The sequence below is a fragment of the Thermostichus sp. OS-CIW-29 genome, assembly GCF_054058195.1.
Genome location: NZ_JBSSAB010000031.1, coordinates 1 through 41,940, shown reverse-complemented (window position 1 = coordinate 41,940; position 41,940 = coordinate 1). Strand labels below are relative to the sequence as shown.

General features: G+C 57.6%; 39 protein-coding genes, 1 tRNA gene and 2 pseudogenes. 19 read left to right on the top strand and 23 right to left on the bottom strand.

Annotated elements, in window-relative coordinates:
- Positions 1-112: 112 nt before the first annotated feature.
- Complete coding sequence (locus tag ACVWZJ_RS11005; RefSeq protein ID WP_414399977.1) at positions 113-1,516, top strand: cobyrinate a,c-diamide synthase; 1,404 nt, start codon at positions 113-115, stop codon at positions 1,514-1,516.
- Here the strand turns inward: ACVWZJ_RS11005 and ACVWZJ_RS11000 are convergent.
- The gene (locus tag ACVWZJ_RS11000; RefSeq protein ID WP_457396058.1) at positions 1,513-2,760 is read right to left on the bottom strand and encodes a URC4/urg3 family protein; all 1,248 of its coding nucleotides are present in this window, start codon (positions 2,758-2,760) and stop codon (positions 1,513-1,515) included. The genes ACVWZJ_RS11005 and ACVWZJ_RS11000 overlap by 4 nt on opposite strands.
- Before the next feature lie 485 nt (positions 2,761-3,245).
- Here ACVWZJ_RS11000 and ACVWZJ_RS10995 point away from each other — a divergent pair, with 485 nt between their 5' ends.
- On the top strand, positions 3,246-3,593 hold the full coding sequence (locus ACVWZJ_RS10995; RefSeq protein WP_011434143.1) for a DUF1815 family protein: 348 nt from the start codon (positions 3,246-3,248) through the stop codon (positions 3,591-3,593).
- A 310-nt stretch (positions 3,594-3,903) separates the two neighbouring features.
- On the opposite strand, the gene ACVWZJ_RS10990 is transcribed toward ACVWZJ_RS10995, so the two are convergent.
- A tRNA-Glu gene (locus tag ACVWZJ_RS10990) sits at positions 3,904-3,976 on the bottom strand.
- Between the two features lie 389 nt (positions 3,977-4,365).
- On the opposite strand from ACVWZJ_RS10990, the gene clpP reads away from it, so the two are divergent.
- The 4 genes from clpP (at position 4,366) to ACVWZJ_RS10970 (ending at position 7,716) form a co-directional block, all read left to right on the top strand.
- Positions 4,366-4,968, top strand: coding sequence for an ATP-dependent Clp endopeptidase proteolytic subunit ClpP (gene clpP / locus ACVWZJ_RS10985; RefSeq protein ID WP_011434140.1), 603 nt, complete (start codon positions 4,366-4,368; stop codon positions 4,966-4,968).
- 508 nt (positions 4,969-5,476) lie between these two features.
- Positions 5,477-6,901, top strand: a complete 1,425-nt coding sequence (locus ACVWZJ_RS10980; RefSeq protein WP_414355962.1) for a form I ribulose bisphosphate carboxylase large subunit — start codon at positions 5,477-5,479, stop codon at positions 6,899-6,901.
- A 66-nt stretch (positions 6,902-6,967) separates the two neighbouring features.
- Positions 6,968-7,375, top strand: a complete 408-nt coding sequence (rcbX, locus tag ACVWZJ_RS10975; RefSeq protein ID WP_414349604.1) for a RuBisCO chaperone RbcX — start codon at positions 6,968-6,970, stop codon at positions 7,373-7,375.
- 8 nt (positions 7,376-7,383) lie between these two features.
- Complete coding sequence (locus ACVWZJ_RS10970; protein WP_011434136.1) at positions 7,384-7,716, top strand: ribulose bisphosphate carboxylase small subunit; 333 nt, start codon at positions 7,384-7,386, stop codon at positions 7,714-7,716.
- A gap of 185 nt (positions 7,717-7,901) precedes the next feature.
- Here the strand turns inward: ACVWZJ_RS10970 and ACVWZJ_RS10965 are convergent, their stop codons facing one another.
- The 3 genes and pseudogenes from ACVWZJ_RS10965 to ACVWZJ_RS10955 form a co-directional block, all read right to left on the bottom strand.
- Positions 7,902-8,660 carry a TIGR00297 family protein gene (locus ACVWZJ_RS10965; protein ID WP_011434135.1) on the bottom strand — a complete coding sequence of 253 codons (759 nt, stop codon included), beginning with the start codon at positions 8,658-8,660 and terminating at the stop codon, positions 7,902-7,904.
- A gap of 94 nt (positions 8,661-8,754) precedes the next feature.
- A pseudogene (locus tag ACVWZJ_RS10960) lies at positions 8,755-9,308 on the bottom strand (IS5 family transposase); the annotation flags it as partial.
- Between the two features lie 98 nt (positions 9,309-9,406).
- Positions 9,407-10,771 carry a serine/threonine protein kinase gene (locus ACVWZJ_RS10955; RefSeq protein WP_457396056.1) on the bottom strand — a complete coding sequence of 455 codons (1,365 nt, stop codon included), beginning with the start codon at positions 10,769-10,771 and terminating at the stop codon, positions 9,407-9,409.
- 134 nt (positions 10,772-10,905) lie between these two features.
- Between ACVWZJ_RS10955 and ACVWZJ_RS10950 the strand changes: the two genes are divergently transcribed.
- Complete coding sequence (locus ACVWZJ_RS10950; protein WP_414343837.1) at positions 10,906-12,477, top strand: photosystem II high light acclimation radical SAM protein; 1,572 nt, start codon at positions 10,906-10,908, stop codon at positions 12,475-12,477.
- Positions 12,478-12,602: 125 nt separating this feature from the next.
- Here the strand turns inward: ACVWZJ_RS10950 and ACVWZJ_RS10945 are convergent, their stop codons facing one another.
- The 4 genes from ACVWZJ_RS10945 to ACVWZJ_RS10930 all read right to left on the bottom strand — a co-directional run bounded on the left by ACVWZJ_RS10945 (position 12,603) and on the right by ACVWZJ_RS10930 (position 14,733).
- On the bottom strand, positions 12,603-13,298 hold the full coding sequence (locus ACVWZJ_RS10945) for a chorismate pyruvate-lyase family protein (protein WP_457396054.1): 696 nt from the start codon (positions 13,296-13,298) through the stop codon (positions 12,603-12,605).
- A gap of 132 nt (positions 13,299-13,430) precedes the next feature.
- Entirely contained in the window at positions 13,431-13,934 is a 504-nt protein-coding gene (locus ACVWZJ_RS10940) for an AbrB family transcriptional regulator (RefSeq protein ID WP_414330730.1), read from the bottom strand.
- Positions 13,931-14,380, bottom strand: coding sequence for a Fur family transcriptional regulator (locus tag ACVWZJ_RS10935; RefSeq protein ID WP_457396053.1), 450 nt, complete (start codon positions 14,378-14,380; stop codon positions 13,931-13,933). Before ACVWZJ_RS10935 ends, ACVWZJ_RS10940 begins: the two co-directional genes overlap by 4 nt.
- Positions 14,381-14,409: 29 nt before the next feature.
- A complete protein-coding gene (locus ACVWZJ_RS10930) occupies positions 14,410-14,733 on the bottom strand; it encodes a DUF1825 family protein (protein WP_011434128.1) in 324 nt (107 codons plus the stop codon).
- Between the two features lie 150 nt (positions 14,734-14,883).
- Between ACVWZJ_RS10930 and cobT the strand changes: the two genes are divergently transcribed.
- Entirely contained in the window at positions 14,884-16,011 is a 1,128-nt protein-coding gene (gene cobT / locus ACVWZJ_RS10925) for a nicotinate mononucleotide-dependent phosphoribosyltransferase CobT (RefSeq protein WP_041436788.1), read from the top strand.
- Here the strand turns inward: cobT and clpS are convergent.
- From clpS to ACVWZJ_RS10910, 3 genes are all read right to left on the bottom strand, one after another.
- The gene (gene clpS, locus ACVWZJ_RS10920; protein ID WP_011434126.1) at positions 15,960-16,265 is read right to left on the bottom strand and encodes an ATP-dependent Clp protease adapter ClpS; all 306 of its coding nucleotides are present in this window, start codon (positions 16,263-16,265) and stop codon (positions 15,960-15,962) included. The genes cobT and clpS overlap by 52 nt on opposite strands.
- A gap of 177 nt (positions 16,266-16,442) precedes the next feature.
- Positions 16,443-18,284, bottom strand: a complete 1,842-nt coding sequence (locus tag ACVWZJ_RS10915) for a hypothetical protein (RefSeq protein ID WP_457396052.1) — start codon at positions 18,282-18,284, stop codon at positions 16,443-16,445.
- A 140-nt stretch (positions 18,285-18,424) separates the two neighbouring features.
- On the bottom strand, positions 18,425-18,820 hold the full coding sequence (locus ACVWZJ_RS10910) for a hypothetical protein (protein WP_414349609.1): 396 nt from the start codon (positions 18,818-18,820) through the stop codon (positions 18,425-18,427).
- Positions 18,821-18,944: 124 nt separating this feature from the next.
- Between ACVWZJ_RS10910 and ACVWZJ_RS10905 the strand changes: the two genes are divergently transcribed.
- The 3 genes from ACVWZJ_RS10905 (at position 18,945) to ACVWZJ_RS10895 (ending at position 22,706) form a co-directional block, all read left to right on the top strand.
- Positions 18,945-19,613 (top strand): RibD family protein, encoded by a 669-nt coding sequence (locus ACVWZJ_RS10905; protein ID WP_457396050.1) that lies wholly within the window; start codon positions 18,945-18,947, stop codon positions 19,611-19,613.
- 619 nt (positions 19,614-20,232) lie between these two features.
- Positions 20,233-20,433, top strand: a complete 201-nt coding sequence (locus ACVWZJ_RS10900) for a DUF2811 domain-containing protein (protein ID WP_041436785.1) — start codon at positions 20,233-20,235, stop codon at positions 20,431-20,433.
- Between the two features lie 452 nt (positions 20,434-20,885).
- Positions 20,886-22,706 carry a tetratricopeptide repeat protein gene (locus ACVWZJ_RS10895; RefSeq protein WP_457396049.1) on the top strand — a complete coding sequence of 607 codons (1,821 nt, stop codon included), beginning with the start codon at positions 20,886-20,888 and terminating at the stop codon, positions 22,704-22,706.
- Here the strand turns inward: ACVWZJ_RS10895 and rpaB are convergent.
- From rpaB to ACVWZJ_RS10875, 4 genes are all read right to left on the bottom strand, one after another.
- The gene (rpaB, locus tag ACVWZJ_RS10890; protein ID WP_011434119.1) at positions 22,679-23,419 is read right to left on the bottom strand and encodes a response regulator transcription factor RpaB; all 741 of its coding nucleotides are present in this window, start codon (positions 23,417-23,419) and stop codon (positions 22,679-22,681) included. The two genes, ACVWZJ_RS10895 and rpaB, sit on opposite strands and share 28 nt — an antisense overlap.
- 463 nt (positions 23,420-23,882) lie before the next feature.
- On the bottom strand, positions 23,883-24,740 hold the full coding sequence (gene recO, locus ACVWZJ_RS10885; RefSeq protein ID WP_457396047.1) for a DNA repair protein RecO: 858 nt from the start codon (positions 24,738-24,740) through the stop codon (positions 23,883-23,885).
- A complete protein-coding gene (deoC, locus tag ACVWZJ_RS10880) occupies positions 24,737-25,432 on the bottom strand; it encodes a deoxyribose-phosphate aldolase (protein WP_414380898.1) in 696 nt (231 codons plus the stop codon). The genes recO and deoC overlap by 4 nt, the downstream gene beginning before the upstream one ends.
- Before the next feature lie 205 nt (positions 25,433-25,637).
- Positions 25,638-26,102, bottom strand: coding sequence for a redox protein (locus ACVWZJ_RS10875; RefSeq protein WP_414343843.1), 465 nt, complete (start codon positions 26,100-26,102; stop codon positions 25,638-25,640).
- A 174-nt stretch (positions 26,103-26,276) separates the two neighbouring features.
- On the opposite strand from ACVWZJ_RS10875, the gene ACVWZJ_RS10870 reads away from it, so the two are divergent.
- Positions 26,277-27,158, top strand: coding sequence for a LysR family transcriptional regulator (locus ACVWZJ_RS10870; protein WP_457396045.1), 882 nt, complete (start codon positions 26,277-26,279; stop codon positions 27,156-27,158).
- A gap of 411 nt (positions 27,159-27,569) precedes the next feature.
- Here the strand turns inward: ACVWZJ_RS10870 and ACVWZJ_RS10865 are convergent, their stop codons facing one another.
- Positions 27,570-28,208, bottom strand: a complete 639-nt coding sequence (locus ACVWZJ_RS10865; RefSeq protein WP_011434112.1) for a response regulator transcription factor — start codon at positions 28,206-28,208, stop codon at positions 27,570-27,572.
- Between the two features lie 517 nt (positions 28,209-28,725).
- Here ACVWZJ_RS10865 and ACVWZJ_RS10860 point away from each other — a divergent pair.
- Both ACVWZJ_RS10860 and ACVWZJ_RS10855 read left to right on the top strand, forming a co-directional pair.
- Entirely contained in the window at positions 28,726-30,786 is a 2,061-nt protein-coding gene (locus ACVWZJ_RS10860; protein ID WP_457396044.1) for a ribonuclease catalytic domain-containing protein, read from the top strand.
- 103 nt (positions 30,787-30,889) lie between these two features.
- Positions 30,890-31,903 carry a phosphate ABC transporter substrate-binding protein gene (locus tag ACVWZJ_RS10855; protein WP_457396043.1) on the top strand — a complete coding sequence of 338 codons (1,014 nt, stop codon included), beginning with the start codon at positions 30,890-30,892 and terminating at the stop codon, positions 31,901-31,903.
- A 257-nt stretch (positions 31,904-32,160) separates the two neighbouring features.
- Here ACVWZJ_RS10855 and ACVWZJ_RS10850 read toward each other — a convergent pair whose 3' ends face one another.
- Together ACVWZJ_RS10850 and ACVWZJ_RS10845 are read right to left on the bottom strand one after the other, a co-directional pair.
- Positions 32,161-32,958 (bottom strand): ABC transporter permease, encoded by a 798-nt coding sequence (locus tag ACVWZJ_RS10850; protein ID WP_457396061.1) that lies wholly within the window; start codon positions 32,956-32,958, stop codon positions 32,161-32,163.
- Positions 32,959-33,224: 266 nt separating this feature from the next.
- On the bottom strand, positions 33,225-34,046 hold the full coding sequence (locus tag ACVWZJ_RS10845; RefSeq protein WP_457396041.1) for an ABC transporter ATP-binding protein: 822 nt from the start codon (positions 34,044-34,046) through the stop codon (positions 33,225-33,227).
- Between the two features lie 196 nt (positions 34,047-34,242).
- Between ACVWZJ_RS10845 and argJ the strand changes: the two genes are divergently transcribed.
- The 3 genes and pseudogenes from argJ to hypA all read left to right on the top strand — a co-directional run bounded on the left by argJ (position 34,243) and on the right by hypA (position 36,517).
- Entirely contained in the window at positions 34,243-35,460 is a 1,218-nt protein-coding gene (gene argJ / locus ACVWZJ_RS10840; protein WP_414374640.1) for a bifunctional glutamate N-acetyltransferase/amino-acid acetyltransferase ArgJ, read from the top strand.
- Between the two features lie 130 nt (positions 35,461-35,590).
- Positions 35,591-36,115 (top strand): annotated as a pseudogene (locus tag ACVWZJ_RS10835) (arginase family protein); the annotation flags it as partial.
- 3 nt (positions 36,116-36,118) lie between these two features.
- The gene (gene hypA / locus ACVWZJ_RS10830; RefSeq protein WP_011434106.1) at positions 36,119-36,517 is read left to right on the top strand and encodes a hydrogenase maturation nickel metallochaperone HypA; all 399 of its coding nucleotides are present in this window, start codon (positions 36,119-36,121) and stop codon (positions 36,515-36,517) included.
- On the opposite strand, the gene ACVWZJ_RS10825 is transcribed toward hypA, so the two are convergent.
- The 4 genes from ACVWZJ_RS10825 to ACVWZJ_RS10810 all read right to left on the bottom strand — a co-directional run bounded on the left by ACVWZJ_RS10825 (position 36,514) and on the right by ACVWZJ_RS10810 (position 39,525).
- On the bottom strand, positions 36,514-36,831 hold the full coding sequence (locus ACVWZJ_RS10825; protein WP_011434105.1) for a TMEM14 family protein: 318 nt from the start codon (positions 36,829-36,831) through the stop codon (positions 36,514-36,516). The two genes, hypA and ACVWZJ_RS10825, sit on opposite strands and share 4 nt — an antisense overlap.
- A gap of 27 nt (positions 36,832-36,858) precedes the next feature.
- Complete coding sequence (locus ACVWZJ_RS10820; RefSeq protein WP_238376795.1) at positions 36,859-37,065, bottom strand: hypothetical protein; 207 nt, start codon at positions 37,063-37,065, stop codon at positions 36,859-36,861.
- A 329-nt stretch (positions 37,066-37,394) separates the two neighbouring features.
- Positions 37,395-38,201, bottom strand: a complete 807-nt coding sequence (locus ACVWZJ_RS10815; RefSeq protein ID WP_011434103.1) for a PPC domain-containing protein — start codon at positions 38,199-38,201, stop codon at positions 37,395-37,397.
- A gap of 97 nt (positions 38,202-38,298) precedes the next feature.
- Positions 38,299-39,525 carry a methionine gamma-lyase family protein gene (locus ACVWZJ_RS10810; protein WP_041436779.1) on the bottom strand — a complete coding sequence of 409 codons (1,227 nt, stop codon included), beginning with the start codon at positions 39,523-39,525 and terminating at the stop codon, positions 38,299-38,301.
- A gap of 945 nt (positions 39,526-40,470) precedes the next feature.
- On the opposite strand from ACVWZJ_RS10810, the gene hpf reads away from it, so the two are divergent.
- Both hpf and ACVWZJ_RS10800 read left to right on the top strand, forming a co-directional pair.
- Complete coding sequence (gene hpf / locus ACVWZJ_RS10805) at positions 40,471-41,043, top strand: ribosome hibernation-promoting factor, HPF/YfiA family (RefSeq protein WP_011434101.1); 573 nt, start codon at positions 40,471-40,473, stop codon at positions 41,041-41,043.
- 12 nt (positions 41,044-41,055) lie between these two features.
- Positions 41,056-41,796, top strand: a complete 741-nt coding sequence (locus ACVWZJ_RS10800; RefSeq protein ID WP_148202769.1) for an urease accessory protein UreF — start codon at positions 41,056-41,058, stop codon at positions 41,794-41,796.
- Positions 41,797-41,940: the final 144 nt, after the last annotated feature.

The following is a 41,940-nucleotide window of genomic DNA, read 5'->3' as shown; positions in this document are numbered from 1 at the left end:
TCTTCTGCCATTTGTTTTCATCTAAAAAAACCAACTTCATCCTCTTTCCTCTATAAATTATTCTCTCTATCCTAACATAAGATCAACACGACCTAACCCTTGGGCAGGAAAGATGGCCATTCTGCTGGCGGCGGCAGCAAGCGGCAGCGGCAAAACCACCATCACTCTGGCTCTGTTGGCCGCTCTGAGGCGACGGGGCCTGCGCATCCAACCTTTCAAGGTGGGGCCGGATTACATTGATCCTCTGTTTCACACGGCGGTGAGCGGGATCCCCTGTCGCACTTTGGATCCCTTCTTGACCGACGAGGACTTTGTGCAGCGCTGCTTTCGCCACCATTGCCAGGGCAAGGATGGAGCCATTGTGGAGGGGGTAATGGGCCTCTTCGATGGACGAGCGCCGGGATCCCTGCCCCTCCCCGAGGGCGGAACGGAGCCTTTTTTTGCCAGCAGCGCCCATGTGGCCCGCCTGCTCGGGATCCCTGTGGTGCTGGTGATCGATGGCAGCGGCATGGGAACGACGGTGGCCGCTTTGCTCTACGGCTTGAGCCGCTGGGATCCCCGCCTCTCCATTGCTGGGGTGATCTTCAACCGGGTGGCCTCGGAGCGGCATGGACAAATCTTGCAGCAGGCAGCGGCTGCAGCGGGGATCCCAGTCTTGGGCCAGTTTCCCCGGCGGGAGGATTTGCGGTTGCCCAGCCGACACCTGGGGTTGGTGCCTGTCTCAGAACTGGATCACTTCCCCCACTGGCAAGCTGCCTGGGCCGAGCTGGCCGAGCAACACGTCAATTGGGATAGCCTATTGCCCCTCATTCGGAGGCTTCCTCCAGCGGTAGGAGAGCTGTGGCCAGGGATCCCCCCTCTCACCGAAAGGACTCCGCCCCGCCGCTGCGAACAGGTACGGGTGGCGGTGGCCCAAGACCACGCCTTTAACTTCTACTACGCCGACAACTTGGATCTGTTGCGGGCCTGTGGAGCCGAGCTGCTGGAGTATTCCCCCCTCCAGGTGGGGCTATGGCCACCGGAGCCCTGTGACGGCGTGCTGCTGGGGGGAGGGTTCCCGGAATTGTTTGCAGCACCTCTATCTGAGAGAATTAACCAACAACCTCCCCCGCCCACCCACCCACCCCTCTACGCCGAGTGCGGCGGACTGATGGTGCTGGGCCAATCCCTCACCGATTTTCAGGGAAAGACCTACCCGATGGCCGGGCTGTTGCCCATCACAGTAGACATGGCCAACCGGCTATGTTTGGGCTACCGCGCAGCTGCCGTTTTGCGCCCAACCCTGCTGGCGCCAGCCGGGGATCGCCTGCGCGGGCATGAATTTCACCGCTCCCGCAGCACCCCCATCTCCCCCAGCCCAATCTACAGCTGGGGATCCCCCGCCCAGCTTCAACAGGAAGGATGGGCCACCGAGCGTCTTCACGCTTCGTACCTGCATCTGCACTGGGGATCCCGTCCTGATTTGGCCCTGAGATTATTACAGAACTTCTTAAGAATCTCGAAAGGGGATCCCTAAAAAACCGTGCCATCGCTGAGCAGTTGGATGGGGGGAGAAGCATCTGGCCTGAGCTGGGCAGCGATTTGCCGCCCTGCCGTCCAGGTTCCCCCTTGCAGTATTTTCACCAGGGGCAACTCCTGGGCAGAGCAGCCAAGCCTTTCCCGGATTAAGGAGGCAACTTGATCCAGCAAAATCACCGTCAGGGCTCGCCACTCCACAATCACCGTCGAATCTGGGGGATGCGGTTGCTGCCCAATCTCCGGCTGCTTAAGTTGGATCACCCCCAAATCCACAAACAGCCCCCCGTTGCGATACTCCGCCAAACCCGTCAGCTCATCCAAACCCCCGATTGGGATCCCCTCCTGCTGCAACGGCTCCAGCAGAGAATAGGTCATCCACTGCAACAACTTGTGAAAAGGCACCCAATGGCTCCCCGGCTCCGTTTGGGGCAGGTGGGGATAGGGCCAGACATCCCCCAGAGGGATCCCGGCCAGCGAGACTCGCCCAGGCCAAATGGAGCTAAACCCCCTCTGAACTGCCTGGAAGACCTGTGCTGCTTTGATCCCACCGCTGGGATCCTCGGGTTGGATTGCTTCCCACAACCGGCCAGGACGGGGAAGATTGTGACCGGATCCAAAGTAATGAGGTTGAGCCCGCAAAGTTTGTGCCAACCTTTGCAGCAGTTGCCAGCGCCCCTCCAGTCCCAGTAAAGGATTTTCCGGCCCCACCTGGAAAGCTGCTGCCAAATCCGCCAAGGTGATCCGCTCCAGGCCCGCCGCATCCACCTGCAGAGGCTGCTGGGGATCGCTGGAAAACCCACCTCGCCAGAACCAGTCGAAACTGGCCAAGGCCAAACCTTCGGAACGACCCACCACCGTCTGACTTTCTGGATCCCGGTACTTCCAGGCAGAGCCTGCCCCTGCGTCCAGCAACACGCTGACGATGGCCAGATCCCACTTGCATCGCAGCCGCTCCAGCGGATCCATGTCTTTAAGTCGATTTTCCAAACGGGCTAGGCGCTCCCCGGATCCCACTTGAAAATGTTGCCAGCGGCTGTGGAAGGGAATTTCCCCGTTGGGATAATGGGCCCGCATTGTGGTGATCACATAGTCGGCTACGGATCCCAGCCGGTTCAGGTCGAGGCGAAAATGCTCTGATTCACCGGCCAAAACCCTTTCCAATAGCAACTGACAGCGATCCCGAATGGCTTGGGGACTCTGCAAATAAGCCACTCGTTTTTCCAGATCAACAGGTGTCAGCATCAAGCCGTTCCTTCTCAATTGTCCATGCCGAGAATTTTCTCAGCATAATCGGGCGGGAACCCACCTTGATCTGCATTCGTCTGCAAGCCTTGGCCCACTTGACACTCCCGCCGGTCTCTTGTCAAAAGACCGCGTCTTACTTCGCGATCGGTGAGACCCTTGCAAGAGAAAGCTTTGAGGCAACTGTCCTGCTGACACGAGCAGCCCTGAGCCATTTTGAGAAAAGACTGGGCCAAGCACTGGGTGAGGATCCCGATAGATAAGAGCATTGACTCGAGGTAAATTTTGATGTCCCTGTTAAGAGAAGTGTTGAATACTACATTTCACTGAAGTAGACTTCGCCTACTCTGTGGCCTTAACCACTTCCTTGAGGGGTTGTCGATTGTTATGATAGATGTAATCCTAGCCCTAAGCATAAATTACTAGTTAGGTCATTTGCAGCTAGGCTAAGCCCCAAAAGTGCCAATCCGTTAGGGAGGAGTGTGATGTTCACACGGTTGGCGGAACAATACCGCAGCTATGTTCAAGATCTGGTGATGAGTTTGCAGGCTCTGGCCATCGTTTTGGAGAAGCGGGGCTACCCAGCCTCTTGCTACACCTGTGGTACGTCTTTCGAGAGTGCCTCGTTTATGGTCAGTTTACGAGAGGGGCACCTAATCCGCTTTTTGGTTTCCGAATGCTCCATTAGCTGGACAGAAATGCGGGATGACCGGGAGCTTATGAAATTGGAAGGGGCAGAGGCGATTCGCCAACTGCAGGAGCTGGCAGAGCTTATCAAAGATGAGCTGTTGGTCGCCGCCACGCCGGCTGAAGCTCTGGTGGCCAGCACCTGATCCTGGCAGGCCCTAGGTCTGCTCAAACCCAAGCCGTAGCCGATTGGACAACTAAGCCTAACCTTCTAGGCCGCTGCTTTGGAGATTTTTCCCCTGTTGAGGAGTAAGGGTGGAATAGGGATCCCCCTCGACGGAGTGGCAGTTGGCCGGCTGCCCATGCCGCTTGTATGGGGATCCCAGATGACCCGCTCTCCCAGCTTGTATCTGGAGTGGTTTGTGGCGGCAAAGCCTCTCTGAGTAAAGTCTGAGTAAGGTGTCACCGCTGCCAGGGATCCCCTGTTGACGGCTTCATCTTATAACTCTGACCCAATACCCCCAAGGGGATTCGAACCCCTGTCGCATCCGTGAAAGGGATGTGTCCTAGGCCTCTAGACGATGGGGGCACTCGGAAACGAGGCGATCCTAATCCTAAAGAAGGATAAGTAAGCTTGTCAACCTTTTAATCTGCATCCCCAGACCCACGCCCTGCCAAGTTCAGAATCAAGATCCCCAGCAAAGCCAGGCTCAGCAGGCTGGCAATCACAATCGGTTCATCTGGGATCACGTCCATCTTGGCTTCACTTCACCACATCACAAAGAGCCACACCTCAGACCCGTTCCACATCCCAGAAGAAGAGGGATCCCGCCATAACCACCCGTCTCTTTGCTGTTCTAGCCGGCTCACACCCCATTGAGCCCCGTACGGAGGCAGGCCGGTGAGTCGTCCTGAGCAAAGCATCCGTCCGGTGGCTTAGACTACACTAGTAAGGACTGACCCATCGTTTGGACTGGCATGATTCCCACCGTTATTGAGCAATCTGCGCGAGGCGAGCGCGCCTTTGACATTTACTCGCGTCTCTTGCGGGATCGGATCATTTTCTTGGGCACCCAGGTGGACGACGACATTGCTAACCTGATTGTGGCCCAGATGCTCTACTTGGAGTCCGAAGACCCTGAAAAAGACATCTACCTCTACATCAACTCCCCCGGCGGCTCTGTCTATGCTGGCATGGCCATTTACGACACCATGCAGCACATTCAGCCGGATGTCTCCACCATCTGCATTGGTTTGGCTGCCAGCATGGGAGCCTTTCTGCTGGCAGGGGGCACCAAAGGCAAGCGCATTGCCCTTCCCCACGCCCGCATCATGATCCACCAACCCCTTGGTGGAGCTCAGGGGCCAGCTACCGATATTGAAATTCAGGCCAAAGAGATCCTCTTCATCAAAAACAGCCTCAATAGCTTGCTGGCCTACCACACCGGTCAACCTCTAGAGCGCATCGAACGAGATACCGACCGCGACAACTTCATGACCCCAGAACAAGCCAAAGAGTACGGCCTCATCGACCAAGTGATCAGCAAGAGACCCCAGCCAACCCTGGCAGCCGTTTCTTAACCCTCCAGATCCTGTGGGTGGACTTGCTCCGCTCCCTCAAAGAAGGGAGCTTTTGGTTTTGGCCAGGGATTCCACCCAAAGGATATTAAGAAAGCCAAAGAAATCTGTATTCTCAGCGGGAAGCAGGGGGCCTCACTTTAATTAAACTAATCAAACTCATAAAGAAAGTAATGATCAGCCCATTATTGCGGATGGTAGCTTAGGATTAAACCTATATAGAGTTGTGTTTGCCGAGATTCTAGCTTAGGCGCTGTATAAATTCCTTTCCGCTGGGTTCGCAAATCCAGGGAGTCGAAGCTAGTAATTGAAGGCGCTCGAAAAGAAGGGTTTAGGGCTTCCATCCGCCGGGATGAAGAGTGTCTTAAAGCCCAACTTTGGCCTCATGGTTGTGGGGCGGTCTTATTCACGGAAACTCGGCGGTCTCGAGTTTTGGCCCTGAGTTTTTCCTCTTGGTTGCATCCGTGAAGGGCATTTTCTGGTTCTGTAATTCGTTCAGAGGGAGATCAACGTGGCCTACTCAGCAACCCAATCCAAAAGCGGCTATCAAGCCGGGGTGAAGGATTACCGACTCACCTATTACACTCCCGACTACACACCCAAGGATACCGACGTCTTGGCCTGTTTCCGGGTTACTCCTCAGCCGGGTGTTCCTCCCGAAGAGGCGGGGGCGGCTGTGGCGGCTGAGTCTTCGACAGGCACTTGGACAACGGTATGGACCGATTTGCTGACCGACTTGGATCGGTACAAGGGCCGCTGCTATGACATCGAGCCGGTTCCCGGCGAAGACAACCAGTACTTCTGCTTCGTCGCCTATCCGCTGGATCTGTTCGAGGAAGGCTCGGTGACCAACATGCTCACCTCGATTGTGGGCAACGTTTTTGGCTTTAAGGCCCTAAAGGCGCTGCGGCTGGAAGATGTGCGGATCCCGGTGGCCTACCTGAAAACCTTCCAGGGCCCTCCCCACGGCATTCAGGTGGAGCGGGACAAATTGAATAAGTATGGCCGTCCGCTGCTGGGCTGCACCATCAAGCCCAAGTTGGGCCTTTCTGCCAAAAACTACGGGCGGGCCGTGTATGAAGCTCTGCGGGGCGGCTTGGACTTCACCAAAGATGACGAAAACATCAACTCCCAGCCCTTCCAGCGCTGGCGAGATCGCTATCTGTTCGTGATGGAGGCTGTCCACAAGGCCCAAGCGGAAACCGGCGAGATCAAGGGCCACTACTTGAACGTAACGGCGCCCACCTGTGAAGAGATGTTCAAGCGGGCCGAGTTTGCCAAGGAGTTGGGCGCTCCCATCATCATGCACGACTACTTGACAGCCGGCTTTACTGCCAACACCAGCCTGGCCAAGTGGTGCCGGGATAACGGCATTCTGTTGCACATTCACCGTGCCATGCACGCGGTGATCGACCGGCAGAAGAACCATGGCATCCACTTCCGGGTGTTGGCCAAGTGTTTGCGCATGTCCGGTGGCGACCACCTGCACGCCGGTACGGTGGTAGGCAAGCTGGAAGGCGACCGCGCCATCACGATGGGCTTTGTGGATCTCATGCGGGAAAACTACGTAGAGGCCGATCGCTCCCGCGGCATTTTCTTCACCCAAGATTGGGCTTCCATGCCAGGGGTGATGCCAGTGGCTTCCGGTGGGATCCACGTTTGGCACATGCCGGCGCTGGTGGAAATCTTCGGCGACGACTCGGTGCTGCAGTTTGGCGGCGGAACCTTGGGACACCCCTGGGGCAACGCGCCGGGCGCAACCGCCAACCGGGTGGCCTTGGAGGCTTGTATCCAAGCTCGTAACGAAGGTCGAGATCTGGCCCGCGAAGGCAACGACATTATCCGGGAAGCAGCCAAGTGGTCGCCAGAGCTGGCGGCTGCCTGCGAGCTGTGGAAGGAAATCAAGTTCGAGTTCAAGGCCGTCGACACCCTCTAGAGATCTGCTGGGGGCAGGGGATCCCCACGGTTCTCTTGCCCTACTGGCTCCCTCCCTGGATCGGCAATGGATCTGAAACAGATCGCCAAAGACACCGCCAAGACCTTGATCAGCTACCTGACTTATCAGGCGATGCGCACGGTGCTGGCTCAACTGAGCGAAACAGATCCCCCCAGGGCTCTTTGGCTACAGCAGTTCTCCGCTCGGCAAAACCTTCAGGATGGGGAAGCCTACCTGCGGGCTTTGCTGGCTGAGCGTCCTGAGTTGGCCTATCGCATCATGACCGTTCGTGAACACATTGCTGCGGAGGTGGTCGATTACCTGCCGGAGATGGCCAAAGCCGGCATCCAGCAAGCCAACATGGAGCACCGCCGCAATCATCTAGAACGGATCACCTCAGCAACAGGATCCCTACCCGTTACCCACCCGGAAGCGGGATCCCCCCCACAAAACCCTAGACCCGAAACGGAGTGATACCCATCATGCAAACCTTACCAAAAGAGCGCCGCTACGAAACCCTCTCCTATCTGCCGCCGCTGACGGATCTGCAGATCATCAAGCAGGTGCAGTACATCTTGGATCAGGGCTACATCCCGGCCATAGAGTTCAACGAATCGTCTGAACCAACGGTTCGCTATTGGACGCTGTGGAAGCTGCCCCTGTTCAGCGCCACTTCTCCCCAGGAGGTGCTCAGCGAAGTGCAGGCTTGCCGCAGCGCCTACCCCAACTGTTTCATTCGCGTGGTGGGGTTCGACAACATTAAGCAGTGCCAGGTGCTCAGCTTCCTGGTCTACAAGCCCAGCGGCCTGCGCTGAGAGAGGTTCAGAGTTTTGACCAGCTTGGGGGAGAGAGCTTCTGGAGCGTCTCTCTCCTTTTTCTTATGCGAGGGGATCCAACGGGAGCCTTCCCGATTGCAGGGCAACAGTTTGTCCCGTGTTGGCGTTAGCGGCGCAGTTGCTCTGGGCCAGAGTTGGGCAACTGTCCCGAAGCAACCCTGTTCTCAGGATCCGATCCCCAAAAGCGCTCCCAACCCCACGGCCAGGAGAGCGGCCAAGGTTGTTTGAATGCCGTTCACCACTTCATTGCTCATCCAGGCCAAACGGGGTTGTAACACCACTCCCATCCAGCTTTCCGCCAGGGTGGCCAGGATCCCGGCCAGCCAGCAGATGACCAACCAGAATGGGCTGCCCCCTACCCATTCCCCGCCAATCCCCCAGGCCAACCCGGCCATCCCTGCCGCTGCCGCCACTCCCGCCAGGGATCCCTCTAGGCTCACGGCTCCTTCTGTGCCCGCCGGCACGGACTGGAAGGTGGTGATCAAAAAGGTCTTGCGGCCATAGGCTTTCCCCACCTCGCTGCTGACGGTATCGGCCAATTTCGCTGCAAAGCTGGCGCTGTATCCCAACCACCACAGGGGATGCGGGAAGAAAGCGTATCCTAGCGCACATACTGCCCCGGTTAAAGCGGATCCCCAGACGTTCTCCGGCCCTCGCGCCCCCTCTCGCTTTTCGGCGATCCCCTGCGCCTGCTTGCGCCGGATCCCCAGTTTGGTTACGGCTGTTCCCACTAAAAAATAGGCAGCTACCACCGCGTAGCCCCGCCCCCCCAGCCCCCCCCACACCAGCAGGCCCAGCAGGCCCGCGTGGATGACCCCTGCTCGCGTCAAAGCCTTCTGAGGGCTCAGCAGACCCAGCACCACCAGAGCCAGGTTGAGCCAGAGTGCCACCCCCCACTGACTCAGAAGCCACGCCTGCCACATATACCCTTAAACTTTAGCCACAGCAATTTGGCCAGATAATTCTCAGCACAAGCACCAATATAGCAATCCGTGTTAAATCGCAAAAAAATCTTTTATCGACTAAATGCCTCTCCCTGTAAACGTGCCGGTCAAATCTCCCACCACCCTCCTATTCCTCTTAGAAGGAATCAGCACCCGGCCTTCCCTTGTCTATCCTCTCCCTGAATTCCTGAGAATCTTATCCCCTATCACCTTCGTATGCTCTTCTTGCCAACTCTCTGGTAATGCCTCTGCTTGGGTAATATCCTGCTTTGCCCTGCTGTGATTCTAAACACTAACGGCTTCCCCAAACCATCCACACTCACATGGATCTGAGTGCTGTATCCACCTCGACTCCTCCCCAAAGCTTGCTCCCCTTTTTTTGCGGCTGCCCAGGGGTGAGCACGAACGACAGTTGAGTCAAGGATAAGATGCTCTAAGTCAGGGTCTTTCCCAAACTCCCAAGCAACTCCAGCGATGGAATCTCTGGTGTATCATTTTCCATATCTTTTTGGGAGGTAGCGCCACGGGGATCCAGAGCGAGCTATTACAGCAGGCCTTGGATAAACTGTTTGCATCCTGCCTCTTTGCCGATGTGGATCTGGATTCTGTTTTCAGGAAAGCTATAATTTTTTGCTATTTTATTTGCTGTGATCTGCAGCAAGATAACTCATCAGACCTTACCCAAAAACTGTCCTTATCATAACTAAATGCAAAAAACCTAACGACTACACCTTTCGCCGTTCAACTGGGATCTTCAGCCAACGGCTTAGTTCCGAGGCCAACCACTCCAGCTCTGGCTCCTGCAAAGGGATCCCCGCTCCCAACTCGTATTTGCGGTTGCCCGCCCAGATGTTCAACTGTGGGCTTTGGCATGGGATCAGCTCTAGCCGGTCAATATCCCATCGCCGACTGGGGGGAACTCTGCGAAAGCGCAGGCCAAACACCTCGTGAACCAGGCGAATGTATTTTGTGTCGATCCGTAGGTGGACTTTGCCGAATAGACCGTAGAGGATCACGCCCACCATCACCAACCCCACCGTCCAGAAGGGCAGGATGAATAGGCCAAACAACAGATTGCCCGGAAAAGGCGCATGCCCAACCGATATGATCGTGAAAAAGGTGGTGAAGGAGTTCCAAGCGATGGCGAAAGGCAGCAACACCAAAACACCGATTTGCCGGACCGGGATCACCACCTGAAAGGTCTGTTCAGACTTGTGCAGTTGAATCCGGCTGCCTGCTGGCTGTCGAGTAGGGACTGCTGCTGCGTCTGAGGGAATCAAGGCGGGACGACGATCCAAATGCTCCAGCGCCTCCAGGGCCTGCCGGGCGGAAGCGGGACGATCTGCCGCCAAAGGTTCCGTCATCCACCGCAGCCAGTCGCGAAAGGGCGGGCTCAGGTGCACCGCTTGCTCGAACACAATCCGGGCTCCCTCCTGGGGCAGATCCGCCGGGTGTTGGCCGGTGAGCAGGTGGATTAGGGTGGCACCTAAGCTGTAGAGATCGGAAGCGGGCACGGTTCTGCCGCCAAATTGCTCTAGGGGCATGTAGCCGTAGCTCCCCACCACGGTGTAGGATCCCTGCTCCCGTGGAGCAGCCGCCTGAACCGAGCCAAAATCCACTAGGTACACCTGCTGGTCGGATCCCAAGAGAATGTTGCTGGGCTTGAGATCTCGGTGAATGACGGGGGGATGGAGTTCGTGCAGGTAGACGAGAATGCGCAGCAGCTTTTGCGCCAGCTCCCGCACCTCCGGCTCGGCAAAGCGCCGCCCTTGCTCCATCCACTCCTGTAGCGAGGGGGCGTCGATGTAGGTTTGCACCAGGGCTAGGCCCCGTCCTCCCTCTAGGCTGATCTCGAAGTGGTCGCGGTATTCAGGAATGGCCGGATGGGAGAGGGTCTGCAGGATCTGGGCTTCCCGCTCGAACAGCTTCAGGTCGGCCCAATCAAAGTCTGGCCCGAAGAGCAGCAGCTTGATCACCACCTGTTCCGAGGTGAGCAAATCCTGAGCCAGATAGGTATGTCTGCCGCTGCGCTTGCTCAATCGCCGCTCTGGCCGATAGCGACTGTGCCAAATTGGGCCCTCTGGAGTCATACCCTCTCCTCAGGTCCGACCCTGCTGGTTGCTTCAACTTTAGCTTATCTTTGTCCCTTCTGGATCCCTGCCGCCGCGCCCCTCAAAAAGCGATTAGAGTGAGTGAAGAGATGTAAAGTAAGCTCTCAGGTTATATGGCCTCGAACCTGAAGATTCAAAAAATCCTCTATGTGCGGCTGCCCTGCAATCCCATTTTTCCCATTGGGGTGGTTTATTTGGCCGATCATGTCCACAAGCTGTTCCCCCAAGTTGAGCAGCGCATCTTCGATATGGGCACCTTCCCGCCCTTGGATTTTCGCCGCCGCATGCTGGAGCAAATCGATCAGTTTCAGCCGGATTTGCTGGTTTTCTCTTGGCGAGATATTCAAGTCTATGCGCCGGTGAACGGGCGGGCCGGCAACCTGTTGCAACACTCTTTTGAGTTTTTCTACGCCCGCAACCCCCTGAAAAAATTGCGGGGATCCCTGAATAGCCTCAGGCTGGTGCTGGCCTACTATGGCGAGATTTGGCGCAACACCCGGCTGGTCTGGCAGGGGATCCGCAGAGCCAGGCGCTACAAACCTCACGCTGAAGCGGTGTTGGGGGGTGGGGCAGTCAGCGTCTTCTACGAACAATTGGGCCGCTACCTGCCCCAAGGCACCATCATCTCGGTGGGGGAAGGAGAAACGCTGCTGGAAAAAGTCATCCAAGGGCAAAGCCTAGCCACAGAGCGCTGCTATCGGGCCAAGCTGGAGCAACCTCGCCCAGGTTTGATCCACGAGCCGCCTCAACCTCTGCAAAAAACCGCCTGTGATTACACCTACATCACCGCCATTTGGCCGGAAATTGACTACTACTTAGAAGGGGGCGACTTTTACATTGGGGTACAAACCAAGCGCGGCTGCCCCCACAACTGCTGCTACTGCATCTACACCGTCATCGAAGGCAAGCAGGTGCGCCTCAACCCTGTGGATGAGGTGATCCGAGAAATGATGCAGTTGTACGAGCGAGGAGTGCGAAACTTTTGGTTTACTGACGCCCAGTTTATCCCTGCCCGCCGCTACATTGAGGATGCGGAGGAATTGCTGCAGAAAATCCTTGATGCCGGCATGACCGATATTCGCTGGGCTGCCTATATTCGGGCCGACAACCTCACCCCAAAGCTGGCCGAGCTCATGGTGAAAACTGGCATGAGCTACTTCGAGATCGGCATCACCAGCGGATCCCAGGAACTGGTGCGCAAAATGCGCATGGGCTATAACCTGCGCACGGTACTGGAGAGCTGCCGCTACCTCAAACAGGCAGGGTTCAACGATCTGGTTTCGGTCAATTACTCCTTTAATGTCATCGACGAGCGACCGGAAACCATTCGGCAAACAGTACGGTACCATCGCGAGCTGGAAGCCATCTTTGGTCGCGACAAAGTTGAGCCGGCCATCTTCTTCATCGGCCTGCAACCCCACACTCATCTAGAAGATTTTGCCCGCAAAATCGGTGTTATCGACGACCGCTTTAACCCCATGCACATGACTCCTTGGACGGCGCGCAAACTGCTCTGGAACCCAGAACCCCTGGGATCCTTTTTTGGGGAAGTGTGTCTGGAAGCCTGGGATCGCAACCCCCATGATTTTGGCCGCGAGGTGATGGATATCCTGGAGCGTCGTCTTGGCCTGGCAGAGTTGGAAGAAGCCCTGAGCGCGCCTCTAACAGGGGTTTACGTGTCTTAGCTCTTGGGCCAGCAGCCTCTCTAACCTTAGGAGGACTATCAGCGCATCTCCGCCAGCGCCCAATTGGATCCGCAGGTGGCAGCCGCCATCACCGCAGCCGTGCGCCGTTGGAGGTCTCCGTCGCGCTAGCGGGACAGGGCCCTTGCGGCCAGCCGTGGAGAAAACACCTCGTAGATGACGGTCAAAGGCTGGCCCCTGTGCAACAAAAGATAATGCCTAGCCCAGAAGGGACCGGGACACTGCAGCAGCCGGGCAACCGGGTCTGCCTCGCCGTGGTAAAGGCCGCGCAGCTCGCGAAAGGTCTCCAGTTTTTCTTGGATCAGATTTTGGCCAATGGGCCGATCGGGATGGGGCAAGTATTGGGCCAAATGTTCAGAGTTCCACCAAGAGGTGGCATAGAGCAAGGGCTGTTGAGAGGTTGCCCCGCACAGCCAAACCCGCCGCCGCATCAAAGGGGATCCCAGCCGCCCCAAATCTCTGGCCAGCTGTTGCATGGACTTGGGGGCAGTGCCCTGCTCTGCCTGTAAATCAACCCGGCCCGTGTCCAGCAGATGAGCCTGAATCGGCTCTTGGATCAAGGCAGCAAGATTACGGGTGGTAAAGCCATCCCCCAAAAGCAGCAAGCGCAGCACGGGATCCACCTGCACCAGCTCAGGCTGTACCGGGTCTGGCTCCCCCTGCCAATGCAGCTGTAGAGGCCACCAATCGCCTTGGCCAGAGGAGACATTCCCCAAAGAGCCATCTGCAGAACAGAGAGTAGCGCTCCAAGGGGATCCGGCAGCGTCGGCATGGCAGGTGAGTGGAGAAGGGGAAAGTTCCAAGGCAGCGGTTCAGTTGTTAAGTTCTGTATCGCCCTTAGTCTAACCCACCCACCATCTCTGCTCCGAGGACTTTCGTGACATACTCCGGCACTCATGCTGATGCACAGAGGGCGGGGCTTCCCGGCGGTCTAGCTAACTCGTGCCCGGCTGAACGAGCAGTCGCACCACCCAGGGGACGACCACGACGACACTGATCAGGCGTGCCAAGTGCATGACCACCACTGTGCTGGTTTGGGCTCCCATGTCCAGGGCTATCAGGCTCATGTCGGAAATGCCTCCTGGAGCTGTGCCCAAGATGGCAGTCAAGCGCTCGATCCCCAGCCAACGGGAGATCAGGTACCCCGACAAGACCCCCGTGCCCACCGCAATCACTGTACAGAGCAGGGCTGGTCGCCACAGATCTTTCAGGGCCAGAAGCGTATCGGCAGTGAGCTTAGTACCCAAAAGAATGCCCAACACCACCTGCATGGCAAAACGGATCCCGGCTGGGGGAGCGGGAATTGGGATCGCCCCCCAGACATTCACCAGACCCACCGCCACCATGGAGCCCACCAGCGCTCCTGCCGGAAGCCTCAGCTTGACCCCGATCAGGGCGCCAGCCAGCCCGATCAACACCGTCCAGAGATAGCTCATCATTTGGGCTTAGCTTTGAGAAAAGAGGAACGCCGTGAGTCCGGGCTTGGCCCAACTCCTCCACGGCACTGGGCACAGACGCCGTAGAAGTCAAGCACATGGTACTCGATCGCAAATTGGTATCGGCTGGAAAGCTGTGCCTCCAAATCTTCCACCGGACAATCGGGCAAAGGCACCACCCGCCGACATTCGGTGCAGATCAGGTGATGGCGGTTGTGGCCATTGCTGGGCAGAACCTGGTAGTAGGTCTGCTGGTCTCCCAAGTTGACCGCCTGCAGCTTGCCCTCATTGCGCAGAGCATCCAAAACTCGGTAAACCGTGGCCAGACCGACGGTGTGGTTGGCATTGCGCAACTCCAAAAAGATCTCTTGCGCCGAAAGGGGTTGTGAACGATGCTCTAGCACCTCCAGAATCAATTTCTGGTTGCGGGTCTGGCGGGAAGAAGACATGATCCCTTCGTGTAGGTCGTTCTTGGGGGTCAACGCTCAGCGTCTGCCTCAGCTTTCATGCGCTCTAGGGTCTGGTGCATTTGGTCAAACATTTGGGTCAGGGAGAGCCCAAACCCCCCAAGCTGAGTTTGCAGTTGTTTGATGGTCATTTGAGCCATAAAGTCGTCGGAGAGTTCCAGCCGCTTCATGAAAATGCGCTGGCGCTCCAGCAACTCCTCCATCTGTTCGATGAAGATTTTTTTGCCTTCCCGGTCGAATTGGCCGTACCGTTGACCAAGCTGCATCAGGTTTTGGAAATCCTGAAACAGTTGCTTGGCTTCCTCTTGGACGATCTCAGAGTCGAAGAAGCTCATGGCCTTCCGTTTGCCCTGAATAAACTGCATTGGGTATACCCATCCTATCCGAATCCGATTGCCTCAGCAGGAGGCAACCCCTCCTGCGAGTACGGGATCCCGCCCTTCTGGCTCAGGATAGACTCTGGCTTGTTTGCCTCGGTGTCCGGTATGCTTCCGTTTCCTTGCGTTAAGGCTTACACTCAGCCGGCTGTGGCCCGGCGGTGGTGCGAACGGGTGCAGGGATCCCGACCTCTGTTTCTGGCCTGCTTGGGGTTTACCGAAACGGCTCTTGTTCCGGGCATTTCGGCTGCCGGCGCTACCCCCTCCTTGCGTCGCTACACAGCTCTTGCCGATGGGGAAGTGTTGCTAGCGGGCCATTCTCACCGCTTGCCCACCTCTCCGGATGGCTATCCTTCCCCAGTGGTGATCAGCTGCGCCATCCTGAGGGAGTTGGGGATCCCGTGCCGAGTGTTCGATTGTGGCTTGCCGGAACCTTTGCCGGGGGCAGAAATGGTGAGCTCTGGGGGAGTGGCCCGCTGCTTGAGCACAGGACAGGCTCTGTCTTTGGAGCAGGTGGGATCCCTTTGGCAAGAAGGGTACGACCGCGGATCCCGGCTGGAGCAAGGCTACTGTGTGATTGGGGAGTGTGTGGCAGGGGGCACCACCACGGCGCTGGCGGTGTTGTTGGGACTGGGGTGGGCAGCAGAGGGCATGGTAAACAGCAGCCACCCGGTCTGCAACCACGCCCAAAAGCTGGCCTTGGCCCGGCAGGGATTGGCCCGTCTGCCAAGGGGAGCTTCTGCTGCTGAGGTGGTGGCGGCAGTGGGGGATCCCATGCAGCCCTTTGTGGCCGGGTTGGCGATGGGCGCAGCGCAACGGGGAGCGGTGCTGCTGGCAGGGGGAACCCAAATGTTGGCGGTGCTGGCCTTGATGCAGCGCTGGGGGGAAGAGCAGGGGATCCCTTGGCCCCCGGAGAACGTGGTTGTGGGAACTACCCGCTGGGTGGCAGAGGATCCCTCGGGCAATACGGTGGCCTTGGCAGAGTTGTTGGGGGTTGCTCCCCTTTTGGCCACCCAACTGAGCTTTGCCAATAGCCGCTATTTGCCTCTACAGGCTTACGAGCGGGGCTATGTCAAGGAAGGGGTGGGGGCGGGTGGGCTGGCCATTGCCAGCAGCCTTTACGCCGGTTGGGGCCAAGCGGAGCTGTTGGCAGCAGTTGAGCGCAGCTACGAACGCCTGGTGCTTCAGGCCGGCTCCAAGGGGGCCATGGTCAACCCCTCCCGCAGCAATTGCTGATGGTAGAGCTCCGCCTGTTCTTGAGGGCCGACCCAAACAACTGCTTGCCCTTCGGCATCCACCTGCACGGTCAGTTGCCGCGCTAGGGGCAAAGTCATGCCGGGGATGTATTTCAGCAGACATTCCGTAACGTGCTGAAAGGTATTGAAATCGTCATCCAAGACGATCACCTTGAAGTGGGGGTAGGGCTGGCGAACCTGGGTTCTCGAGGGCGAGAACTGCTGAGCAGGTCGAGTTGGAGCTTCCGTAGTCATAGCAGAAGAGATCGACACAACTACCGAGTAACTTGGGTCTCTCAGGGGTGAGAAACCGGTCGCTTCTGATGATCTATCTCTATCTAGTTTCTAGTCTAATTGGCATCTTGTTGGCAGCTTGTGTCTGTATTCGGATCCCTTGTCGGTCGTTGGCGTCAGCGATAGAGCATGGTTCCTCTAAAGCTCTTCCCGCAGCGAGCGGCGGGGCTTTTGCCCGCCGAAGTGGCGCTCGAAATACAGGGCAGTGGCCCGGCGTAGAATCCCGGCTTGGGCAAGGGCCTGACACAGGGATCCCCCTGGCGGCAGGTGCTTCTGGATCTGTTCGATTTGGGTGGCACTGACCAATCCAGAAGCCTTGAGGTAGTCGGCCACGTGGCGTCCCCCTGCCAGTTGAACAGAGTAGCCCCCTTCGCTGAAAAATTTGACGGTCTCCGGCTTGAGGCCGCTGTGGTGGGCCAGCACATCCGTGAAGGTGCCCCCTTCCTTTTCCCAAGCGTGAATGACGGTTTCGATGCCGGCATTGTCGATTAGGCCAGCCGCCCGCAATTGGGTCAATACCCGCTGTACCCAGGGGGTAGCCCGCTGTAGAGCTTCCAAGTCCTCTTCCCCCAAATATTGCTGCGGGGGCAATTCGCTTTCTGGGGCACTCAGCTCGGCTGCCCAGTCGGCTACGGTCAGGGTCTTGAGATCCTCTGCCTCTGGCCGGGCTTTCTCCGAAGCTGGGGTCGGTGCAGCTGCAGGTGGGGAAGTTCGTCGGGCTTCGGCTAGCGCTGCAGCTAGGGCACGGTTTTCCACTTGAGCCGCTTGCAGTTGGGCCTGGAGCTGGCTCACTTGGGCTTGGGCTTGCTGCAAGCGATCTTGAGTTTCTCGCAGTTGGGCTTGGGTTTCTTGGAGCTGCACTTGCAGGCGGTGGGTGGCCTCGGCAGCTTCTTGGCGAACGTGGGCCAGGTCGGCAGTTAAGCGCTGCTTCGTAGACTGGGCCAGTTGGAGTTGGTGTTGGTGCTCCTGCAGCGACTGGTTCAGGGCGGCCACTTGGGCTTCCATTTGCTGCAGAGTATGACGCAGGTGGGTTTGCTCTTGGAGCTGCTGTGCCTGATCCTGCTGTATCTTCTGCTGCTCCTGCAGTTGGGATCCCAGCTCTTGCAGCTGGTGTTTGGCTTGAGATTGCCATTCTGTCAGCTCGTGGCAGCGGCGACGTAGGATTTCCAGCTCTGCTTGGGCGGCTTGCAGTTGCGCGGATCCCTGAGTTTGCTGGGCTTGGAGTTGCTCCTCCAGTTCCCGAATGCGCTGTTGGGCAGCCTTTTGTTGTTCTGTCTCCTGTTGAATTTGGGCTTCCAATTGGGCAATGCGCTGCTGCTGCTCCTGCTGGCGGGCTTGATGGTCGGCAACCTGCTGCAGCGATTGTTCGACCAGGAGCTGTTGCTGCTGCCGCTGCTGCTCCAGTTGCGCTTCTAAGATGGCAATTTGCTCTTGGTAGCGCTCCAGCTGGGCTTTGTATTGCTGGGTAACTCTGTAGGTCTCTTGGGCTACCTGTAGAGGGGAGACATAAAGAGGGGGCTGATCGGGAATGGTGGACCACTGCTCCACCATCACCTCCCAACTGTTGGCAGCTCCTTTCTGGCGCCGCAGCCGCTGTTGCTTGTCCAAGGCCCATTCCAACCAGTGGGGTTGTACCCAGCCCTGCTGCACCAAGATCTCCCCCAGCTTGCGCTCCGGGTGCTGCCGCTGCTGAATCAGGGCCTGATGGATGTGCTCCAGCTCCAGATACCCATGCAGCACCAAGATCTCGCCGATGCGCACCAATTCGACCGGAATCAATGGGTAGAGATCTCGGGGGGCAATCCAGCCGTGCTGCATACACAGCTCCCCCAACATCAAGGGGGTATCGGCCTTTTCCCACATGGCCTGAGCCAGTTGGGCGGGGGTGAGCAGTCCTGCTCGGTTGAGGGCTTCTCCCAAGCGGATCTCAAACTTTTCCTGCTCGATGGCGGTTGGGGTGGGGCTGGTCGGCGGATTCATTGGGCCTCTCGGACGGGAAGAGTAAGCTCTGCTACAACTATCGTAGTGGAAAATCTTTAGAGAAGTAGCATGCTGCAACCGAAACGCATTTTGTCAAGCCGAGGATCCACGGATTTTGCCGGAAGGTCGCTTTTTAAGTCCTAAGAGGGGCGCTGTTCTTGGCTTTGGGCAAACTGTTGCAGCCGCCGCAGCATCAGCAATTGTCCCAAGCCCAAGGGCAGGAGAGAGACGGCCTCTACCCGCAACTGCACCCAGCCGTTCCCCCACAGCCAGTCACAGTAGCCATCGGCTCCTCCCCACATCAGCAGGCGCAGCCGTTCCGGCAGCAGGGTTTCGACCTGGTGCATGATCGAGAGGGGGCCCCATTGGGCCGCAAAGGTGCTGCCCAGCTCCAGCCTTTCGGGAAGGGATCCCTGCAGTTGCTGGGGCCAGATCCACTGCTGCAACAATCCCACCTCTGTCAGACAGCGCTGCACGGTCGATGCACTGGCCTCGACTTCAACCCGGATGGTGGATGATTGAAATGTTCCTAACATATCCGTTCCGCATGGGCGAGCTGGTGACCGGCACAACAGTCTGTGCCACGGTTCTCCCGGCGATGCCTGACTCTATTCTGGTCAATTTGTGGGGTTTGCCCACCCTTTCCCAGCGATCTTGCCTTTGAATCGTCCCCACTTGGTTGCCATCTTCGCCCAGAGCTTGGATGGAAAGATCGCAGCCCACCGAGCGCAGAGGCCCTCCTTCAGCAGCCCTGAGGACTATCGGCACTTGGAAACCCAAGCTGCCCAGCAACAGGCTTTGATCATGGGGGCCGCCACTCTGCGAGCCTACGGCACCAGTCTGCGTATTCGGGATCCCGAGTTGATCCAACGCAGAACTGCTCAGGGCCTATCCCCCCAGCCCCTGACGATCATCTGTTCCGACAGCGGGGATATTCCTGAGGATTTGCCGTTTTTTCGCCAGCCCCTCACCCGTTGGCTGTGGACAACTCCCAAGGGATCCCAAATTTGGCAGAACCGAACCGGCTTTGAGGACATCTGGGTGGCTGCCGATTGGGATCTGCCGGCACGGCTGGCGCGCCTGCGCAGCTTGGGCATTGAACGGGTGGGGTTGTTGGGTGGGGGGCGGCTTTTGGGGGCATTTCTCCAGGCAGGGGCCTTGGATGAGCTGTGGGTTACCCTCGCTCCGGTGCTGCTGAGTGGATATGCCGATGCGCCTGCCAGCATTGAGGGTTGGCAAGTGCAGGGATCCCCGCCCCAGTTGGAGCTGCTGGAATGCCGCCGCGGTTCCAAGGAGCTGTTTTTGCGCTACGGAGTTGAGTGGCCCTGAGAAATGCTCGACACAAACACAAAAATTTTTGGACAAATTCAGATTTCCCGGAAATCCACAGGTTTTCCCCAGACTTTCCACAGGCGGGTGGGCTGTTTTCCACAGGGCCTTTCCCTCAGGGGGCGGCATCGGGGGTTTCTGTGGAAAAGTGGAGGTGGGTAAGGTTCAGGCAATTACACCCTGAGAAACGTAACGGGATCGCGCCGTTTTTTCCCATCCCATCAAGACCAATGGCAGGCTTTTGTCCGGTTGGATCCCTGGCTTGGGATTGACATCCCCCATAGGGCAGAGGGCAGAATAGCCCCACCTGAGGGCGAGTGGTGTGGAGATTTTCCCGAGCGCTCTCCTTAGAAAGAAAAGACTTCATCTGTTCTACGGCCCACGACAGGCTTAGGAACAGTTGTGAATGCCCTCCCTCCCATCCGCCGGGATAGGGGCAAGCTATGAACCTATATTGCTTGCTTTTCTGCTTGCGAGCCTGCTGAGGCTCTTGGCCTATCTAGGTTGGGTTTTGATGTTGCGGGCTCGCTCTGTTCGGGCTGCCCAAGTTCTGGCTGTGGCCGCAGGTTTTGCGGGATGCCGTTTTCTCCCCTCTTGACCCCGAGTGAGTGGTTGGACTATGAGTTCTCACAGCGTTAGCATTTTGAGTGAAATTCCCGAGGAGCTGCATGACACCCTCCAAAACTACCTCTCCCGCCATCCCGACTGGGATCAGGATCGGGTGGTGACGGCAGCGCTCTCGTTATTCCTGCTCCAAAGCGGGGAGAGCGACCGGCGGGCGGCACGCATCTACTTGGACAGCCTGTTTCGCCGCAACTGAGCCCCAAGGATGGCCCGTGAAAACCGGGGCAGTGGGAACCTTTTGTTAGCCTGGGTAGGGATCCTGTCCCACCGCTGTCATTTGGACACTGGGGGGAGGGCGCTAAGAAGTGAAAAGGATCTCAAAAGAGGCAAAAAAGAGCATGACTCTAGTCAATAATAAGCTCAACTATACTGAAAATAATGTATAATATGTTCAGTACGGATTACTACCAGTTGATCTTTCTGTTTACTTTCGAGTCTGCCAACATGGTAGCCAAAGCAAAGCAGAAAATTGGTAGTAAGACGACACGGAAACTGCGCTTTGGGTATTCTACTCAAAGCTTTGCGGGATACCGCCATTCTGTTTGGACTCCGTCCCGCTAACGCGAATGGAAACAAACAGAATGCTATCGCTGCATAGTTGAACAGTGATGTTCAGCAGTGTTCAGCGTAAATGTATCAGGCAAAGACGTGCCACGGGGCTTTGGGCGAGGGAAAGACAATCGGCAAGCGGCTAAGTCACAGAATCCAGAGCGGGGATCCGAGATCCCATCCCCAGAGGCGGCTCTGACGTGGGTTCAACGCTACCGACAGGCGGGGGATCTGAAAGCTGCTCTGCACCTCTGCCGGCAGCTTACCCGCGCCCATCCCCATCTGTTCGCCGCTCAGGCGTTGCTGGGATCCCTTTATCTCCAGATGAGGGATCCCCGCCAAGCTTTGACCCCCTTGCAACTGGCTCTGCACCTGCGGGGGGATTGGGTGCCGGCCTGGCAGGATCTGGGCGATGCCTGGATGCAGCTTGGCAACCCAGAGGAAGCGGCGCGAGCCTACGAACAGGGCCTGGCCTTTGCCCCCGGTGATGGGCAATTGCTTTTCCGATTGGGCAGTTGTTGGCTCACCCTGGGGAAATTGGCCCAGGCAATTGAGGTGTTGCAACAGGCAGCAGCAGCCCAGCCTCCCCAGGTCTATGCCTTGGCAGCTTTGGGGAATGCCCTGATGCTCGATGGCCAAGCTGAGGAAGCGGAAGGCTGGTTTCGCCAAGCTCTCGCCCTTGCACCCCAGGAGGGGCGAATTCTCGTTAACCTCGGCCACTGCCTGCACCTGCAAGATCGCTTGGAGGAGGCCGCCGATTGTCTGCAACGGGCCATCTCGCTGTTGCCGAGGGACGCCCAGCCTCACAACAACCTGGGCACCATCTTGCAGGAACAAAACCGGTTGGAAGCGGCCATTGAAGCCTATCGGCGCAGCTTGCAGTTGGCCCCCCACTGGCCGGAGATCCACTACAACCTGGGCACGGCTTTGCTGACCCTGGGCCGTTACGAGGAGGGGTGGCGGGAATACGAATGGCGGCTGCAGCGACAAGAGGCGGCCTACCCGCGCTTTCTTTCGCCTCTGTGGACGGGATCCCCCCTGAGCCATCAGACCCTGCTGATCTGCGCCGAACAAGGGTTGGGGGACACGATTCAGTTTGTGCGCTACTTGCCGCTGCTGGCCGAGGCCCATCCCCAAGCGCAAATCTGCCTTCGCTGCCAGGGATCCCTCGTGGAGCTGTTCAGAGGGTGCTTCCCCCTTCCCCAGGTGCAGGTGATCTCGGAAACGGATCCCTTGCCCTCTTTCGATTGCCATCTGCCCTTGCTCAGCTTGCCACAGCGGTTGGGTACCACCCTGGAGACGATCCCGGCCCGCATCCCCTATCTTGTCTATCCCGTTCATGCCGGCGGGCCGCAGATCCCTTTGAGCCTCTCCTGGCGGGAAGACTGGCCGGAGCTTTCCCAGGAGCGGATGAAGGTGGGGCTGGTGTGGGCCAGCGGTCGGCGTGCCCATCCTGAGCTCAACCGCGTACAAAGGCTGAAAAGTTGTCCTCTGGATCTGCTGCTCCAGCACTTGCATGGGCCTTCCATCCAGTGGGTTAGCCTGCAGGTGGGGGAAGATCTAAGGCCGCTGGGATCCCTATTGGAGCAGCACCAAGTGTTGGAGCTGGGATCCCGTTTCCGCAGTTTTGTCGATACAGCCGCAGCCGTTGCCCAGTTGGATCTGGTGATCAGCGTTGATACAGCCGTTGCTCATTTGGCCGGGGCGATGGGCAAGCCGGTATGGGTGCTGCTCCCCTTTGCCGCCGATTGGCGCTGGCTGCTCCATCGAGAAGATAGCCCCTGGTACCCCGGGGTAATGCGACTGTTTCGACAAGACACACCGGGAGACTGGGTTGGCGTGTTGAGGCGGGTGCAGGCCGCTCTTGAAGAGAGGTTGCGAGGGATCCCTTCTCAAGACCGTGCCTGTTCCTCTCCCTGAACGATGCGCTGAAATAGATAGCCGGTGCCTCGGGCCGTCAGGATCAGCTCTGGGTTGCTGGGGTCATCTTCCAGCTTGGCCCGCAGCCGCGAGATGTGGACATCCACCACCCGCGTATCCACATGGCGCTCCGGGGTATAGCCCCACACCTCTTGCAAAATCTCGGAACGAGAAAAAGGCTCCCCCGACCGACTGACCAACAACTCCAGCAGACTAAACTCCATCCCCGTCAGGCGAATGCGCTCGTCCCGTTTGTAGACCTGCCGCTTGTTGGTATCGATGCGAATATCCCCCACTTGAATCACCCCAGAACTGGGGATCCCATCGTGGGCCGACCGCGCCACCCGGCGCAACACCGACCGAATGCGAGCTTCCAGCTCCTTGGGCGAAAAGGGCTTGACCACATAGTCGTCTGCCCCCAGCTCCAGCCCTGTGATACGGTCGGCTACATCTCCCAGCGCCGTCAGCATGATGATGGGGATGTCCGATTCTTTGCGCAGCTCCTGGCAGACCCCATAGCCATCCAGCTTCGGCATCATCACATCCAGCACCACCAGGTCGGGATCCTGCTTGTGGAAAACCTCCAGCGCCTCCTCGCCGTCCGAAGCTGTGACCACGTCGTATCCAATCATGGACAGACGGGTTTCCAAGATGCGTCGAATGCTGGCCTCATCATCGACCACCAGAATCCGTTCCTTACGCTGTGCTTCCACGGTGCTGCAACTCCTGAACTTCTAACGGTACTCGGTAAAAGAGAAATCTGAAAAAGAACTGAGGTGGGCGCTAACTTGAGTTGGGCGGATACAGGAACCTCAGGGGCTGCTCCTCAGTTAGGCAGACTCACCGAGTGAAATTGAACACTCACAAGCAATCATCTGCAATTAACCAAAGCCGCACCCCAGGGATGCAGCTCCGGGAAACAAGCACCAAGCAGAAGGCCCTCTCAGCAGTCGATTCAATCTTGTTAAAAGCTCCAACTTCAATCCCACCTGATGATGCTGTCCAGTACCTGGTGCAAGGCACTCCTCCCCCCAAACCATTGCTCAAACCTGAGAGGCCTTCGTAAGAAGTTACTTTCCATAACCTAATTTATCATCCAAAATCGGCTGCCAACCCGCCTCGATGCTCTATTTTGCGGCTATTGGGCCGGACTTGATACATACCTTCACAACTTTTTCAGGCCGATGCCCATTTTTCGGGATGTCCCTCAGGAAAAGCTGGGGATCCTTGACCGTTTGCGGTGGGAACAGCGTAGCAACTGGCCAATAGCTCGGCGGAACGGATTTCTCGATCCGTATGATGCTCCAAAACACGCCGCAACAGACGTTCTGCCTCCAGCCAAGCAGCCAAAGGCAGGGAATCCTCCGGCAGAGGCAATGTCGAGTTGGGCAGGGATCCCAAGGCACGTAAGGCAGAAGCGGAGACCCAGGCAATTGGGCTGGGCCGCTGGGCCACCCGGCAGGGATCACAGATCAAGCCACCCCATTGGGGGCTGAAAAAAACGCTGCCGACCAACCCCCCTTGACAGAAGTAGCAGGCTTGTACCTGAGGGGCAAACCCTGCCAACGCCAGGAGGTGATACAACCCATGGGTGAGCAAGGGCAGAACGGCCTGTTCCGAAGCAGCCCGCTCGATGCGTTCCAAGTGTTCGACCAACACCACAAACAGCTCTTCCTGGGCTTGATCGGGCAAGGCCAACAGCAAGGCCACCTCCGCCAAGTACTGCGCTGCTGTGAGATGGGCCAAGCTGCGGCTGAGACGAGGAAAAGTCTGCAGGGTTTCCGCTTGGACAATGCGCTGTAAACGCTGGGAGGTATCTGCTTGGGCAGACCAGCGCCCCCGCACCATCAGCAAATCGTTGATGACAAAAGGCTCCATCCGCCCGCCCAGCTTGGAAGGCTGCTTACGGGATCCCTTGGCCACCGCCCGGATCAACCCTTGCTCGCGGGTCAAGATGGTTACAATCCGATCCGCCTCTCCCAGTGGGATCCCTTTGAGATTGATGCCCGTAACCCGATAGGTGCGCCCACTCATGGGGTTCCTCTGGCTTTCAGCTCTTGCATCAGCTCCAGCCCCCAAGAGGTGCCGATACGGCTGGCCCCCGCCTGGATCATGGCCTCTGCTTGAGCCACCGTGCGAATGCCGCCCGACGCTTTCACCCCCACTTTGCCGCGGCTGAGTTGCCACAACAGTTGCACATCTGCCAGCGTCGCCCCCCCCATCCAGCCAGTGGAGGTCATCAAAAAAGCCGCCCCCGCATCGATACAAATCTCCCCGGCCAGCTTTTTCTCCTCCTCGGTCAGCAGAGCCGTTTCCAAAATGGCCTTGACGCAAACCCCCGTTTCTTCCACCAGTTGGGCAATCTCGGCATGGAGGCGATCCAGCTCTCCCGCCTTGAGCCAAGCCAAGTTGATGCGGACATCCAGCTCCCGGCACCCCTGCTCCACCGCCAGTTGGGCCTCGTAGAGCTTAGCCTCTGCAGTGGTTGTGCCCAGGGGAAACCCCACCACCGTGCTCACCTTGACCGGGGATCCGTGCAGCCGCTCCACCACCCGCGGCACGTAGCAAGGAGGAACACAAAAAGTGGGGAAGCCATAGCGCAAGGCAATCTCACACCCCTGGTCAATCTGTTCTGGAGTAACCATCGGCAACAGCAGAGTATGGTCGATGTACTCCGCCAAATTGAGCGAGCTATCCGCTATGCCCTTGCGCTCCAGAGAGAGCATTGGTCGATCCCCCAGCACCCATCTTTACTCTAGCTTCAGTTTTCACCTACAGGGATCCCCAAAGAGGGCTGAGCCTCTGGCCACAGCCAACCCACCAGGGCATCCCTTCGACCCCACAGTGTCCATTCCCTCGGCACAGCTCACACAGGCTGCTGCCCGATTGCGAGCCCTGATTGACTCGCGGGGGGGCATGGGTTAACTGTACTCAGGCACAAATGCGGGGCAAAGGGGCGGGTGCCGAGGTCACCTGCAGCAATCGGGGGATGCGGCTGCTGTCGTAGATGCGAAATTCTTTTTCCAAGATGGCTTTTTCGTCGCGCACCGCCTGGTTCAACACAATGGATCCCTCTGGATCGGAGACGGAACGGTGAAAAGTGCCGGGAGGAATGCGCAAAATGCCTCGGTTCGCTTCCAGGCGCACAATATGGAAGGGATCCCTCCAGCTAAAATTCACCAGGTAAAACGTCCGTCCGCCCCATAGAGCCAGTAGGTTGTCCTCTTGGTGTGGATGCATATAAAACTGCCAATAGCCCTGAGGATTATTGGGGGGACTGATGGCCGGCCCATCGTGGTAAACCAAATCGCGGGCGTTGGATCGCGCAACCGTGATGTCGAAAAAGCGCACGCCGGGAGTATCTCGAAATTGATGGAAAGGCAATAGGGCAAACATGGATCTCGACATAGGGACACTTGACCAACGACAGGAAGATAAAGAGGTTTTCACACTGTTTCCCGCTGTTTCGCAGTGTGAAGGGGAAGCTATGTCGTAGTTTAGTCAGGTGCGGCGGAGGGTTCAAACCTGAGATAGCATCACATCTATGCGCAGATCGAATAGATGGGATCCATGAACATCTCGCAACTGCAAACCCTGGTGGCTGTGGTGGAGCGGGGAAATTTCAGCGATGCTGCCCTGCAATTGCACATTTCCCAGTCGGCGGTGAGCCGGGCCATTGCCAGCCTGGAGGAAGAACTGGGGGTGACCCTGTTGGTGCGCGGTCGCTTTGGGGCGCGCCTAACCCCGGTGGGGGAGCGACTGCTGCGCCATGTTCGCAAAATGCTGCAACTGCGGGAACAAATGGATTATGAGGCCAACCTGGAAAAAGGGTTGCGGGGGGGAAGTGTGCGGGTTGCCGCTTTTCGCAGTGCTGCAACCCATTTGCTGCCACCGGTGATCGCCCGCTTCCACCAACAATTTCCGCAGATTACCCTCACCCTCACAGAGGAAGATCCGGCCACTGTCGAACATCTGTTGCGATCAGGCCAGGTGGATATTGGCCTGTTGCCCCTGCCGCGGGCTGCTGAGGATCTCCAGACGTGGGAGATCGCCCGTGATGAATTCATTGTGTTGGTTCCGCTGAGTTTTGGGCCCCTGCCGGAAACCCTGACCTGGGAGGATCTTTCCCGTTTTTCCTACATTCTCTACAACTACGCCGAATGCACCACCGCGGTGCGGAACCACTGGGAAGCTGCCCACCAAACCCTCAAGGTGGCCTACTTGGTGAAGGAAGACTCCACCATTGTGAACATGGTGGCGCAGGGTCTGGGGGCTGCCATCTTGCCCCGCTTGGCCGCCATTCCCATTCCCGAAGGGATCCAGATCCGCCGGCTGCCGATCCCACTGGAGCGGGTGATCGGGGCTGCCGTTCTGGCCTCTGCGCTGCACCCGCCTGCAGTATTTGCCTTCCTGGAAGCCTTGCGGGGAAACCCATCCCAGTTGCCAAGTTAACATTGCATCGGGAGTACAAGGCAGCTTTGTTGACACCACGCTCATCCATCCAGTGACGCAAGCATTGGTTGCGGACAAACTGGGCAGGGCCTCATCCAAGGCTTGGTATGGCGCTGGAGCGGCGTTGAGGAGTTTGGCTTCCCTGACCAGCATGGGTTTATTTCATTGCAGGTCTATATCATTAGGGCAAAAACTGTCCTGGAAGGACGGGGCTTTAGACCCAGTTTTTGGGTAACGCAGTGAAAATCGGCGGCCAATGTACGTTGGGGCAAGGCCAGCAGATCCTCCCCCGCCAATTTTTGAAAAGACTTGCCCACCCCAGTTACCTTGCCCTTCAAGTGCGATCACTACCCTATCTCCAATCGCGCCGAGGAGATAGAGTTCTCCAGCCGTTGAAAGGGGTGGCGGGAATTACAACGGTTTTTTGCCCAAACCACTTTCTATTGCCCAGCGGGCCAGTTCTGTGCGGTTGTGCAGGCCGGTTTTGCCCAGCATGTTGCTGACGTGGCTTTCAACGGTGCGCTGGCTCACCCCAAGAACTTCGGCAATCTCGCGGTTGGACAGGCCCCTGGCCACGTACTGGATCACCTTGGTTTCTGTTGGCGTCAGCTCAATTTCCCGATCCAGTTTTATGACCGGCTGAATGCCCACATTCTGCACTTGTAACAGGCGCTCGGTATGTTTGAGAGAAGATTCCACCTGCGCCACCAATTCTTCCGGCTCAAAGGGCTTGACCATGTAAACATCTGCCCCTGTGGTCAGGCCGCGCACCCGATCCGCCGTCTGCCCACGCGCCGACAGAAAAATCACAGGTATCCAGTCTGTAGCACTGTTGGAGCGAATGGTTTCCACAAAGGTATAGCCATCCATCTCCGGCATCATCACATCGCAGATGATCAGGTCTGGAGTGAAATGGCGCATCGCTTCCAACCCCTCCAGACCGTTGCTTGCCGCCACCACTTCGTAGCCGCGAAACTCTAGGTAGTCCTTGGCCAGCAGGATTAAGTTCGGATCGTCATCGATGAGCAACAGTCGCTTCGGGTTGTCCACAGCTCACCTTTTGAGTGCTAAAAAGTTGAGTGCTAAGAAGCTCTAGGGAAAAAACACAACCCCTCCTGCTTTGAGGATCTTCACCGCAGGAAAACAATCCGTAAGTGCCCGATTCTTGTTCGCTAGATCAGGCAGCAGTCCGTGATAACTGTGCCTTACCCCTAGTCTCTAGGATATCACACATGGAAGTGGAAGCACATACTTGGGAAACGTTGGCAATAGTATCTCTACGCAATTTAGGGACTTCAGTTGGTAACCTCATCCCAGGAACTTGGCAGAGCTGGCCTCTGCTTGAGACTCGCAGTACCCAATACATAGCCGTAATCTACCTGAGAACCCGTATCTCATCTATATGTCATATATCTATATGCTTAAGTACCCATGTATCTGACATCTGCTACCTGTTCATAGTGTCCGTATGTCTTCTGGCCGGGGTTTCCACGTAGGCAGGCGGGCAGAGCTGATGGAGAATGGAAGAAAGCCTGCGCTTTAACGACAGCCGACATGGGGAGAACGGGTGGAAAAGGGCACACTGGTGGAGTTTCGTTACAATAACGACCGTGTGTTGGCAGTGGTTCAGGGCACCGAGGGCAAGAAGAACCTACTGCTGGGGGTGCCTTCTGGGCAGGTTCACAGTGTTCACCCTCGCCAGATTACCTTTGCTTTGAACGGGGGATCCAGCTTCACGGCTTCCGACATTCCCGGCTTTTGGCAGGCGGTGCAAGCAAAGTTGGATCCCGAAAGCTTGGCGCTGGCCTGGGAACTGGTGCAGGAGGAGCGGCGGTCTCTGAGCTTGGCCGAAATGGCTCAGCTGTTGTTTTCTGATGATTCCCCGGTCTCCACCTATGCCGCCTACCGCCTCTTGAGCGAGGATCGCACCTACTTCAAGCAAAAGGGGGAAAGCTACGAACCCCGCACTCCGGCTCAGGTGAAGGAGATCCTCCATCAAATGGCCGTCGCCCAACAACGGCAGCAGGAACAAGCAGAGTTTGAGGCCCACCTGCGGGAGGCTCTGGCTCATCCCGGTCAAGGGTATCCCTGGACTCCTGCCGAACGGGCCCGTTTGGAGTTGCTGGAGCGCCTGGCCCTGCAGGGAGCAGCAGCAGCCATTCGCAGCCACGAGGATCTCTCTTCCAATCTCAACCCGTCGGATCGGGAACGGGCCTCGCAACTACTGGAGCTGATGGGGTTTCCTGACACTCCGCAGGGGGCTTTTGAAGCTTTGGTGGCCCTGGGCCTGTGGAGCCGCCACGAGAACCTGGCCCTGCGCCTCACCGGGATCCCAACCCAGTTCCCGAAGGCGGTGGAGCGATACACCCAAGCCCTGCTCAGCCAGCCTCCCTCTTTCTGGGATCCCCACCTGCGGCAGGATCTCACCCACCTCCACACCTACACCATCGATGATGCCAGCACCCGCGACATTGACGATGCCCTCAGCGTCGAGTTCTGGTCGGATGACGCGGTGAAGCTCTGGATCCACATCGCTGATCCCAGTTGTTGGGTGCAGTGGGGGGATCCCCTCGATTTGGAAGCCCGCAAGCGTGGCACCAGCGTCTATTTGCCGGAGCGGGTGATCCCGATGTTCCCGCCGGAGCTGTCCACCGGCCCGATGAGCTTGGTGCAGGGAGAGGTGCGGCCCGCCCTCAGCTTTGGCATCCTCCTGGGATCCGACGGCCAGATCCGCGATTCCAAGATTTGCCTCAGCCAGATCAAAGTCACCTACCGCCTCACCTACGAAGATGCCGATGAAATGTTGGAGTTGGGGGCAGAGGCTCAACTGACGGCTATTGCCCGGGCAGCCCAGTGGCGTTATGCCTGGCGGATGGCTCAGGGGGCCATTCAGATCGGCCTGCCGGAGCAAGATATCAAGGTCATCGACGAGATCCCCCACCTCCGGGTAATCGAGGATACTCCTGCGCGGCAGATGGTGGCGGAAATGATGGTGCTCACCGGCGAGGTGGCGGCTCGCTTCGCCAGCCAAAATGGGATCCCGGTGCCCTATCGTCTGCAGCCGGCTCCCGACTTACCCCCACCCGAAGTGCTGGATAGGTACCCTCAGGGGCCAGTTCGGTCTTTTGCCATCATGCGGTGTCTATCGCGGGCGGAAGTGGCCACCCAACCTGGGCGACATACGGGGCTGGGTCTCGATGCCTACTGTCAGGTTACCTCCCCGATTCGGCGCTACCTAGACTTGGTGGCCCACTACCAGATCAAGGCCTTTTTGCGCGGGGATCCCTTGCCGTTGACGGAGGCGGATGTGCAGCAGCTGCTGCTGGGGATTGAGCCGGGCACCGCTGAGGCCAACCAGGTGGAGCGGAAATCCAAGCGCTATTGGAGCATCGAATACCTGCGCCTGCGACCGGGGCAAATTTGGCGGGCTCTGGTCTTGGGCTACCTGCGCGAGCAGGAAAACTTGGTGTTGGCCATGCTGGATGAGATCGCCTTTCGGGTGCCGGTGCGCCTAGAACGCCAGATTCCTCTGGGGGCTTGGATCGAGTTGGAAGTTGTGCAGGCGGATCCCCGTGCGGACGTAATTGAGCTGCGCGAGGTGGGACGAGAGGCGGCCATGTGCGGATAGATGCACCTTAACCTGCTGCTCACCCAATCTGCGCGGATAGCTGATACAACAGAGGGGGAAGTCTCAAAAGTCTGGATCGTGAATTTTCTTTAGGGGGGATCCCATGACTGCACGACCTTCCGGCCCACCTCCAATCGTTTACATTCTTTTGTTCGCGATACTGGGAGGCGGCGGCTGGTATGCCTATCGTTCCGGCCTGTTGGACTCATTCCTGAATAGAGGGAACACGCCTCCTATCCCCAGCCAGATTCCAGCTGCCCGGCCCCAAGCCCCAACAGCGCCCAACCCCCCTCAGGCCCAGGTACCCAACCCGCCTGCCAACGCCGTTAATCTGGATACTTCTCTGCCCAACCCAGCAGTGCTCCAGGTGGATGGCAGCGTCACGATGATCCGGATCGTCTTGGCCCTGAAGGGAGGCTACACCCAGCGCAACCCCGGCATTCCCCTCACCTATGGGATCCCGGATGGCAAGCCCAATGGATCCAATGCCGGCCTGAAGGCCCTGATGGAAGGTCGCATCCAGATGGCCGCTAGCTCCCGCCCCCTCAATGCCAGCGAAGTGCAGGCGGGTCTACAGGCGATCCCGGTGGCCAAAGATGCCCTGGCGGTGGCGGTGGGGGTGAACAACCCCTACAAAGGAGGACTGACGCTGCAGCAATTGGCCGATATCTTCCAGGGTCGGATCACCAATTGGAGCCAGGTGGGCGGCCCGGATCGGCGGATTCGGGTCCTCAATCGCGCCCCCCAGAGCGGCACCTACAGCGTTTTCCAAGAACTCGTGTTGTTGGGGCTGCCCTTCGCTCCCGATAACCCTCCCTACTTCACCACCGCCACAGAAGATGTCACCACCCCGCTGCTGCGGGCTTTGGGAGAAGATGGCATCACCTACAGCACTGTCGATCAGGTGCAAAACCAGCAAACGGTGCGGATTGTGCCCATCGACGGCCAGATGCCCACCCGTGAGGCCATCCAGAGGGGTAGCTACCCCTTGGCGCGGAATGTGTTTTTGGTGGCACCTCAGAGGACTAGCCCTGTGGTGGCCGATTTCATCAACTACGCGCTCTCGGATCAAGGCCAGCAAATCATTGGCCGCACTGAGTTCATCCCCCTCCGATAGCAACCCACAAGTAGGACTGAGATAGCCGCTGACAGCAAGCGCAGCGATATCTCTGGGCTTTTCCAGAAGACGCCTTCCACCTGCTCCTATTCAAGGCACTTAGTCGTTTCAGGTTAGAGTGAGGCGCCTGAGCTATTGAGAAAAGCCTTTGGCCGCGTGCGTTCAACGTTTTAGGGGTGGGTGCAGCGTCCTAGTTTGAATCCAGATGACCCTAGATGTTAGAGAGGGGGCCCTAATTTTCACCAAAGTTCAATTTTTCAGTTCTCTCGGCGCACAGCGCTCTCATGCCACTTGCCCAACACCATGTCGGATAGAGCACTCAAGGAAATAAAGATCAGGATCCCCAAGCCGGTGACCAAGATCAAGGCCGCAAACATGCGGGGCACCTGCAGGTTGAAGCTGGAGATCAAGATCTGGTAGGCGATCCCGGCCCGTTGCCCGCCAGTACCAGCGACAAACTCCGCCACTACTGCCCCAATCAAAGAAAGGCCACCGCTGATGCGCAGGCCCCCCATGAAGTAGGGCATGGCACTGGGCAGCCGCAAGTAGATCAACGTTTGCCAGCGGTTAGCCTTGTACAGTTGGAACAGGTTGAGCAGGTTGTGATCGACGCTGTTCAGCCCCAGAGTGGTGTTGGAAAGAATCGGGAAAAAAGCCACAATCCAGGCGCACACCACCATCGCGGCAAAGGTGTTGTTGCGCAGCCAAATGATGATCAGCGGGGCGATGGAGACAATGGGCATCGTCTGTAAAATCACCGCATAAGGGAAAAAGCTGCGCTCGATCCATTTGCTCTGGGTGAACACAATCGCGACCAAAAGCCCCGACACTGTGGCAGCCAAAAAGGCCACCACCGTAATTTGCACGGTGATCAACAGGGAAGGAAAAAGCGTTCCCCAGTCGCGAACGAGGGTTTGCGCCACCAAAATCGGCCCCGGCAAGAGGTAGTGGGGCACTCCTGTTACCCGCACTGCCACTTCCCAGCCCACCAAGAAGAGGATCCCGACGATAAGGGGGGCAATCACTTCCAGGTTGAACCAACGGCCCAGATTCAACCCCTTTGCAGGCACCCCTGAGCCGGCACTCGGCATGTTTGCCTCATCCATGGGTTGGGGTCTGAGCTTTTCTTCAACCGCGCCGGTCAGCTTGGGCAGAGACCAATCTGGCCAATGGAGAGGCCAGCTCTCCCCCAAGCCAACAAGGGATCCCAGCCAACGGCGCCATGGCTCGAGAAGCTGGACAAACAGGTCGAACATATCGTGAGGTTGGGGCATCAAGGGACTTACGCAACAGAGAGAACACCGCTAAGCCAGGGATCCCATCAGCGCAAACGTCCAGCAGAGAGGGGGCGCAAATAGGGGGGATCCTGAGCTGAGCCGTGCATGGCCTCGTGCAGACGGGCCGACACTTCACGGCAGTAGTTGTTGTAAAGGGAAGAGGTGCGAAAGTCTTCCGAGCGGGGATAGGGCGCATCGATGGGAATATCGGCTATCACCCGCCCTGGGCGAGCCGCCATCACCACCACGCGGTTGGACAGGTAGACAGCCTCGTAAATGTTGTGGGTAACAAAGATCACCGTCCAGCGCTTTTCTTGCCACAGCTCCAACAGGTCGCTGTTCAACTTGCTGCGGGTGATTTCATCCAGAGCTCCGAAGGGTTCATCCATCAGCAACACCTGCGGCTTGGTTACCAGGGCGCGAGCAATGGAAACCCGCATGCGCATGCCGCCCGATAGCTCGCGGGGAAAACTGCGCTCAAACCCCCGCAGGCCCACCCGTTGCAGAGCTTCCAAGACATCTCGATCGGCTTTTGGCTTGGGCTCACCTGCCAACTTTAAGGGTAGCCCCACATTGTCCATCACCGTCGCCCAAGGCATAAGGGCCGGTTCCTGAAACACAAAGGCCAACTTGGGTTCCCCTTGGGGAGCATCCTTCTCAAGATTTTGCCCCCATTCGATAGAGCCTGTGGTCAGATGCCCCAGACCTGCCACCAACCGTAGCACTGTGCTTTTCCCACAGCCGGATGGCCCCACCAAGCTAACGAACTGCCCTTCTTGGATGGTCATATTCATGTCCTGCAAAGCCACCGTGCCATTGGAATAGACCTTGCTGACATGGTTGAGGGTGATGACAGGGGCAGGCATGGCTGGCAATTCCCGGAGCAGAGGAAGCACACACTTTCAAAATAACCCTCTCTGCCGCCTCTGCTTGGTAGGCGTAACTACAACTCTTTCCCTCAGAACCGGTTTCCAGAGAGTTTCTCACGGAAAGCTTGCGATGACCCAAATCGGAGCAGCAAGTCGGTATGATGTTGCCGACCACCCTCTGGCCAAGGAACACATGGGATCCCCATTTAAACCGGTTGCAGGTGCTGTTACAGCCCCGCGAGGATTTCGAGCCGCTGGAGTGGCCGCTGGCCTCAAGCCCTCAGGAGCTGCGGATCTGGCTTTGATCGTTTCCGAGTGCGATGCGGTTGGGGCAGGCGTTTTTACCACCAATCAGGTCAAAGCAGCCTGTGTTACCTACAACCAAGGGATCCTCGCCCAACAGCAGCCGGTGCGGGCCATCCTCTGCAATGCTGGGCAAGCCAACGCCTGTACCGGAGAAGAAGGAGAGCGCAACAACGCCCAACTGGCCCTCTGGGTGGGAGAACGGTTGGGGATCCCGGCCCATCAGGTGCTCACGGCCTCCACAGGGGTCATCGGGCGACAACTGGAAATGCCGAAAATCCAAGCAGCCCTGCCTGGCCTTATCGACAGCCTCTCTCCAGAGGGGGGGGAGAGCGCCGCCCGCGCCATCATCACCACCGACTTGGTGACCAAAAGCGTTGCCCTGCAGGCCGAGATCGACGGGTACACCGTCAGGGTCGGGGGCATTGCCAAGGGATCCGGCATGATCCACCCCAACTTGGCCACGATGCTGGCTTTTTTAACCTGCGACGCGGCTGTGGATCCCCGCCTGTGGCAGCAGATCCTCAAGCAAGCTGCCGACCTCAGCTTTAACCAAATCACGGTGGATGGGGATACCAGCACCAACGACATGCTCTTGGCTCTGGCCAACGGCCAAAGTGGGATCCCAACCCTGCAAGCCGGCACAGAAGCTGCCCAGACTTTGGCGGAGATGGTCAACCAAGTTTGCATTCATCTGGCTAAGGCCATTGCCCGCGATGGGGAAGGAGCTACCAAGCTGCTGGAAATTCGGGTGTGTGGGGCTGTGGATGATGGGGCAGCCCGGCATATGGCCCGTGTGATCGCCAGCTCTCCCTTGGTGAAGGCGGCAGCTTTTGGCAACGATCCCAACTGGGGACGGGTGGCAGCCGCCGCCGGCCGAGCCGGGATCCCTTTTGACAGCCGCCGGTTGGATATTCGTCTGGGGGATTTTCTGCTCATGCAGGCGGGAATGCCCCTGGCTTTCGATCGCAAGGCAGCCTCTGAGTACTTGAAAGGGGATCCGGTGACCTTTACCGTGGATCTCCATCAGGGATCCGGCCAGGGCGTGGCCTGGGGCTGCGATCTCAGCTACGATTACGTGCGCATCAACGCCGAATACACCACCTAACGGGGGATCCCAACCATGACCACCGAATCGAACGCAAATAACGGCTTTTCTACCGAAGCCCAAGCGGCTCTGGCCAAGGAAGCGAGGCTTTCCCTATCCGGTTGGCAGCAAGAGGTGAGTCGAGGCTTAGCCTTGGTTTCATGCCACCAACATCCGCAACGCACCGGCCCACAACCTGGTGCAACTGGGCATTGGCGGCTGGCAAGTGCCACGGCAAGGGGTGAAGGTGTGCCGGGAGCGGGCCACCCACATCCTCACCGTTACCGACATCACCGAAATGGGCTTGGATGCAGCCGCCGATTTCGCCCTCGAAAAAGCCCTAGACGGCACCGATTGTGTGTACATCAGCTTCGATATCGACTGCATCGATGCCGGCTTTGTACCCGGTACAGGCTGGCCAGAGCCGGGTGGGCTGCTGCCGCGGGAAGCGCTCTACTTGCTCAAGCGCATTGTGCGGGAAGCACCGATCTGTGGCCTGGAGGTGGTGGAAGTCTCTCCCCCCTACGACATTAGCGATATCACAGCTCTAATGGCCACCCGAGTTATTTGCGATACGCTGGCCCATTTGGTGGTATCTGGGCAACTGCCGCGCCGAGAGAAGCCCGCCTACATCCACCCGGAGGCGACGCCAGAAATGGTCGGCGACTGGAGGTAAGAGATGCACGAGACCGACATGACCCGCGCCTTGATCCAAACACTACGTGACTGGTGGCAAAGTCAGCCGGGACAGCCTCAGATTGCTCGGGTGCACCTGGTGGTGGGACAGTTTACCTGTGTAGAGCCGGCCAGCCTAACCTTTGCCTATGCCGCACAAACCCAGGGTACTTTCCTACAGGGATCCCAGTTGGTCATCCGGGAAACGCCGCTCATTGCCTATTGCCATCCCTGCGGCCAAGAATACAAGCCAGAAATAGGCCGGCGCTATGCTTGCCCCAACTGTGGATCCCCGATGGAAGAGATTCGCTCGGGCCGAGAGCTGAAAATTGACTACATCGAAATTGACTACATCGAATGTTCAACAAACTTCACCCCACCGGCGCAACCAGAAGTCGCCTAGGCCGCTCCAAAGCTAAGTCCCAGAAGGACAGCTGCTCCCAAGCTGAGGATGAACATCAAGCCGGCAGGCATTAACGTTCGGGTTTTGCGGTAGCGCAGGGCGAATACGATAGATCCCAGCACTGTCGTCCCCAGGCCCAAGCCCAGCCCCCAGCGGGGATCCACCCCCAGCAGCCCATAGCTGACTCCGCTGAGGGCGGCCCCAACCAGCCCCCCGATGAGAGACTTGGAGCTTTTGCCTTTGCTATAGCCGATTGCTCCGCCCACCAAAAGCAGTGCCCCGTAGACCAGCAAGGTGATTTGTGCGGCCAGCATGATGGGAAAACCTTGTCCTCTCCGGGCTTAATCCACAAGGATATCGCGAATCAAGGGCAAGCGAATGCTGATGTAGCGATTGAGAATTGAGGCATCGACACTGCTGAGGGCGTGTTTTTTCTGACAGGCGCTCAGAAGCAGGTTCACCAAGTCATCGTCACGCTTTGTGAGCCAATCTGGCCTGCCAATCTCGCTGACCAAAGACCAAAACTGGCGTACCATTTCAGGAGTCATGGCATCCATTTTGTGGAGATAGGGGCTGAACTGCAAAAGAATGGTCTAGGCCATCGATTCGATTCTAGAAAAAAGACCTCATCCCCGAGGACAATATTTCAGCTCCGTCACAACTTAGGATAAGATGTTATGCTTTCCCACAAAGCTCAGCAAGCAGTGCCCCTTCTGGCTTTGTGAGGATCTTAGGAAGGTAAACTGGCAACTCCTGACATATATCAACATTAGGCGTTAAAAAACGATGATTCCTGTCAAAATCTCGACATCAGCATCAGAAGGTTCACAAGCCCCCTTATCCAAGCTGTAAGACAGGGAATCTGGGCGAGCAGGGGCTAGCGCAAGGCGTACTGTAACCTATAGGCTCCTTCTTCTCGTGGCTTATGGGTGTTGGCCCGCAGGGTATAAGTGCCGGTGCGGGGCAGAAAGGCAATCATCAGAGCATCGGTTCCACCCCCTTGGTCATCATCCCAAGCCCTGACTTCTCCACTGGGATCCAGCAGCTGCAAAAAGGCATCGAAATCGGAGCTGGTCATGGAAGCGATCAGGATCTGGCCGGCGCGGGCGGCAATGGGATATTCGTCCATCCAACTGCCATCCTCGGGATGCTGAAGGGATCCCTCCTGCAGACGGCCCGATAGGCTTTCCTGCCAATCTACCTGGGTGAGGATATAGGTGAGCCGGTAGTTGCCGGTGGATTCCGGCTCAAAGCTGGTGGCCCGCAGGGTATAGGTGCCTCCCTCCGGCAGACGCACTGCCAACAGGGCATTCACATCCAGGCCAGAGTCATCGTCAAAGCCAATCACCCGCCCTTGACCGTCCACCAGCTCCAGATAAGCATCAAAATCTTCGCTCTCTAGGGCCGCAATCAAAATCTGTCCCGGCTCAGCGGTGACGGGGATCCCATCCCAAAAGCTGCCGTACTGGCGGCTGACTTGATCTCCCACCTCCAGCGCTCCCGCCACGGTTTGGCTGCCTCTCCACAGAGCAGAACGGGTCAGCGCAGATCCCACCGGCAAGCCTCTCTCTCCCACCCGATCCAGCAGCCGACAGCCGCCGGCCAACCCCAATGCCACCAGAGCCAGAGTCAAACGGGATCCCCAACGGCGAGGAGATGCGCAAGAACGATACCAGCTCAACATCGGAAGGGATCCCTTTCTAAAGAATGGCAACTGTAGACTGATCCTACCCCCTGATTGATTGAGCGAAAAGTTGGTCAGCCGAGAGCAAACTGTTGGCCTACAGGGTTTCCCAAGCTTGCAAGACGGCTTCTAGGGCCAGCCGCCCATGGTAGAGATGGGTTCCCCCCTGCAAGTAGACGGTGTAGGGATCCCGCATCGGCCCATCGGCAGACAGCTCGGCGCTGCTCCCGGCAATAAAGGTGCCTGCTGCCATCACCACCGGGTCTGCATAACCGGGCATCACCTCCGGAACTGGGGTGAGGTAGGAATCCACAGGAGAACTGTTTTGAATGGCGTGGCAAAAGGCCTGCAGCTTTTGCGGGGATCCCAATTGAATGGCCTGGATGATATCGGTGCGAGGAGCTTGAGGCAGAGGCGAGACCGGGTAGCCCAGATCAGAAAACACCTGCGCCGCCAGATGGGCGATCTTCACCGCTTCGGCCACCATCTGCGGGGCCAAGAACAAGCCTTGAAACAGAAGGCGGTTGAGATCTAGAGTTGCCCCCCCCTCCGAACCAATGCCCGGAGCCGTTAACCGACAAGCGGCTTGCTCCACCAGCTCTGCCCGCCCGGCCACATAGCCCCCTGCGGGAACGAGGGTGCCCCCCGGATTTTTGATCAGGGATCCGGCAATCAGATCTGCGCCCACATGGGTTGGCTCCTGGGTTTCCACAAATTCGCCGTAGCAATTGTCCACAAAAACCACAACTTCGGGGTTTTGCGCTTTGACCATTTGGATCATCTCGGCAATCTGGGCAATGGAAAAGCTGGGCCGCCAATCGTAGCCACAGGACCGCTGAATGTGAACCAAGCGGGTTTGCGGTCTGAGGGCGGTTTTCAGGGCCTGCCAATCGACAGTTCCCTCCCGCAAATCCAACTGGCGGTAACCGATGCCAAACTCCCGTAGGGATCCCCGCCCGGAACCCCGCAGACCGATGACCTCTTCAAGGGTGTCGTAAGGGGGGCCGGTAATCGCCAGCAGCTCATCCCCCGGACGCAGCACCCCAAACAAAGCACAGGCGATGGCATGGGTACCAGACACCATCTGCAGCCGCACCACTGCTGCCTCACAGCCCATAATCTGGGCAAACACCCGATCCAAAACCTGCCGCCCCTGGTCGTCGTGGCCATACCCCGACACCCCGGCAAAGTGATGGGATCCCACCCGCTGGTCGCGAAAGGCCCGCAGCACCCGCGCCAGGTTCTCTCTGAGGGTCTTCTCCACCGCCTGAAACTGCTCCTGTAGAGCCTCTTCTGCTCTGTCTAAAAGCTCTGCCGCCTTCAACGGGATCCCTCCGCCCACCCAGTCTGCCCCACCTTTTGCACACCAAGCTGGTTTCGAGGGTAGCATTTCAGCCACCCCGGAAAGAGTTGGCCTTCTCCCCACCGCTCCTCAAGGTGACTGCAGCGGCAGAACCGAGTTCCAAGTTCTTATGTACTTATGTAGCTCTCCGATAGAAACCTTACAGCATGGAACAGTGAACGACAGGCTTGTCAAAGCTAATACCGACAACAACACCATCTCTCAAGTCGAAAGCCTCATATTGATAAAAAATCGATAAAAAGCTTAATTTATATCAATATCCCTTCATTTTTGCTGTCAATGGCTATCGAATCAAGATGCTGCTAGGCTGTAGGATAATACCAACATACTCTGGAGGAAAGCTGAAGCATCTGGATTGCCGAGCTTATGGGCAATACGGCCCACGTTTAGTCTCTCAAAAACAGGTCAGAGTTAGAGACATTGTTTAACCAACTCAGAATCCAGCTCAGGAAGATTTTTAGCAGGCTAGATCTGTCTATGGGTTTGATGATAGATTTGGCTTTTGACTGAGGAACTTGCAACTTAAACTCTAAAAAACCTTTCCCAAAGACACTCAACACAGCCAATAGAAGTGCATGTCTTGCAGGGCGGGGATCCCGCTTCTCTACAGAGCTCCTGCGATTCGGGAAAATCTGGAATTCAACATCTCTGAAACATTAAGAGAGCCTAAATTTATTCTTAACCTCTGGCAGAGATCCTTGAGCGAGATGTTAACCTAGACTTAACCCAAGAGGTTAGTGCCACTCCCAAAGCCGATCTGCTCACCCTTGATGACAGGGCTCCATTTTTGCCAATTAAAGGGCTGACGTCGCCTGTGAGCTGGGATCGCTTTCCAGAGTTAGAGGGATCCCAGGTGGGGATGAGGCGCTATCTCAGGTATAAACCGACATGACTGGGAGAGTCCTCATGACTAAGCTTGTGATCCAAGGGAAAAACGTCGAGATTACCGACGCCATCCGCAGCTACGTTCAAGAAAAAATTGAGCGTGCTGTCAGTCATTTTGCCCAGATCACCAGTGAGGTTGATGTCAATCTATCGGTAGCCCGCAACCCCCGTATCAGTGCCAGCCAATCTGCCGAAGTGACCGTCTACGCCAATGGCACCGTGATCCGGGCGGAAGAAAGCAGCGAAAACCTCTATGCCAGCATCGACCGTGTGGCCGACAAGCTGGCCCGCAAGTTGCGCAAATACAAAGAACGGAACGGCATTCACCGCGTCCGCCACACCCCCAAAACCTCCGTGGCAGTGGCCCAGCAGCCCGTCACCGATCCGCTAAATACGGAACGGCAAGCGGAGTTACCCGCAGAGGTGGTGCGCACCAAATACTTCGCCATGCCACCCATGACGGTTCAGGAAGCGTTGCACCAGTTGGAGCTGGTGGATCACGACTTCTACGTTTTCCGCAATATCGAAAATGGCGAGATCAACGTTATCTACGTCCGCAACCATGGCGGCTATGGCCTGATCCGCCCCCGCTAAGGCTTGGTGAAGATGCGTGGTGAGCTCTCCTCCCAACTTACTTCTCCAGGATCCAGCGGCACTTTCTATCTGTTGCTACAGCTCACCGATTCTGCCCTGCCGATTGGGGCTTATTCCCACTCCTGGGGCTTGGAAGCTGCCGTTCAAGCGGGTCAACTTCGCGATCGGGCTGGGGTGCAGCAGTACCTGTTGGGGGTTTTGCACATGGGCTTAGCCCCCACCGAGGGCAGAGCCTGTGCCTTGGCCCATCGTCTATCCCGATTGGGATCCGAGTCGGGAGTGGAGAAGCTGCAGCAACAGCTGCAAGCAACCCGTTGGGCGGCAGAGCCGCGCCAAGCCAGCCTAGATTTGGGGAAACGCCTAGCTCAACTGGCAGAACGCACCTGGGGAATCTCTGTCCCCAAGGCAGAGGGGGATCCACTGCATCATTCCGTGGTGTTTGGCTGGATCTGCGCTCAGGCGGGCATTGGGTTGGAAGATACCCTGCGTGCCTTCTTGTTCTCCTCCCTCACTGGGCTGGTCTCGGCAGCGGTGCGTCTGGTACCTTTGGGGCATACCGAGGGGCAAAGCCTATTGGCTCAGTTGTACGAGCCCATCGAGGCAGTGGTACACCAAGAGATCCTGCCGGTTGTGAAGCGGGCCGAAAGGCCAAACCTCTCCCCCAGCTGGCCGGCTTTGGGCAGCTTCACCCTCCTACAAGAACGCGATTGTCAAGTCCACCAACAGCTCTATTCCCGCCTTTTTCAATCTTGAAAGCCGTCAACCCTCACCCCTAAACCCTTCTCCCAGAGGGAGAGGGGAGTTCAGCTAGAAATCGCAGGAGCCCCGCACTGTACCCGTAGGGTCACTGCCGGGAGGAATGCGCTTTGATGAAGTACAATGAACTTATGAGCCAAG

Bases quoted from the DNA above. Each gene is read 5' to 3' on its own strand.
- ACVWZJ_RS11005 (WP_414399977.1), top strand. From the start codon at position 113: ATGGCCATTCTGCTGGCGGCGGCAGCAAGCGGCAGCGGCAAAACCACC.
- ACVWZJ_RS11000 (WP_457396058.1), bottom strand. From the start codon at position 2,760: ATGCTGACACCTGTTGATCTGGAAAAACGAGTGGCTTATTTGCAGAGT.
- ACVWZJ_RS10995 (WP_011434143.1), top strand. From the start codon at position 3,246: ATGTTCACACGGTTGGCGGAACAATACCGCAGCTATGTTCAAGATCTG.
- clpP (WP_011434140.1), top strand. From the start codon at position 4,366: ATGATTCCCACCGTTATTGAGCAATCTGCGCGAGGCGAGCGCGCCTTT.
- rcbX (WP_414349604.1), top strand. From the start codon at position 6,968: ATGGATCTGAAACAGATCGCCAAAGACACCGCCAAGACCTTGATCAGC.
- ACVWZJ_RS10970 (WP_011434136.1), top strand. From the start codon at position 7,384: ATGCAAACCTTACCAAAAGAGCGCCGCTACGAAACCCTCTCCTATCTG.
- ACVWZJ_RS10965 (WP_011434135.1), bottom strand. From the start codon at position 8,660: ATGTGGCAGGCGTGGCTTCTGAGTCAGTGGGGGGTGGCACTCTGGCTC.
- ACVWZJ_RS10955 (WP_457396056.1), bottom strand. From the start codon at position 10,771: ATGACTCCAGAGGGCCCAATTTGGCACAGTCGCTATCGGCCAGAGCGG.
- ACVWZJ_RS10950 (WP_414343837.1), top strand. From the start codon at position 10,906: ATGGCCTCGAACCTGAAGATTCAAAAAATCCTCTATGTGCGGCTGCCC.
- ACVWZJ_RS10940 (WP_414330730.1), bottom strand. From the start codon at position 13,934: ATGATGAGCTATCTCTGGACGGTGTTGATCGGGCTGGCTGGCGCCCTG.
- ACVWZJ_RS10935 (WP_457396053.1), bottom strand. From the start codon at position 14,380: ATGTCTTCTTCCCGCCAGACCCGCAACCAGAAATTGATTCTGGAGGTG.
- ACVWZJ_RS10930 (WP_011434128.1), bottom strand. From the start codon at position 14,733: ATGAGCTTCTTCGACTCTGAGATCGTCCAAGAGGAAGCCAAGCAACTG.
- cobT (WP_041436788.1), top strand. From the start codon at position 14,884: ATGCTTCCGTTTCCTTGCGTTAAGGCTTACACTCAGCCGGCTGTGGCC.
- clpS (WP_011434126.1), bottom strand. From the start codon at position 16,265: ATGACTACGGAAGCTCCAACTCGACCTGCTCAGCAGTTCTCGCCCTCG.
- ACVWZJ_RS10915 (WP_457396052.1), bottom strand. From the start codon at position 18,284: ATGAATCCGCCGACCAGCCCCACCCCAACCGCCATCGAGCAGGAAAAG.
- ACVWZJ_RS10910 (WP_414349609.1), bottom strand. From the start codon at position 18,820: ATGTTAGGAACATTTCAATCATCCACCATCCGGGTTGAAGTCGAGGCC.
- ACVWZJ_RS10900 (WP_041436785.1), top strand. From the start codon at position 20,233: ATGAGTTCTCACAGCGTTAGCATTTTGAGTGAAATTCCCGAGGAGCTG.
- recO (WP_457396047.1), bottom strand. From the start codon at position 24,740: ATGAGTGGGCGCACCTATCGGGTTACGGGCATCAATCTCAAAGGGATC.
- deoC (WP_414380898.1), bottom strand. From the start codon at position 25,432: ATGCTCTCTCTGGAGCGCAAGGGCATAGCGGATAGCTCGCTCAATTTG.
- ACVWZJ_RS10875 (WP_414343843.1), bottom strand. From the start codon at position 26,102: ATGTTTGCCCTATTGCCTTTCCATCAATTTCGAGATACTCCCGGCGTG.
- ACVWZJ_RS10870 (WP_457396045.1), top strand. From the start codon at position 26,277: ATGAACATCTCGCAACTGCAAACCCTGGTGGCTGTGGTGGAGCGGGGA.
- ACVWZJ_RS10855 (WP_457396043.1), top strand. From the start codon at position 30,890: ATGACTGCACGACCTTCCGGCCCACCTCCAATCGTTTACATTCTTTTG.
- ACVWZJ_RS10845 (WP_457396041.1), bottom strand. From the start codon at position 34,046: ATGCCTGCCCCTGTCATCACCCTCAACCATGTCAGCAAGGTCTATTCC.
- argJ (WP_414374640.1), top strand. From the start codon at position 34,243: ATGGGATCCCCATTTAAACCGGTTGCAGGTGCTGTTACAGCCCCGCGA.
- hypA (WP_011434106.1), top strand. From the start codon at position 36,119: ATGCACGAGACCGACATGACCCGCGCCTTGATCCAAACACTACGTGAC.
- ACVWZJ_RS10825 (WP_011434105.1), bottom strand. From the start codon at position 36,831: ATGCTGGCCGCACAAATCACCTTGCTGGTCTACGGGGCACTGCTTTTG.
- ACVWZJ_RS10820 (WP_238376795.1), bottom strand. From the start codon at position 37,065: ATGACTCCTGAAATGGTACGCCAGTTTTGGTCTTTGGTCAGCGAGATT.
- ACVWZJ_RS10815 (WP_011434103.1), bottom strand. From the start codon at position 38,201: ATGTTGAGCTGGTATCGTTCTTGCGCATCTCCTCGCCGTTGGGGATCC.
- hpf (WP_011434101.1), top strand. From the start codon at position 40,471: ATGACTAAGCTTGTGATCCAAGGGAAAAACGTCGAGATTACCGACGCC.
- ACVWZJ_RS10800 (WP_148202769.1), top strand. From the start codon at position 41,056: ATGCGTGGTGAGCTCTCCTCCCAACTTACTTCTCCAGGATCCAGCGGC.